We start from the raw sequence: 57,671 nt of genomic DNA, 5'->3' as shown, positions 1-57,671 counted from the left end.
TCCATAATCGCAACGACCGTATTCTCAAACTTTTTAATATTTTTATTCTCTTTTCCTAAAATCTTCTCAACCGCTTCTTGTCCAGTTGTACCATTTTGGACACCGACAACTTTTCCTTGTAAATCTTTCGCGCTTTTAATCGAACTTCCTTCTTTAACAAGAATCATATGTGTTGATTCAAAGTAAGGAATAGAAAAGTCATATGTTTTTTTCCGATCATCGTTAATTGTAATTCCTGAAACGGCCATATCCGCTGTTTTCCCTTGAATAGCCGCAAACAATGGATCCCAGCCGATGTTTTTTAATTCATATTCTAGTCCAGCTTCTTTCATGACAGCTTTTAATAAATCGACATCAAAGCCGACAATTTCCCCTTTATCCATGTATTCAAATGGGGCAAACGCCGCATCTGTGACGACAGTAATTTTCTTTTCTGTTGTCGCTGTTTTTTCTGTCGAACTACCACATCCAACAAGCGCAAACATAAGCATAAAAACAAGCGCTGCAATCATTCCTTTTTTTATCATTGTTAATCCCCCTTACTATTTGTTGTAAAATAATAAATGTTTGTGTATAAACATGTTATGCCCCTCATGTTTCACATATTATCAGCTTTTTTGTTTTTATGCAACAAATTTTATAAAAATAATTTTTGGAAAAATCTTTATTTTAAAAAATGTTTTTGATCAACTTTTCACAAATTCGTCAATCCTTTATGCTCCTCACCTTGTCAAAAAGTAGTATTCTTTATATAGGGGATATTTTTATTATCCTGAATGAATGGGAGGAGATTATAATGGCGCTACTTACTGTACATGAAGCGTTAATGGACGCTTGGAGAACGTTTAAAGGTGATAAATGGAAAAAAGAAATTGACGTTCGTGATTTTATTTTAAATAACGTAACCGTTTACACAGGGGATGAATCGTTTTTACAAGGTCCGACGGAAGCGACGAAAAAGCTTTGGGAACAAGTGATGGAACTTTCCAAACTAGAACGCGAAAGAGGCGGCGTTCTCAACATGGATACAGAAATCGTATCAACCATTACGTCGCATGGACCTGGCTATTTGAATAAAGAACTTGAAAAAGTCGTCGGTTTCCAAACAGACGAACCGTTTAAACGGGCGCTTATGCCATTTGGCGGTATTCGCATGGCCGAGCAAGCATGCGAAGCGTACGGCTACCAAGTAAGCGATGAAGTAAAGAAAATTTTCACTCAATATCGTAAAACGCATAACCAAGGTGTATTTGACGTATATACGGACGAAATGAAAGCGGCGCGCAAAGCAGGAATCATTACAGGACTTCCTGACGCATATGGACGCGGTCGCATTATCGGTGACTATCGTCGCGTGGCCTTATACGGTGTTGATCGCTTAATTGAAGAGAAGAAAAAAGATTTACGCAACACAGGTGCGCGTACAATGAGCGAAGACATCATTCGTCTTCGGGAAGAATTAGCGGAACAAATTCGCGCTCTTCAAGAATTAAAAGAAATGGCTGCAAGCTACGGATATGATATTTCTAAACCGGCGCGCAACGCACATGAGGCGTTCCAATGGTTATATTTCGCTTACCTTGCGGCGATTAAAGAACAAAACGGTGCAGCCATGAGCTTAGGTCGCGTCTCTACATTTTTAGATATTTATATCGAGCGCGACTTGCAAGAAGGAACATTAACAGAACGCGAAGCGCAAGAGCTTGTTGACCATTTCGTTATGAAATTGCGTCTCGTCAAATTCGCAAGAACGCCAGAATACAATGAGCTATTTAGCGGCGACCCAACGTGGGTCACAGAGTCCATTGGCGGTGTCGCGATTGACGGTCGTCCGCTTGTGACGAAAAACTCATTCCGCTTCTTGCATACACTCGATAACTTAGGCCCGGCGCCAGAACCAAACTTAACGGTGCTTTGGTCAACACAGTTGCCAGAAGCGTTTAAGAAATATTGCGCGAAAATGTCGATTCAAACAAGCTCCATTCAATATGAAAATGACGATTTAATGCGACCTGAGTTCGGCGACGACTACGGCATCGCATGCTGCGTATCCGCGATGCGCATCGGCAAACAAATGCAATTTTTCGGCGCGCGTGCAAACCTTGCAAAAGCATTATTATACGCAATTAACGGCGGCGTGGATGAAAAATTAAAAGTGCAAATCGGCCCAGAGTTTGCGCCAATCACATCTGAATACTTAGACTACGATGAAGTGATGCGCAAATTTGACAACGTCATGGAATGGCTAGCAGAATTGTATATTAATACATTAAACGTCATCCATTACATGCATGATAAATATTGTTATGAACGAATCGAAATGGCGCTTCACGATACGCACATTTTGCGCACGATGGCAACTGGTATCGCTGGGTTGTCCGTTGTCGCTGACTCATTAAGTGCCATTAAATATGCGAAAGTAAAAACGATTCGCGATGAAAACGGCTTAGCTGTCGACTTTGAAATTGAAGGCGACTTCCCGAAATACGGAAATAACGATGATCGCGTTGATGCGATTGCGGTCGATATTGTTGAACGCTTTATGACAAAATTGCGCAAACATAAAACGTATCGCGATTCGAAACATACGACATCCATCTTAACGATCACATCAAACGTCGTATACGGTAAAAAGACAGGAAATACACCAGATGGTCGTCGCGCTGGTGAACCGTTCGCCCCTGGGGCGAATCCATTACACGGTCGCGATACAAAAGGAGCGCTTGCATCGTTAAGCTCTGTCGCAAAATTACCGTATGAATATGCATTAGACGGCATTTCGAACACGTTCTCGATCGTACCAAAAGCGCTCGGGAAAGATGAAGCGACACGCATTCAAAACCTTGTCGCGATTTTAGATGGCTATGCGCAAAAACGCGGTCATCATTTAAACGTCAACGTCTTTAACCGCGACACGTTGCTTGACGCGATGGAACATCCTGAAAAATATCCGCAATTGACTATTCGCGTATCAGGTTATGCGGTCAACTTTATTAAATTAACACGCGAACAACAAATTGACGTCATTAATCGGACGTTCCATGAAACAATGTAATGGAAGCTCCCACGCATCGTGGGAGCTTTCTACCTAGGAGGAAACAACATGAACGGATTTATTCATTCAATCGAATCGTGCGGAACGGTGGATGGTCCCGGTATTCGTTACGTCATTTTTACTCAAGGCTGTTTATTGCGCTGCCAATATTGCCACAACGCAGATACGTGGGAGATTGGCAAAGGAAAACAAATGTCTGTTGATGAAGTTATTGCTGATGCAAAGACGTACTTGCCTTTTATGCAAGCATCCGGCGGCGGAATAACGGTTAGTGGCGGAGAACCGCTTTTACAAATCGATTTTTTAATTGAGCTATTTCGCCGTTGTAAACAGCTTGGCATTCATACAACGATTGATTCGTCTGGCGGATGTTATACGACGGAAGCATCATTTCAAAAAAAATTAAATGAATTGCTTCAATACACAGATTTAATTTTGCTTGATTTAAAACATATTGATGAAAAAAAACATCGTAAACTAACAGGAAAAACGAATGAACATATTTTAGCGTTTGCACGTCTATTATCAGAACGAGACGTACCTGTTTGGATTCGCCATGTGCTCGTTCCAACCGTCACAGACGATGAAGAAGATTTACATCGCTTAGCTGACTTCATTCGTACGTTGCACAACGTCGAAAAAATTGAAGTTCTTCCGTATCATCAACTCGGTGTATACAAATGGAAAGCGCTTGGACTCACATATCCACTTGAAGGCATCCCGACGCCATCAGAAGAACTTGTCGAAAAAGCAAGGGAAATATTAGGCGCAAAATAAGCTGGTCGTCATTGACCAGCTTTTTGCATAAATCGCTTTTTTAACTCATCCCATGTCAATTGCTCCGTCCGTTGCACGAGCCAGTCTGGAGATAAAGATGCCAAATGATTCCCGATACCGACGGAAAACATATTTGTTTGCTTAATCGCCTTCATCCCTGCCTCACCGTCTTCAATGGCAACACAAAAGCGCGGATCGACATAAAGATGTTTAGCGGCCGTTAAAAAGATTTCTGGATCGGGCTTCATGCGCGTAATTGTTTTTACGTCGACGATGACGTCGAAAAATGAACGCACACCAAGCCGCTCAACAACTACACTTGCATTTGAACTTGACGATGCGAGCGCCATCGAGACACCGTCGCGCTGAATGTCGCGAAGGAGATCTATCATTCCCGGCAACACGTCACTTGACGACAATTGCTCGATCAACTCGCGATAATATTGACCGCGAAGGTCACCAAGAGCTCGCTTTTCTTCCTCCGACCATTCATGCGCTTTTTCACCGAGAAGCGCCTCAACCATCGCCTGTCTGCTCATCCCTTGTAGCTTTTGATTGAGCTGTCGATCAAACGGTACCCCAATTTCATCGGCGACACGTTTTGTCGCAATATAATACAGTTCAACAGTATCAGCAATGACGCCATCTAAATCAAAAATCACCGCTTCAATCATTGCGTCCTCCTATTTTACTTTCCACCATTTTTCTTAGCCGTGGGCTAAGCGAAAGCTTCATCCAATGTTCGTATATTTCTTTCTTTTCTGCTAGCGATAAATGATAACGCTCCCCTGCCACTTGTTTCGCCCGCTTCGTGATTTCATAAAGGGAAATCGCTGCCGCGACAGAAATATTAAAACTTTGCACAAATCCGTTCATCGGAATGATAAACTTTCCGTCCGCTAAAGCAAGCGCTTCTTCGGATACCCCACGATGCTCATTTCCGAACAAAAGCACCGTCGGTTTCGATACGTCAATTTGTTCAAGCGGAATCGTCCCTTCTCCGAGGTAGCTTGCATATACTTGGTAGCCTTTTTGTTGGAGATGGCGAATCGCCCGTTCAATCGATGAATGTTTATGCACCGTTAACCATTTGTCCGCATGTCGCGTCACCCATTTGTTCGGCTCAAACGGAGCCGCTCCGGTAACGACATGAACATCTTGAATGCCAAATGCCTCCGCTGAACGCAATACCGCTGCCTGATTGTGCGGGTCGTCTACCGCTTCCGTCAAAATAGTAATATACCTTGTTCGTGCACTTAGCACATCATACATGCGCTTTAACCGACTTGGCAAAATCATTTCCGCAAGCAACCGATTGTCATCATCCAACAATCCTTCTTCGATGTGTAGTTCTTCCTCTCTTATCATTCGCATGCGAAAATTCTCCTTTCTACTCTTTGACGACATGTGCGGTTTTTCCATTTGTCAGCTTTAATAAATCTCGAACAGAAAGTTTCATTTGCATGCCAATTTTCCCTGCGCTCACAATGATTTGCTCGTGCGCAAGGGCCGATTCGTCAACATACGTGTCATACATCTTTTTCATTCCAATTGGCGAACAACCGCCACGCACATACCCTGTCATTTTTTCAATGTCTGCCACAGGCAACAGATGCACGCTTTTTTCTCCAACAACGGCCGCTGCTTTTTTTACATGCAACTCCGCTGCGACAGGGATGACGAATACGTAAAGTTGTCCGCTCGCCCCTTTTGTCACAAGCGTTTTATATACAATTTCTTCACGTTGCCCAATTTTTTTCGCAACCGATATTCCATCAATTTGCCCATCCGTATAGTCGTAAGTTAACAGTTCATATGGCACACGTGCGCGCTCAAGCATGCGCACAGCATTCGTCTTTACTTGCTTCATGATCCGTCCCTCACTTTCCCCTATTAGTGTACCATAAACAAAAAGAAGGGACATCCTTCATCGGACGTCCCTAATCATCTTACACTCCCTTATACGCTTGGCGATAAATGTCGGCAAGGTCGCTGACTAATGGCAATTTTGGATTAGCTGTTGTACATTGATCTTCGAAAGCTAATTCAGCGAGTTGGTCAACTTTGCTTTCGAATGCTTCTTTGCTGACGCCTGTTGCTGCGATGCTTAATGGCATGTCGAGTTCTTTTGCGAGCTTAATGATCGCTTGAACGAGGCTTTCTACTCCTTCTTCTGTCGTTCTTGCTGGCAAGCCGAGCAAGCGCGCAATTTGAGCATAACGTTCGTCAGCTACGAAATGTTCGTACTTCGGAAACGCTGTAAACTTCTTCGGTTTTTGCGCATTGTAACGAATGACATGCGGCATTAAAATCGTATTTGCCCGTCCGTGCGGAATATGGAATTCTGCACCAAGTTTATGCGCTAAACTATGGTTAATGCCTAAGAAGGCGTTCGCAAATGCCATCCCAGCAATGGTTGATGCGTTGTGCATTTTTTCGCGCGCTACTTCATCGTTGCCGTTTTTGTATGCGCGTGGCAAGTATTCAAAAACGAGCTGAATCGCTTTTAACGCTAATCCGTCTGTATAGTCGTTCGCCATGTTCGATACGTACGCCTCAATGGCATGCGTTAATACGTCCATACCTGTATCCGCTGTAATATGTTTTGGCATCGTCATAACAAATTGTGGGTCAACGATGGCGACATCCGGTGTTAATTCATAATCAGCAAGCGGATATTTCACATTATTTTTCTTATCTGTAATAACCGCAAATGATGTGACTTCTGAGCCGGTACCAGACGTTGTTGGAATAGCGACAAACTGCGCTTTTTGACCAAGCTTCGGATATTTAAATACGCGTTTACGAATATCTAAAAACTTTTGTTTTAAGCCATTGAAGTCGGTATTTGGATGTTCATAGAACAACCACATTGCTTTCGCTGCGTCCATCGCCGAACCACCGCCGAGCGCGATGATGACGTCTGGCTGGAACGCATGCATCATGTCGGCACCTTTCATCACTGTTTCAATTGATGGATCTGGTTCAACTTCTGAGAAAATTTCACAATGCACATAATCTGGACGTTTGCGCAAATAGTACAACACTTTATCCACATAGCCAAGCTTCACCATGCCCGGATCTGTAACGATAAAGGCACGCGAGATGTTTGGCATTTTCGCTAAATATTGTGTCGCGTATTTTTCGAAATAAATTTTCGGCGGAACTTTAAACCATTGCATGTTTACATTCCTTCTCGCTAATTTTTTAATATTAATTAAATGTGTCGCACCGACGTTTGTCGAAACAGAGTTGCCACCGAATGTGCCGCAACCGAGCGTCAATGACGGAATGTATGCGTTGTAAATATCACCGATCGCTCCTTGTGAAGATGGGGCATTCGAAATGATCCGTCCTGCTTTCATTCGCTTACCGAATTCAAGAATGACTTCTTGATTTTCTGAATGAATGACAGCCGAGTGGCCAAGTCCACCGAATTCAAGCATTTCTTCTGCTCGTTTTAAACCTTCTTCTGTACTATTCACCTTATAGCACGCCAATACCGGGCTTAATTTTTCACGAGAAAGCGGCTCTTGCGGACCAACGCTTTTTAGTTCTGCCACAAGAATTTTCGTATCAACAGGTACATCAACGCCTGCCATTTTCGCAATTTCATATGCTGGTTTACCGACGATATTCGGATTGACTGCGCACGTATTTTCATTAATGACAAGCTTTTCAACTTTTTTCTTTTCTTCTTCATTTAAGAAATAACATTTGTTTGCGATCATCTCATTTTTCACAGCATCATAAATTTCTTTATCAATAATGACCGCTTGTTCAGATGCACAAATCATACCGTTGTCAAACGTTTTTGAAAGGATAAGATCGTTCACGGCACGTTTTATATTTGCGGTTTTCTCAATATAGCAAGGCACGTTACCAGGTCCAACCCCTAATGCTGGCTTTCCTGAGCTATATGCCGCTTTAACCATGCCTGCTCCACCTGTCGCAAGAATAAGCGAAACACCAGGATGATGCATCAATTGTTGAGTCGCTTCGACAGAAGGCGTTTCGATCCATTGAATACAATGCTCTGGCGCGCCAGCTGCAATGGCTGCATCGCGTAAAATGCGTGCTGCTTCACTGCTACATTTTTGCGCAGATGGGTGGAACGCAAAAATGATTGGGTTGCGCGTTTTAATTGAAATAAGCGCCTTAAACATCGTTGTTGATGTTGGGTTTGTTACCGGTGTAACCCCAGCAATCACCCCAACAGGCTCGGCAATTTCAATGATGCCTTCTTGTTCATTTTCTCGGATGACGCCAACCGTTTTATCGTATTTAATGTTATGGTAAATGTATTCTGTCGCAAAAATGTTTTTAATAATTTTATCTTCATACACGCCACGTTTTGTTTCTTCGATCGCTAATTTTGCTAAATACATATGCTTATCAAGTCCAGCTAACGCCATTTGCTTGACGATATGGTCAATCGCTTCTTGATCGTAATCACGAAATGCTTTTAACGCCTTTTGCGCATTCGCCACAAGGGTGTCGATCATTTTCGTAACTTCTTTCTTTTGGTCTAATACTTTTTCATCAACAGCCATATAAGACCCTCCTGTATTGTTCTTGTGAAATTTTTCACAATCTAATTGAAAATAAAATTGTGATTGTTTTCACATTTTCATTATAGCGAAAGGAATTTTGTTCGTGTGTGTCAACTTTGTGAAATGTTGAGCAAGTATGTTTTATAAGAGAACCGCTTCTTCATAAAGAAGGCGGTTACTCACATACTGGATTGCGCGGAATTTTCGTAAACGAAATATCGTTGTACATGCGCGTATTTCGTTTGACAATGACAACATAGTTTACTGTCCATATATAAGAAGGAATTTCTTGATCATCTTCAAACATCATCGCTTCAAATTCATCGCCAATCATTTCTTCAAATAGCTCTAGTGTATATGTTTCCGCATCTGTTGAAAAGTTTCTCCATTCGCATACAAGCATTGTTTGTCACCTCAACTTTTCTTTTGTTACCATCATTGTAACATTCTTTTCTCTATTATAGATTGTGAAATATTGAACAAATCATGAATATTACTTATTCGTCATATATGCTTGTTTCGGATGATTTGGTTGTTCTGGATACTTTAACCTCATTTTTCCTTCTGCTAATAACTTTCCTAAATAGTTGTTTCGTAAACCGTCTGGCGTTCGATCTAATAAATACGCTAATTGTTTTAACATTAACGGTCGATGAGCGCATAGTTGCAAAATGATTTCTTCCATTTTAGTCGGTGCAAGCCTTTTTTTCTTACGTGCAATTTCAGCAATGTTCCATAGCTCCTGATCGACATTTATTTCTTCTTCCTCATCCGATTTATTTACGGAGTCGAAAGGGATATTTACGGAGTTTTCGTCTTTATTTATGGAGCTATCCTTATTATTTATGGAGTTAAGCCCTTTGTTTACGGAGTTTAGCTCGCTATTTAAGGAGTTTTGTTCTTTATTCACGGACTTAATCTCGTTATTAACGGAGTTTTGTTCGATATTATAGGAGTTTTCGTCTTTATTTACGGAGTCCAACAATGGCACATCATCCGTCCAATCACTTACTGCCTCGATCTTCTCTATATGTTCGTGTCTTTCTGAGAAGGACACAATAGGCAATGTAACGACCGTTCGTTTTTGAAAATCATATTGCTCAACAGCAAGTTGCTGTAAACAAATCGTCTCTATCGTTTTTAAACCGACTCCAGCACGTTTACAAAATTGAATGTAAATAAACATTTTAAACATATTCGGATTGCGCAAATGGCTAATCCCGCCGCTATACGCTTGTTCTAAAGGAATGCCGAAAAGCCCAGGATTAGAAAATTGTATATATGATCGCTGCCGTTCAACAATAACGCCTCCATCACCGTTGTAATCGGCATGGACAATCGCGTTGATGAGCGCTTCATGCACAGCTTCTTTTTCAAATGTAGATACATCTTTAAACTCGTTCATCACTTTAAAATAAAAATCATAAATATTTCCCGACCACGTTCCGTCTTGTGAAGTGAAACGATTTGTCCAATGCATATCATTGTCGTCATGCTCACGATATTCTAAAAAGTATTGTGGTAAAACTTCTGTAATCATTCGCTCTTCGCTGAACATAAGGAGCCCTGCTAATGTGAGCCCTTCTTTGTTTGTATCTCGTATTTTTCCCCATGCCCCAATTTTATATAAAAAATCTTTCGTTTCTAACCCGTTCCACGGATGATTTGGCTTTGCTTTTGCAAATTGTTCGCGATAATGACGAACAGATTCTAAATGCAATTCATTAAGCCCATAATGTTCTAACACCACGTTATCTTGTAAACGAATGTTTGCATCTTTATTCACTTTCGATCTCCCTCTTACGTTATGTTATAAAAACGTTTCGATACTCGTCTATTTCCATTTTATCATCTTTACAAATGTTCATCATAAACTTTTCGATTTGGGGAAAATTAAGAAAAACATGGTTATGGAGGAACAAAAACATGTCTTTACCAAAGTTATCACAATCGTATTGGCTACAAACAACAACGATTCCGTCTTTTCCATCTCTGACGCAACCGATTGAAACAGATGTAGCGATTATTGGTGGAGGAATAACAGGCATTACGACGGCTTATTTGCTCGCTAAACAAGGAGTGCGCGTCACCGTCATCGAAGCAGATCGGCTATGTCACGGCACAACAGGACATACGACTGCGAAAATGACTGCCCAGCATGATCTCATTTATCATGAACTGATAGCCCACTTCGGTGAAGATAGCGCCCGTCAATATTACGAAGCAAATAAAGAAGCGCTGCAATCGATTTTGCATATCGTAAAAGAACACGATATTCATTGCGACTTATCGGTAGAAGACGCATACGTGTATACAACTGAAGAAACGCAATTATATAAGCTTGAGGCGGAATGGAAAGCGTATGAAACGCTCGGCATCGACGGGGCATATGTCGATCAACTGTCGCTTCCTTTCTCCATCCAAGGTGCAGTCATGATGCGCAACCAAGCGCAATTTCATCCGCTCCATTATATAAAAACATTAGTCGAGCTTGCAGTAAAATACGGGGCATCTTTTTACGAACAAACTGTCGCACAACATATCGAGACAACGGAGCGGCCGATTGTACGAACGAAAAATGGAGCAACGATCACATGTGACACTGTTGTCATTTGTACCCACTTTCCGTTTTTTGACCCTGCTTTTTACTTTGCACGCTTGCATGCAGAGCGATCTTACGTCATTGCGGTCGAAGCTCACGAACGATTGCAAGGCATGTATTTGAGCGCAAATGAACCGAAGCGATCTCTTCGCTGCACAACGATGGACGGCAAGCCGCTTCTTCTAATCGGTGGCGAGTCGCATAAAGTCGGACAAGGGATCAACATGATTCAACACTATGAAGCGTTACAATCATTTTGTGAACATACGTTCGGTTTATCACATGTGCTATATCGTTGGTCGGCGCAAGATCTCATCACGCTAGACAATCTTCCATACATCGGTCCGATTCGCAAAAGTCTCCCGCACATTCTTGTCGCAACAGGATATCGAAAATGGGGGATGACGACAAGTATGGTCGCAGCTCGTCTTTTGACAGATTTAGCGTTACAAAAAGAACATCGTTACGCACATTTATTTACTCCGTCACGATTTATCGCTGACCCATCACTAAACAATTTGTTTACTGAGGGCATTGATGTCGCCAAACATTTTTTAACTGGAAAACTCGAATATGCTCTTCTTACTCCGCACGACATATCGAAAGGAGAAGGAGCCGTTGTCAATGTGGACGGAAAACGGGCAGGTGCCTACCGCGATGAACAAGGCACACTGTATGTCGTCGATACGACATGTACACATATGGGTTGTGAACTCGAATGGAACAATAGCGAACGGTCATGGGACTGCCCGTGCCACGGTTCACGCTTCTGTTTTACTGGAAAAGTGCTAGAAGGACCAGCTATCGAACCACTTCAACAGCTTAAAGGGGATGAATGATGAACGGAATACAACAAACCGTCACGCACTCGCTCGATATGAACGAACAAACGTTGCGTGATTATTTTACAAAAACGCCTGATCTCATATATTGCCATCTATTTATTGGGGAACCAAAAAAGCGAGCGTTGCTTATTTATCTCAATACGCTCGTGGATAAAAATTCGATTAATAATAACATTATTGATCCGCTTTTATTTGAAACGAAACAAATTCACACGATTGCGGATATTCAACTGCCAATCGGCTCAAAATCATATACGACAAAATGGGAACATGTCATTCAACGAGTGTTTCAAGGGGAAACCGCGCTATTCCTAGACGGTGACGACCACGTATTGCTTTTGGATACGCAAGGATGGCCGCAACGCGCGATCGCAGAGCCGCAAATTGAATCATCGCTTAAGGGGTCGCACCAAGGTTTTATTGAAACGTGTGAAAAAAATATTGCGTTAATTCGTCGTTACTTGCCGCACCAACAATTAAAAATTGAAGAAACGACCGTCGGCAGACGCGGACATACCCCTGTCGCATTATTGTATTTAGAAGATGTCGCCCATCCAGAAGTGCTGCAAGAGTTAAAAGATCGGATTGAACAAGTTGATGTCGATACGATCGTCAATACCGGGGAACTGATGCAATATATTGAAGATAATCCGTTTTCACCGTTTCCGCAATTTTTGTTGACGGAGCGACCAGATGCTGCGGTAAGCAACTTACTGCAAGGTCGCATCGTTATCGTTGTTGACCGCTCGCCTAGCGTCATGATTGGACCGATGACGTTTATTACGTTTTTCCAAACCGTTGATGATTACAGTACACGTTGGATGATCGCCTCGTTTTTGCGACTTTTGCGGTTGCTTGCCTTTTTTATGGCGATTTTTTTACCGTCCGCTTACATTGCAGCACTTTCGTTTCATTACGAAATTATTCCGCTCAATTTATTGCTTACGGTTGGAGAGTCACGAGAACGCGTCCCGCTTCCGCCGATTTTAGAAGCCATTTTAATGGAGCTTGCGCTCGAAATGTTGCGTGAAGCGGGTTTGCGTTTACCTGCGCCAATCGGACAAACGGTCGGCATTGTTGGGGGGGTCGTCATTGGACAAGCGGCCGTTGAAGCCGGTATCGTCAGCAACATTATGGTCGTCATCGTCTCGTTAACAGCGATTGCATCGTTTATTATTCCGAACCCAGATATGTCCGAGTCGATTCGTTTATTGCGTTTTCCAATGATGATTGCTGCTTCTTTGTTCGGTTTAGTCGGAATGGTGATCGGGTTCATGCTTATTATCGGCCATTTAATTTCATTAGAGTCGCTCGGCACACCTGCAGGAAGCCCGTTTGCTCCGACGCGGTTGCGCGATTGGAAAGATACACTTTTACGCTTCCCGCTTTGGATGATGCGTACACGGCCGTTATCTGCTCGCCCAACGCAACTGACAAGACAAAAAAAATTTCGCAAATAAGTGGTGCGTATGAAACGATATCAATTTAACGAAATAACAACGATGCAATATATTTTTCTTATTTCGGGTACACAAATCGGCATCGGCATTTTATCACTTCCAGCCCAACTTGCCGATATCGCCAATACAGATGGATGGATCGCCATTGTCATCGGTTGGATCATTTCGATCATCGCAAGTACGATCATTATAAAAACGATGGAAAAGCATCAGCAAGATACAATTTTTGATCTTTCTCGTCGCTACTTCGGTCGTACATTCGGAACGTTCATCCATATCGCTTTTGTCGCTTACGCTTTATTAGCGTCAATCACCGTCGTTTTTACTGCCATTCATATTACACAAGTATGGATTTTACCAAACACACCAAACTATCTTATTATGATGTTATTTATGCTCCCTGGCTTTTTCATTACGAAAAATGGTGTGCGCATACTTGGGCGTTATGCTGAAGTTGTCTTTTATTTAACGCTTTGGATGCCTATTCTTATCGCTGTGCCGTTACAAAAGGGAACGATTTTGCATATGCTCCCTATGTTAAAAGAAGGATGGGCTCCAATTATTCAAGCGGTGAAAACGACGGTTTTATCTTTTTTAGGCTTTGAGTTAGCGTTCGTGTTTTACCCGTTTTTAAAAGAAAAAAAACATGCCGTAAAAGCGATGGTCATCGCCAACAGCATCTCGGCTTTTACATTTTTGCTCATTACGATCACATGTTTTATTTTTTTTAGTCCAGATGAAACACCTTTGCTCATTTGGCCGACGTTGTCGCTACTGAAAACAATTGAATTTCCGTTTATTGAACGATTTGAAGTGATTTTTTTATCGTTTTATTTGTTTGTTATGTCAACGACAGGTATCCCGTACATTTTTACAACTGTTTTCGGCATTAGTCAACTCATTGGAAAAAAGGATCATACGATCGTATTACTCGTTGCCGTTTGTATATTTATTTTCACGTCTTTTTTATACAATCCATCGTTTTTTCATGTTCAAACGTTAGGATCGTGGTGGGAGAAATACGGTTTGTGGGGAGCTTACTTTTTCCCTATCGGTTTATTTATTTACACCTCCATTGCACGATGGTTTCAAAGGGGGAAAAAGAAATGAAAAAGTGTATATATGCCATACTTTGCTTTTTTATAACTACTGGATGTGGAATGAAAACACAGCTTGACGAATTAACACTCGCATTGACGGTCGGTTTAGATAAGGGGAAAAATGGAAATTTACTCATTTACTCGATTAGCCCGGTATTTAATAAAGAAGCAAAAAACATTTACGAAGTCATTCGTACAGTTGGAATGACACCGCGCGACGGACGTTCAAAAGCAAACGCGTTTGCGTCTGGAAAAATTGTTGGTGGAAAAGTACAAAACGTCATCGCAAGTAAAGCGTTCGTGAAAAAACGCGACATATTTCCCTATTTAGATGTGTTTTATCGCGATCCGAAAAATTCAATAACAGCGAATTTTATCGTTTTCGATGGACCGTTAAAAGATTTGATGTACATTCGTCTTGAGGATAAACCGCGTTTATCTGTCGCTATTCGCGACGTCATTGTAACTGCTCATATCGGGAAACAAACGACAAGAGTCAATATGCTTGAATTCCAACGTTCATCGCTCGATCGTGCCCAAACTTCATTTGCACCCATTTTAAAAGTGCATAAAGGCGACTTAATAGCGGGGGGCATTGCTTTATTTAATAGGCAACGAAAATATGTCGGTAGCCTTTCCCAAAAAGAAAGTCCGTATTTTGCGATATTGAAAAAAAATGTTAAACCTGCTACATCGCTTACTTTTCAAATGAAAAAACAAAAAGAATATGTCAGCATTTCGGTTGAACAGGGTGATTTTTCATATAAACCGTCATTTCGAAACGGGGCGTTCCATTTTGACGTTCGTATGAAGCTCGGTGTCATTGTCACTGAGTCAACAACATACATCGATATGAAAAAAGAAAAGAAAAAGGTCGAGAAATGGCTTGCAAAAGAAATACAAAAACAACTGGAATCCGTCGTTAAAAAAATGCAAAAATACGAAGTCGATCCAGTCGGATTTGGTTTGTATGCCCGCGCTTACGAATACAAACAGTTTCAAAAACAAAAAAGCTGGCCAAAAGCTTTTGCGAAAGCAAAGATCGATATTCATCCAACGGTTGAAATTATTAGCTACGGCGTTCTTCAATAAAAAGTTGCTGAATACAGACGGATCGTTCATAATGAATTTAAAAAATAGCTAAATGAGGTGGGAAAAACAATATGGACGATCGCGTCATCATTCGCTTTGACCATGTGACGAAACAGTACGATGATGATCTTCCTGTACTCGATGATGTCAGCTTTGAAATCGAGCGCGGCAAATTTTATACGCTTCTCGGTCCGTCTGGTTGCGGAAAAACGACCATTCTTCGTTTAGTCGCTGGTTTTATCGAACCGACGAAAGGCGATATTTATTTCCACGGAAAACGAATAAACAATGTTCCAGCAAATAAACGGCAAGTGAATACGGTGTTCCAAGACTATGCGCTTTTTCCTCACTTAAACGTGTTTGAAAACGTTGCTTTTGGCTTGCGTATAAAAAAAATGCCAAAGGCAGACATTGAACGAAAAGTAAAAGAAGCGCTTCGTTTCGTCAACTTAGAAGGATACGAACAACGCGCCATTCATGAAATGTCAGGCGGACAACGGCAACGTGTCGCCATCGCCCGCGCGATCGTCAACGAACCAGACGTCCTTTTATTAGATGAACCGCTTTCTGCGCTCGATTTAAAGCTGAGAACAGAAATGCAATATGAGTTGCGCGAACTGCAACGAAGACTTGGCATTACATTTATTTTCGTCACTCACGATCAAGAAGAAGCGCTTGCGATGTCAGATGAAATTTTTGTGTTAAATAAAGGAAAGATTCAACAACGCGGTACACCAAAAGATATTTATGATGAGCCTGTTAACCGTTTCGTCGCTGATTTTATCGGGGAGTCAAACATCATTACGGGAACGATGATTGACGATTTTGTTGTGGAATTTGCAAATCAACAATTTACGTGCGTCGATCACGGATTTGCGAAAAACGAACAAGTGGATATTGTCATCCGACCTGAAGATTTAGAATTAACAACGGTTGAGCGAGGCAAATTGCGTGTACGCGTCGATTCCGTTTTATTTCGCGGCGTACATTATGAGCTTTGTTGTTATGATACGCATGGGAACGAGTGGCTCGTTCACTCAACAAAAAAGGCGGACATCGGGGAAGAAATTGGCCTTCATTTTGAACCAGAAGCGATCCATGTTATGAAGCAGAGCGGAGGGGAATAACATGCGCCGTTACGCTTATGCTATCCCATATTGGCTATGGATCGGATTGTTCGTCATTGCACCGATTATTCTTATTGTTTATTATTCGTTTTTCGATATTGAAGGCCATTTCTCGCTCGTCAACTATGAAACTTTTTTCACACCTGTGTATTTACGAATGACGTTCAATTCGTTTTGGTATGCCTTCTTAATTACAGCCATTTCGCTTCTTATCGCTTATCCAACGGCCTATTTGTTGACAAAAACGAAGCATAAGCAGCTCTGGTTGTTGCTTATTATTTTGCCGACATGGGTCAATTTATTGTTGAAAGCGTACGCTTTCCTCGGATTGTTCGGCACGTATGGCGCAGTGAACGCGCTATTTGAAGCACTTGGGATCGGAACGAAACAGTTATTGTTTACAGACTTTAGTTTTGTTTTCGTATCCGTCTATATTTTTATTCCGTTTATGATTTTGCCGATTTTTAATGCGCTTGAAAAATTGAATCCTTCGTTGATCGATGCAGCACGCGATTTAGGAGCGAACGAATGGACGACATTTCGTCGCGTCATTTTTCCGCTTACGCTTGATGGCGTAAAAGCAGGATGTCAAGCCGTGTTTATTCCGTCGCTTTCGCTCTTTATGTTGACGAGGTTGATCGCTGGAAACCGCGTCATTACGCTTGGTACCGCTGTTGAGCAACATTTTCTCGTGACGCAAAATTGGGGAATGGGTGCGACAATCGCTGTCTTTTTAATGATCGCCATGGCTAGTATAATGGCGTTGACAGGGAATAAAAAATGGGGGGTGAGACAATGAAAGTTTCTCGCCTCTACTTAGCGTTTGTGTTTTTCGTGTTATACATGCCTATTTTTTATTTAATTTACTATTCGTTTAATAGTGGGGGAACGATGCATCATTTTGAATCGTTTACGCTCGATTGGTATAAAGAAGTGTTTGCTGATACACGCTTGCTTGTCATCGTGTTGCACACGATGATTATTGCATTATTATCGTCATCGCTAGCGACAATCATTGGCGTTTTCGGAGCAATTGCCATTTATTATGCAAAACATCGTTGGAAACAAACGTTGCTTACGTTAAATAACATCTTAATTGTCAGCCCTGACGTCATTATCGGGGCATCGTTTCTCATTTTATTTACGATCGCTGGCATTCAGCTCGGCTTTACGTCCGTTCTCCTGTCGCATATTGCTTTCAGCATTCCGATTGTCGTGTTAATGGTGTTGCCCAAGCTACAAGAAATGAGCCCAACGCTAATTGATGCGGCACGCGATTTAGGGGCAAATGAATGGAACGTATTGACAAAAGTCGTTCTCCCGTACGTTACCCCTGGCATTTTCGCTGGTTTTTTCATGGCACTCACGTACTCGCTTGATGACTTTGCAGTTACGTTTTTCGTGACGGGAAACGGTTTTTCGACGTTGTCCGTTGAAATTTATTCGCGGGCACGACAAGGGATTTCGTTATCAGTCAATGCTTTATCTACCCTTCTTTTCTTATTTACGCTTTTCCTTGTCGTTGTGTATTACGTCATGACAAAACGGGCTAGCGTCAAGGGGGGACAAAAATGAAAAAAGTAGTGTCGCTTTTTTTACTTGTTTGGCTCGTTGCTTTTAGCTTGCTTTATGTTACAAAAACAATCGAATCGTCTAAAGGGTATGGAGGAAATAATACCGTAACAATTTATAACTGGGGCGACTACATTGACCCCGCACTCATTAAAAAATTTGAAAAAGAAACAGGCTTGAAAGTCATTTACCAAACGTTTGATTCGAACGAAGCGATGATGACAAAAATTGCGCAAGGTGGCACGACATTTGACGTTGCTGTCCCTTCGGAGTACGCCATCAGCAAAATGAAAGAAGAAGGGTTGTTACTTCCGATCGATCATGCAAAAATCCCAAACTTACGCTATATTGATGAGCGCTTCCTTAACTTATCGTTTGATCCAGGGAATCAATATTCCATTCCTTACTTTTGGGGAACGGTCGGCATCGTCTATAACCGTGCTCTACTTGGCGGAAAGGAAATCACGAGTTGGAACGATTTATGGGATCCGGCGTTTAAAAATGAAATTTTGCTTGTCGATGGCGCGCGCGAAATTATAGGAATGGCGTTAAATAGTTTACATTACTCGCTCAACGATACGAACAAAATACATTTACAACAAGCAAAACAAAAACTAGATGCCCTCACGCCAAACGTCAAAGCGATCGTCGGTGACGAAATTAAAATGCTTCTTGCAAACGAAGAAGCAGCAATCGGCATCGTCTGGTCAGGGGATGCGGCAGAAATAATGTGGGAAAATGAACGGCTCGATTATGTCATCCCAAAAGAAGGAACAAACTTATGGTTTGATAATATGGTTATTCCAAAGACGGCGAAAAACATAGAAGGTGCCCATCAATTCATTAATTTTATGCTTGATCCGAAAAATGCCGCCCAAAATGCCGAATACGTCGGCTACTCGACGCCAAATAAAAAGGCGCTCGAATATTTGCCGAAGGAAATTGTTGAAGATGAACGTTTTTACCCGAGCGAACAACTGGCCAATAAACTTGAAGTGTATGAAAATCTCGGAAAAAGCATGCTTGCATACTACAATGAATTGTTTTTACAGTTTAAAATGCATCGCAAATAAGAGGATGGCGAAAAGCCATCCTCTTATTTTTACTTGTGATACGGTTCTCCTCGGTTAATGCGAAAAGCGCGGTAAATTTGCTCGGTTAAAATGAGGCGCATGAGTTGATGCGGAAACGTCATTTTTGAAAATGAAAGCGATTCGTTTGCTCGTTTCATGACGTCATCGCTTAAGCCGAGAGACCCTCCAATGACAAAAGCCACTTTACTTTTCCCGTATGTCGCTAACCGATCAAGCGTTTGAGCGAATTGTTCAGAAGACATCATTTTTCCTTCAATCGCTAAAGCAATGACGTGCATATCGTCTGTTATTTTACCTAAAATACGCTCGCCTTCTTTCTTTTTTACGAGCTCCATTTGTTGTTCACTTAATTGCTCTGGCGCTTTTTCATCCGCTACTTCAATGATGTCGATTTTTGCATACGATGATAATCGTTTCGTATATTCTTCGATCCCTTGTTTTAAATATTTTTCTTTCAACTTACCCACAGCAATAATATATATATTCACAAGTGATCCCCACTTTACAAACATAATATCCACAGGTTTTATCCACATATCCACAATACAAATCCACATATTGTGTAGAAACATTAGTTCCCTACTATATATACCGCACGTTGTTCACAAAAATCGCACATTTCTTCTTTTTTATCCACAGAAACTGTTGATATCTCAGGTGCTTGTTGTTTTTCATCCACATACATATCAATCGCAAGTTCGACATGTTGTTCACAACATTTCCACAAAGCATACCACTCCTCGTTTACGAATGAAACGACAGGGAATGCCCTGCCGTTTCATTATAATGATTGTTTAGCCAATTTTAATGTCACTGTTTGTTTTTTGCCATCGCGATAAAACGTTACTTTCATCGTATCGCCAATTTGTTTCCGATTATATAAATGCTTTCTTAAGGCGATGACATCCGAAATGTTTTCGTCATCTAACGCGACAATGACATCAAATTCACGTAAACCGGCTTGGGCAGCTGGTGATCCCGGCACGACTTGTAAAATAGCAACCCCTTCTTTCACGTTTGCCGGCAAATGAAGCGTCTGTTGCCAATGATATGCTGGAATATCGCTTAATGAACGGAGTTCTACTCCCATATATGGTCGGCGAACTTGTCCAAACTTCTCTAAATCCGCAATGATCGGTTTTGCGTAATTAATCGGAATAGATAATCCGATGCCTTCCACCGCTTCTTGCGCAATTTTCATCGAGTTAATTCCAATGACTTGACCTTCGATATTTACGAGCGCTCCTCCGCTATTTCCTGGGTTAATCGCAGCATCTGTTTGTAATACTTCTGCATGCCAATCTGGGATGCCATCTTGATCAATATCAATTGGAATCGTACGGTTTACCCCAGAAATAATTCCTTGCGTCACAGAACCTGCAAATTGTAAACCAAGCGGGTTTCCAACTGCAATCACTGGCTCCCCGACCTTCACGACATCTGAGTTACCGAATTCAGCTACGTTTGTGACATGTTTCGCATCGATTTCTAATACTGCTAAATCGGTCCATACATCGCTTCCAAGAAGACGAGCTGGCACTTTTGTTCCGTCGCTTAAGCTCACTTCGACACGGCTCGCACCTTCAACGACGTGATGGTTAGTGACGATATATGCCTTATTCCCTTCTTTTTTATAAATAACACCTGAACCTGTTCCGGCTTCCCCGCCTTCTGACCAAAAACTTGCTTCTTGAATATTTACAATGCCGACAACCGCATTAGATACTTTGTTGACTGCTTTCGTTACTTGAGTCACAACATCCACCGCTACACTTTTATCTACTTTTGGCTGCTCTGTCACCGTCGTCTGTTTTTCTTCCGCTTGTTCAAGTGAATAAGGTAACACGTCCCATTTCACTAGCGAAGGAATAGAGACGATGACAAGCATTCCGCCTAAAACCGCTCCGACTAAACCTGCTAAAAACGTTCCTCCGCGGTTCCCTTTTTGTTTTTGACGAACATGTGCATAATGATCATCATAATAGCCCATTTTTCACCCGTCCTTTCTATCTCAAATATTGACCCCTTTTCCATTATAACCTGTTTTTTCGCCAATCATCTAATAATATACATACGGTATGTTGGTGAAAAAACGGTGAAATTTATACGGAAACGAGCGCTGTCGGACGAACCGGATCCGTATCATATAGTTGAAAAGATTCCCCGACGATCATCCCTTTTTTCTCAAGCGTCTGAGCAACTGTCATTCGCGCTAATTCTTTCATATTGTTATCTTGGCTTAAATGAGCTAAATAAATGCGTTTTGTTTTGTCACCGATCACATCCGCTAGGGCGAGACCGGCATCTTCGTTCGATACGTGTCCGACGTCACTTAAAATACGTCGCTTAATGTTCCATGGATATTTCCCCATACGTAACATTTCTACATCATGGTTGCTTTCAAATACAAATACATCCGCATGACAAATGACACCTTTCATTCGTTCGCTAACATAACCTGTATCTGTGATAAGCGCTAGCTTTTTTCCTTCATAATGAAATACATAAAACATAGGCTCGGCGGCATCGTGCGATACACCAAATGACTCAACATCTATATCTCCAAACGTCCGAACGGTACCAGTTGGAAAAATAAATTTTTGTTCAGATGGAATGTCACCAATGAGCCCGTCCATCGCTTTCCATGTTTTTTCATTCGCATAAATCGGAAGGCGATACTTCCGAGCAATGACGCCTAAACCTTTAATATGGTCACTATGTTCATGTGTCACTAAAACACCTGTGACATCTTGAATGTGGCGATCAATATGAGCAAATAGTTGCTCTAATTGTTTGCCGCTTAACCCTGCATCAACAAGTAACCGTTCACGTTCCGTTTCTACGTAAAAGGCGTTACCCGTACTGCCGCTCGCCAAAACGCTAAACCTCATGTTATTCACTCCAACACTTTATTTTCATCGCTAATTACTTGTCCTTCAAATGCATTGACATAATAATCTGTTTTTCCATTCACAACAACGTGCCATGTCGGTGTTAATACTTGCGAAGTCGTGAATTGGACAAGCGCGTAATAGCCAAGATCGATTTTCGTTACTTGATCACCTGGCTTTAAGTAATTTCGCTTATACAACGTCTCTAACGCTTTAATTGCTGGCAAAATTTCTTGTTTTTTCTCGTTTTTTTCTAAATCAATGAGCAACGTTTGTTCATAACCGACCATTTCATTTTGATCGTTCACATAAATAAGCAACATACTGCTTATGTTTTTATAAATCGTCTTGCCTTCGTATTGTTGAAAATAAATGAGCGCTTGTAAATCTTCGTCGTACTTCCAAAACGCATATTGATCACCAGCAATGATATTTTGCCTTAAAAACTCTGTTAAACGATAACCGTCTTTTGGATCTTGTAACGGAACAGGTTTAATAAAATGCGCTTGCAAAACGGTTTCGTTTGCCGTTTCTACTTGCTGGTTTGGCAAATTTTTAACTTCTTCTTCCGTAAACGTTTTACTTTTCCCACTTACATATGTCGCTTTCGTGATCTCCTTCGGCAAATCAACATACGTAATGCCATCCGCTTCAAGTTGCTCTTCAATTGTCGCTTCTAAAATAACATCAAGCTGGCTACTATTTTTTTTCTGAATAAATTGGTACCCTAAAAATATATCAAGAATAAAAAATGTAATAATAAAAATCGTCTTCGTTTTACTCCAATCCAATGATATCCCCTCTTCGTTCATCTGTCGTCATCACAATTTTGCGCCACGTTCCGCTATATAAACAGTACCAAGCTGGTTCTAACATGACGATATTTTCCCGCTCCGAATCACGAATGAGCTCATAACCGATTGCGATGTCATCAATTAACTCATGTTGAATATTTTTTTGTTTTTTCAACTGATCAATGACTTCATATCCAGACGAAAGTGTAATTGGCAAGCTCACCCGATCGGGAATAGCTAATGTAAATAATGGACGTTGGTAATTGATAATCTCATTTTCTCCCCATATTTGTATAATTTCTGCCATACCGTAACGATTAAATACAGGATAACCATTGGCAAACAAACGAAAAGTTACTTTTCTACCGTTTTCGTCTAAGCGATCAAAATAATACGTATCCGTCCAACCACCGTGATCGTTCACAAAATCGATGCTTTTTTGCAAGATCGTTGGATCAAACGTTTGTGTTTCGCCACGAGCCGCTGGGTTGACATACAATAGTAACTTTTTAGATAAATCGACATCCATTAAACGCGAACCATCTGTATATTCTTCTCCAAAACTAAGGACATCTTTTTTCACAAAACTCGGATCTGTAAATAACGCATCTTTAAAACGATCTGCACTTAATTCATCCATATAGTATTGCAATCGGTTTAATACGAGTGGACGAGCTGGTAAAAATAATGATTTTGTTTCGCTTATGTCGTACGATAAAAACGGTGTATAACGCTCTGCGCGTGCATAATATGTTTGTTTCAAATTCTCAATCGACACATCTTGAGCGACCGCTTTATATATACGCTTTTCATTGGCAGATACGAAATATACGTGAATTTCTTCTTCGTCTTCATTCATCGGAATAATGATTCGATCAAAGCGAACTTTTTCAACATCTGTATCGTCTATTTGAAAAATCGTGCGATACATTTCGATTGGTATATCATCTGGATAAATAATTTCTATTTTTCCTTTCCCGTGGATAAATGAAAGAAATTGTTCTTTTTTCACTGTGTCTGATATATTTTCAAAATGATCGAACGTCCAATTTTTCATTTCCTTCATAAATTTATAAATGTCCGAATGATGTGTCATCCCGTAATGTTGTGCATCTTTATGAATAAAAATATAACGCGGCTGAACAACTGTTCCATAATCGACCGCAACATTGCTGACAGGGACGTTTTGAATGTATTTTGCGTTTTCAATGAAGTCATATTTCGGCTGATACGTCCATAAACTCCACGTTAAAAAAACGCTCGTACATACAAGAATCGTCAATACAATCGATTTAATCGTTTCGTATCTCATCATTTTCATCCTTTTTTCTGTTGTTCAATCGGCAAAGTAAAGTAAATCGTTGTCCCTTTCCGTTCTTGACTTTCAGCCCAAATACGCCCACCATGTGCAACGACAACTTCTTTTGCAATCGCAAGACCTAGCCCTGTTCCACCGAGCTTCCGCGAGCGTGCCTTGTCGACACGGTAAAAGCGCTCAAAAATTTTCGATAAATCCGATTTAGGAATGCCCACCCCTTCATCTTTCACACTTACTTCAATATGCTCCTCTTTTTTCTTTACGCGAAACGTAATTTTTCCTCCTTGCGGAGAGTATTTCAAGGCGTTAGAAATAATGTTATCAAGCACTTGTGTAATTTTATCTTCGTCCATATGAACAAAGATTTTTTCGTCTGGAAAGTCTCGAACGAACGACACGTTTTCTTTTTTCGTTAGTTCAAATCGATCGATCACTTTATGAAAATATGGAATAAAATGAACGCGTGTCTTTTTCAATTTGTAGTCTTTACTGTCGAGCTTAGAAAGCTGCAACAAATCGTTGACGAGACGAATCATTCGTTCTGTTTCATTTTGTGTCACTTCAATAAACCGTGGGGCAATTTCCTCATCGCGCCACGCCCCGTCTGCGAGCGCCTCTAAATAACTGCGCATTGTCGTTAACGGTGTCCGTAGTTCATGTGATACATTGGCAACGAATTCTCGACGATCGCGGTCAATTTTCTCGTGTTCTGTAATATCGTGCAACACAACGATTAAACCGTTTACAAACCCTTTTTCTTTTTGAATAACAGATAAAGAAGCACGTAAAATGTACATTTCTTCCTCTGTACTAAAATCTAAAATTAACGTTTCACGCTCTTCAAGCAGCGTTTCAAATGTGTATTGTTCATCTAATCCTAATACGCTCACAATAGGAGCAGACAACACTGTTTCACGTGAAACATTTAAAATGTTTAGCGCTGCATCATTAATTAAAATAATTCTCCCTTTTCTATCTGTTGCAATTACACCATCCGTCATATGCGTTAATACCGATTCTAACTTGCGGCGCTCTCCTTCGGTCGTCGCTTGCGCTTCTTGCAATTTTTTCGTTAAGTTGTTAAAGCTAAGCGCAAGTTGGCCAATTTCATCATACCCATATACTTTTACTTTCCGTGAAAAATTACCTTTGGCCATCGCTAATGCTTGTTTACGCATATCTGAAATTGGACGCGTAATCGTTTGCGCTAGTAAAATGCCTAGCAACGCTGTAATGACTAAAGCGATTCCTGTTCCGGTCGCTAAAATGTTATTAATTTGCCTCATCTGTGCAAAAACATTTTCCATCGAGGCGATAACATAAATAGCCCCTTTTATTTCGTTCTTTAATTTAATTGGAGTCGAGGAAATATACATGCGATGACCTGTTTTCGGGTCGACAAGCATTTTTTCTGTCATTTCGCCCGCGACTAACGTTCGTTTAATTAGTAAATCTGTCGTACGTTTTCCGACAATATTTTGATTGTATGGGTTCGATGTTCCTAATACTTTACTTTTATTATCAATAACGCGCACTTCAGAAATATCTTGTGACACGAAATCTTGTAAAATCGCGCGAATTTCTTCTTCGATTGTAGGGCTTTTTTTATCGCGTTCTTTATTCATTTCTTGTTCAATATTATAAGCAAGCAAAATTACGCGCTCATTCAAAGAGTTTTTAAAGTTTTCAACGAGTTGCGCTTCTAATTGGCGCACGAAATAAGCCCCGATAATTTGCATCGCAATTAAAATAAGCAAAATGTAAATCAAGGCAAATTTCACGTGAATTGATTGGAATATACTTACTTTTCTCATGCGGTTACTCCTGTTCCGGATTTCGTAAATAATATCCTACCCCTCGTCTCGTCACGATCCACGTCGGATGCGAAGGGTTGTCCTCAATTTTTTCACGCAAACGTCGAACCGTTACATCAACGGTACGCACATCGCCAAAATAATCGTATCCCCATACCGTTTGAAGTAAATGTTCACGTGTCATCACTTGACCGATATGTTTCGCTAAGTAGTGAAGAAGTTCAAACTCGCGGTGAGTTAATTCAATTTCCTCGCCTCGTTTAGATACAATATAAGCGTCTGGATGAATGGTGAGCGAACCAATTTTTATTTCGCTCATTTCCTTTACATCTTGTTCTTGTCTTTGTTGATGGCGACGCAAATTAGCTTTCACGCGCGCCAGCAACTCGCGCGTGCTAAATGGTTTCGTGACATAATCGTCCGCACCGAGCTCTAGTCCAAGCACTTTATCAATTTCAGAATCTTTCGCTGTCAACATAATGATCGGCATATCGTATTTTTTACGAATTTCGCGGCATACTTCCATACCATCTTTTTGCGGAAGCATAATATCTAATAAAATTAAATCGGGTTGAATATCTTCTACTTTTTGTAATGCCTCCACACCGTCGTACGCACAATATACGTCATATCCTTCTTTTCTTAAATTAAATTGCAAAATGTCAGCAATCGGCTTTTCATCATCAACAACTAAAATTTTTTTCTCCATTTATGTTCACTCCCCCAAAAAGGCGTATTTACATATAGTGTACCATGTCACTATTATAAAATAAAAAAGCATAGACACATATACGTATCTATGCTTACAAGTGGCTCGGGACGGAATCGAACCGCCGACACAAGGATTTTCAGTCCTTTGCTCTACCGACTGAGCTACCGAGCCATATGAATTGTAGCTTCACACTTTATTTATTCAAAAACATAACGTCCTTCGTCCCGCTCTCGGTTTGCTCACTCAAGATGTGGCTCGAGCGGTACGCTGGTGCCTTATCAATGAAGTCAATTCGAGCGTGCTAATAAAAAAAATGGCGGTTCCGACGGGATTCGAACCCGCGATCTCCTGCGTGACAGGCAGGCATGTTAACCCCTACACCACGGAACCGTATTGTAACAGACATCTATTATTTTATTATATAATTAGTAATAAGGCAATAGTTTTTTTAAAAAAACGTCGACGAACGGGTCATCGACGTTTTTTCTTATGCATATACGTTACGGACAACATTCGTTTGAGAACGGTCTGGCCCGACAGAGAAAATAGAAAGTGGAATGCCTGTCAATTGCGAAATGCGTTCAACGTAATGGCGTGCGTTAGCTGGAAGTTCGTCTAAGCTTTTTACGCCAGTAATATCTTCTGTCCACCCTGGCAATTCTTCATATACAGGTTCGCATTCCGCTAGCACTTTTAAGCTTGCAGGAAACTCTTCTATGATCTGTCCTTTATATCGATAAGCGATGCAAATTTTTAACGTCTCAATACCTGTTAATACATCGATTGAGTTTAAAGATAAATCTGTAATCCCACTAACTCGGCGTGCATGGCGAACAACAACGCTATCGAACCAACCGACACGACGTGGGCGCCCTGTCGTCGTTCCATACTCGCGGCCTACTTCACGAATGCGGTCACCGATTTCATTGTTTAACTCCGTTGGAAACGGACCGTCACCGACACGTGTTGTATATGCTTTAGCTACACCAACAACATGTTTAATTTTTGTCGGACCAACACCTGCACCAATCGTTACCCCACCAGCCACAGGGTTAGATGAAGTAACGAACGGATACGTTCCTTGGTCAATATCTAACATGACGCCTTGGGCGCCTTCAAATAAAACACGACGTCCTTCATCGAGCGCATCGTTTAATACGACGGACGTATCGCAAACATACTTTGCGATTTGTTGCCCATATTCATAATATTCATCAAGAATGTGTTCTAGTTTAAATCCTTCAATACCGTACACTTTTTCAAAAAGTACGTTTTTCTCCGCTAAATTACGGGCTAATTTTTCTTCAAATACTTCACGATCAAGCAAATCTGCGATGCGGATGCCGACACGTGCCGCTTTATCCATATAAGCAGGGCCAATTCCTTTTTTCGTCGTTCCGATTTTATTAGCCCCTTTTCGTTCTTCTTCTACTTCATCAAGCTTTAAATGATAAGGCAAAATCACATGGGCACGGTTGCTGATGCGCAAATTTTCCGTGCTTACACCACGCTCGTGTAAATACGCTAATTCTTGCACAAGCGCTTTCGGATCAACAACCATTCCGTTTCCAATGACACAAATTTTATCTTTATAAAAAATGCCAGAAGGAATTAAATGTAATTTATACTTTTCGCCGTTAAATACAATTGTATGTCCGGCGTTATTTCCACCTTGATATCGTGCAATCACTTCCGCATGTTGTGATAAAAAGTCTGTAATTTTTCCCTTTCCTTCATCGCCCCATTGTGTTCCAACAACAACAACTGAAGACATGGCGAGCACCTCCGCTTCATCAATTCCAAACAAAGTAAGTGTACCAAATCAACTACGAAAAATCAATAAAAAACCGAACGTTTATATATGATTTTATGTTTTTTATTCGTATTCAATTAAGCTCCCGGCGGAACGTTTGCATCATCGAAGCGGCGCTCTAAGTTGACAAACTTGTTATACTCTTTAACAAAAGCAAGCTGTACAGTACCAACCGGACCGTTCCGTTGTTTTGCGATAATAATTTCAATGATGTTTTTGTTTTCCGATTCTTTATCGTAATAATCATCGCGATATAAAAAAGCAACAATATCCGCATCTTGCTCAATACTTCCCGATTCACGCAAGTCAGACATCATCGGGCGTTTATCTTGGCGCTGCTCTACGCTACGAGAAAGCTGTGATAAAGCAATGACAGGAACATCTAATTCACGAGCTAATGCTTTTAATGAGCGAGAAATTTCCGATACTTCTTGTTGACGATTTTCGCGGTTTCGTCCACTTCCTTGGATAAGCTGTAAGTAGTCGATTAATACCATTCCAAGTCCTTGTTCTTGTTTTAAGCGACGACACTTGGCACGAATTTCACTTACGCGAATGTTCGGCGTATCATCAATAAAAATACCAGCATTCGAAAGGCTTCCCATCGCCATCGTCAACTTTCCCCAGTCTTCCGGTGTCAGTTTGCCCGTCCGCAAGTTTTGAGCGTTAATGTTTCCTTCCGCACAAAGCATACGCATCACAAGCTGTTGCGCTCCCATTTCTAAGCTGAAAATGGCCACATTCTCACCTGTACGCGTCGCCACATTTTGCGCAATATTTAATGCAAATGCCGTCTTCCCGACAGATGGACGAGCAGCAACAATAATAAAATCGCTTCGTTGAAATCCAGCCGTCATTCGATCAAGCTCAATAAAACCGGTTGGGATTCCGGTGATTTCACCTTTACGATTATGGAGCATTTCAATATTGTCATATGCTTGAACGAGCACATCTTTTATATTTTGAAATCCGCTCGTATTTTTTCGTTGCGATACTTCTAAAATTTTTCGCTCCGCTTCATTTAACACATCTTCTACTTCATCTTCCCGCGTATAACCGTCTTGAGCAATAGATGTAGCTGTACGAATTAAACGGCGTAAAATAGATTTTTCTTCTACAATTTTCGCATAATATTGTACGTTTGCCGCCGTCGGAACAGCATTCGCTAGCTCGGTTAAGTATGAAACGCCTCCTATTTCTTCAAGGGCATTCGCATCTGCTAGTTCAGATGTAACGGTTACTAAATCGACTGGTTCACCACGATCAGATAGTTGCAACATCGTTCGGAAAATTTTTTGATGGGCAGCTCGATAAAAATCTTCGGGAATTAATATTTCTGAAGCGGTCGTGAGCGCGGATGGCTCCAATAAAATCGCTCCGAGCACAGCTTGCTCAGCTTCAATATTTTGTGGGGGGAGTCGATCAGCAAATACGTCGTTCATATACGCTCACCATCCTTTCTCATAAGAAAAATGTGATTATATGCACGGAAAAAAATCCGGCATAAAATCACATTTCATTACTTTTGCTCTTGCACATGTACTTTTAATGTTGCAGTCACTTCTGGATGAAGCTTAATTGGTACATTCGTATATCCTAGCGCTCGAATCGCATCATCTAATTCAATTTTCCGTTTATCAATCTTAATGTCATGTTGTTGCTGGAGCGCCTCAGCAATTTGTTTGCTTGTGATCGAACCGAATAAACGACCTCCCTCACCAGCTTTCGCAAACAACTCGACTGTCAACGTATCCATTTTTTCTTTCAATTGTTTTGCGCGAGCTAATTCTTCTTCCGCTTCTTTCTTTTGTTTATTTTTTTGCGCTTCTAACGCTTTTAAGTTCGCTGGAGTTGCTTCAATCGCCAGCCCTTGTTTAAATAAAAAGTTTTGCGCATAACCATCAGCAACGTTTTTTACTTCTCCTTTTTTCCCTTTTCCTTTCACGTCTTTTAAAAAGATGACTTTCATGTTTCTTTACCTCCTTCAATATATTCTCGAATGGCTGCTCGCAATCGTTTTTCCGCTTCGTCAATCGTTACATTGGCAAGCTGAGTCGCAGCATTCGTCAAATGGCCTCCGCCATCAAGCTTTTCCATAATTAACTGAACGTTGACATCTCCTAATGAACGAGCGCTAATTCCAATCGTTTGATCGTTTCGCTTCGAGATGACAAACGAAGCGACAACGCCATGCAAAGATAATAACGTATCCGCTGCTTGGGCAATTAAAACAGGGTCATACGTTTCGTTCACATTTCCTTTCGCAATCGCGAAACCGTGTTCATCGATGATAGCGTTCTCAATTATTTTAGCACGTTTAACGTAATGCTCAATATTTTCTTTTAACAATTTTTGGACAAGTGTTGTATCCGCCCCTTGCGCACGTAAATATGAAGCGGCATCGAACGTCCGCGATCCTGTGCGCAACGTAAAACTTTTCGTATCAACAACAATGCCAGCTAATAAAGCTGTCGCCTCAAGCATAGAAAGCTTCGAACGTTTCGGTTGGTATTCTAACAATTCCGTCACTAATTCTGACGTTGATGACGCATACGGTTCCATATAAACGAGAATCGGATCTTGAATGAATTCTTCACCGCGACGATGATGATCAATGACTACAACCCGATCTAGTCGCAACAATAACCGTTCCTCAATCACTAGGGAAGGTTTATGTGTATCTACGACAACAAGCAACGTATCTTCTGTCGCTAACTCTAATGCTTGCTCAGGAGAAATAAAGCGAGACCAAAGTTCCGTCTGCTTTTTCACTTCCTCAAGCAACCGTTGTACTCCAGAGTCAATACGGCTCGTATCAATAATAATAAACGCTTCCTTTTGATTCATTTGGGCTACTTTTAAAATACCGATGGCAGCACCAATGGCGTCCATATCGGGATATTTATGTCCCATAATAAACACTTGCTCACTTTCTAAAATGAGCTCTTTTAGCGCATGCGATATGACACGGGCTCGGACTCTTGTCCGTTTCTCCATCGGATTCGTTTTCCCACCGTAAAATTTCACTTTGCCATTTGGTTGTTTAATCGCTACTTGGTCGCCACCACGCCCAAGCGCTAAATCTAAACTTGACTGAGCCAATGCCCCTAATTCCGGCAAAGAAGGAGAGTTTGTTCCAATACCGATACTTAACGTTAACGGCACATGATTTTTCGCTGTTTGTTCACGCACCTCATCTAAAACGGAAAATTTATTTTTCTCGAGCTGTTGTAAAATATGTTCGTTTAACACAGCGACAAATCGATCTGACGACGTCCGTTTTAAAAATAACCCATATTCGCTTGCCCATCTGTTTAAAATGGACGTCACTTGACTATTGAGCTGGCTTTTCTTTTGATCGTCCATCCCTTGCGTCACATCATCGTAATTGTCGAGAAAAATGACGCCTAATACGATTTTTTCTTGCTCGTATTTTTTCTCTAGTTCTGCTTGTTCAGTAATGTCAAAAAAGTAAAGTAACCGCTCTTCTCGACGAATGATTACTTTAAACGTTCGGTCATGTAACGTAATGACTTCTTCTGTCGCTTCTTTTTTCATTAACGGAACGAGTTGCTCAGCAACATCATATAACGATTGGCCGACTAACGTATCGACTCCAAAACAAGAGGATAAAAAGGTGTTTGTCCACTCGATTTCTAACTCATCGTTAATGAGCATAATGCCAATTGGCATACCCATTAACGCTTCTTCGCCAACTTTTTTAATGCGGTAAGAAAGAGTAGAAATATAATCTTCAATTTCCTCTTGGGCGACTTTATACGATCGAAATACGTGGAATAACGTAGGTCCAAGGAGCACAGCAGCAACTATCCCAATTACCCATTCAAAGTACGTCACGATAACAAGCAATATGAACGTAATACCGATCAAAACATACAAGGGATAGCGATGCCTCTGCTTTTCATACAAACTGGACATGAACGTCAGCTCCTTGCGTCATTAATCTTTCAACCTCTTTCGCAAATCAAATCCTAAATCAATTATACCTAATATTCGCACGAGGTGAAGTAAAAAAGGGAAAAATAGAGATAGAACAACAATCGCAATAGCGCCTTTACGTCCCATATGTTTATGATGCATCCAGTAGAAAATGAACGAGAACCCTTGGATCATCATAAGCAACTGTAAAATTTGAAATAAATTGATGAGCGCAACATAAAGAAATGAGCCGTGCCCGATCGGAAAAAATAATAAAAGCATTGTCGCTAAATAGTACCACAATAAGCTTTTTGGTAAAACGAGTTCCCGGAACGGTTGCCAGTTGCCAATCGGCATATTTAATCGCTTTAAAATAGGCAAAGCAGCTTGTTGAGTAATCCAAGCAAAACATGCAGCAGCGAAAACGAACGCAGTCGGCAATAAATCGATGACAACGTCCATCGTTTGTTTCATCGTTTTTTCAAATTGTTCGTTTGCTGGTTGCCCGATTGTTTCTAATATGGTTTGTGCACTTTGAAATGATTGTTGCATAATTTCTTCAATTTGTTTGCCAATGTGAATGTCAAAAAACAAAACAGAACTCGCATAAATGATGATCATACTGACTAAAAAAGAGAGCGTACCAACGAGTAAAACCGCGTATTTCCCACCGTGTTTTCGCCATACATGCCCCATGGCTACTCCGCTACTTGCAAACATAAACGTCATCGGAACAGAGAAAAGTGAACCGAACCAAATGGACGGAATAAATGATGTAGCAAGTAAAAATAAACCATTTTTATATGTATGGCGCATCGTAAATAAAAGAAATGGAATCGCTAAAAAAAACGTAGCAACCATCCCGAATACAGGCATATATAAACTAAGTAAAAGGAGCACAGTAAAAATGGCGAGTTGCACAGCCCCTTCTGTTAATACACGCGCGTTTTTCACTTTTTTCCCTCCTCGAAAACAAAAAGCAGTAAGGCTCCGTCCCCCTTACTGCTTTTCTTTTTATTCGCCCGCAACGTATGGTAATAAAGCCATTTGACGAGCACGCTTGATTGCAATTGTTAATTTACGTTGATATTTTGCGCTCGTACCTGTTACGCGACGAGGTAAAATTTTACCACGCTCAGAAATAAATTTCTTTAATGTGTCTACATCTTTGTAGTCGATGTGTGTAATTCCGTTTGCTGTAAAGTAGCAAACTTTACGACGTTTTGTGCGTCCACCTTTACGTCCTGCCATCGTATATCCTCCTTTCATTGATCGTGTGTATATTAAAACGGCAAATCATCATCCGATATATCGATTGGTTGTCCATCGTTCGCAAATGGATCATCATCAATTCGACTGAATCCGCTGCTACGTCCTTCGTTCGGGTTCTGATTTGATCCAAATGGAAACGGCTCGCCATAGCTGCCTGATGCCATGCCACGTTGCTCACCGCCACCTCGCGGCTCTAAAAACTGCACGCTATCAGCGACAACCTCTGTCACATACACTTTTCTTCCTTCTTGGTTTTCGTATGATCTCGTTTGAATTCGACCTTCTACTCCAGCTAAACTACCCTTTTTTAAGTAGTTTGCCACATTTTCAGCTTGCCGGCGCCAAACGATACAGTTAATGAAATCTGCTTCACGTTCACCTTGTTGGTTTGTATATGTTCGGTTCACCGCTAGCGTAAACGTGGCAACAGCAACTCCATTTGGAGTATAGCGTAATTCTGGATCTTTCGTCAGTCTTCCGACGAGAATTACGCGATTAATCATCAGAACCACTCCTATTCATGAGGAAATTATTCTTCTTCCTTCACGACGATATGACGAATGATATCTTCGCTGATGCGTGCTAAACGGTCAAACTCTTGAACTGCCGCTGGCTTCGCAACAACGTTCAAAATCATGTAGTAACCGTCACGGAATTTTTCAATTTCATAAGCGAGACGACGCTTACCCCATTCTTTTACGTTTGTAATTTCCGCACCGTTTTCAGTTAACACGTTATTAAAACGCTCAACAACTGCTTTTCTCGCTTCTTCTTCCATGTTCGGACGGATAATGTACATAATTTCGTACTTTCTCATCACAGTCACCTCCTTTTGGTCTACACGGCTCTGTACAGAGCAAGGAGCAATATATCATTACTCACATTTGATAATTATATCACGAACACCTTTCATATGCAAGATTAGACGTTGAAACGGAAATGAATAATATCGCCATCTTGCACTTCGTAATCTTTGCCTTCTAATCGTACTTTTCCTGCTTCACGAGCAGCGGCCATCGATCCTGCTGCAACTAAGTCTTCATACGATACTGTTTCTGCACGAATAAATCCTCGTTCAAAATCAGAATGAATAATGCCTGCGCATTGCGGTGCCTTCATTCCTTTACGGAACGTCCATGCACGCACTTCTTGCTCACCCGCTGTAAAATATGTTGCTAGTCCAAGCAAGCTATATGATGCACGAATAAGTTGGTCTAAACCGGATTGTTCGATGCCAAGCTCTTGTAAAAACATTTCTTTTTCTTCATCGTCTAACTCCGCCATCTCGGCCTCAACTTTTGCGCAAACGACGATCACTTCTGCGTTATCCTCTTTTGCGAATGCTTTTACTTGTTGGACGTACTCATTGTTGTTCGGATCAGCTAAATCTTCTTCCCCAACGTTCGCAACATACAACATCGGTTTAATCGTTAATAAATGCAATTGCTTTACGACTTTCATTTCTTCTTCTGTAAACGAAAGCGTTCTAGCTGGTTTTCCTGCTTCAAACGTTTCCTTCAAGCGACTTAAAATGTCGTATTCGAATACCGCTTCTTTATCTTTTTGTTTAGCCATTTTCCCAACGCGATCGATTCGCTTATCTACTGTTTCTAAATCGGCAAAAATAAGCTCTAAATTAATCGTTTCAATATCGGCAATCGGATCGACTTTTCCAGCCACATGCGTAATATTTTCATCAGAAAAACAACGAACAACTTGGCAAATCGCATCGACTTGACGAATGTGAGATAAAAACTTATTCCCTAATCCTTCACCTTTGCTCGCACCTTTTACAATTCCAGCAATATCCGTAAACTCAAATACCGTTGGAACAGTACGTTTTGGATTAAATAGTTTTGTCAACGTTTTTAGCCGCTCATCTGGCACTTCAACGATCCCGACGTTTGGTTCAATCGTACAAAACGGATAGTTGGCAGATTCGGCACCTGCTTTTGTAATCGCATTAAACAACGTTGATTTTCCGACGTTTGGAAGACCAACAATTCCTGCTGTTAAACCCATCATCATACTCCTCTCTTCATCTACTCCTCATGTTTGACAAGCACTTTTTTCATTTTTCGCTCGAATTCTTTCCGCGGTAACAAAACGCTGTGCCCGCATCCTTCACATTTAATGCGAATATCCATGCCCATTCGAATGATTTTCCAACGATTTGTCCCGCAAGGATGCTCCTTTTTCATTTCGACGATATCATGCATGCCATACTCTTTATTCAATATAGCACACTCCTTTCCGATGTTTAAGCACGTTCCGCTTGTTGTTCACGATTATAAAGAACTAAACGAGGAAACGGAATTTCAATGCCACGCTCGTCCAAACGAAGCTTAATTTCTTTTCGCAAGGCGCGAGCAATATGCCAATGACGCATCGGCTTCGTTTCGCACGTAATGCGCATGACCACTTCAGACGGTCCTAAATTTTGTACGCCTAACAATTCTGGCGTGCTCACAATATCTTCATATTTGCTTGGCATTTCTTGTAATACTTCGCGAATCACAGCTTCCGCCTTCTCTAAATCACCTTCATAAGCAATACTTACATCAACAACTGCTACGCTATTATTTAAAGAAAAGTTTGTCACTTGCGTAATCGTCCCGTTCGGCAAAATATGCACTTCACCCGTAAAGCTTTTCAGTTTCGTTGTACGCAAACCGATTTCTTCTACATGTCCTTCAAATGTCCCGATACGTACATAATCTCCAACCGCAAATTGATCTTCAAGAATAATAAAAAACCCCGTGATAATATCGCGAACAAGGTTTTGTGCTCCGAAACCAACAGCAAGCCCAACGATGCCAGCGCCAGCTAAAATGGCACGAATATCGACGCCAACAGCATCTAAAATCATCATAAACGTAATAAAGTAAATGCTATACGTAGCCATATTGTTCAATAAGCGCATCAATGTTGCTTCTCTTCGTTCAGATAATCGGAGCGGTGCTTTTTGCCGAACGGCAAAAAACTTCGCGATCGTTAATTTAACAACCTTCAGCAAAATTGATGCTACGAGAATGATCGCCATCATTTTAAACAAACTGACACCGACTGTGACGAGCCAGTCACCTTCCAATATTTTCTCAACAACACGAACGTATACTTTTTTGATTTGCTCCATTTAAACACCTCCACCGTGGCAAAATGACCTATACAAGCTCCCTTGTTTACGCATAAGTTATTGTAACAGTATTTTGCTTACATTTGTAGCGCGTGAACTTTCTAGGACGTTCAATGTATATATATTCACATTTTTCCGTATACTGTTACCATGTCATTTAATCGGAGGAGGGAACGGACGTATGCAAAACAAATTTTTTTACGATGAACCGAATGCGGCATCCCAACTTGCATCATCGATTTTATATTTACTTCCAACTTCTACACATACACCTGTCGTCATCATTTGCATCGGTACCGATCGTTCGACTGGCGATTCACTCGGTCCACTTGTCGGCACAATGCTCGAGCAAAAAGGATCGTTGCCGTTTTATGTGTATGGAACGTTAAAAGATCCAATTCATGCCGTTAATTTAGAAGAAAAGCTAAAAGACATTCAACAACAACATAAACAGGCATTCATTATCGCTGTTGATGCTTGTCTCGGGCGCGTGAAAAACATCGGGATGGTTACAATTGAAAAAGGTCCATTAAAACCAGGAGCGGCTGTCAATAAAAATCTCCCTTCTGTCGGTGATGCCCACATTACCGGAATTGTCAATGTGAGCGGATTTATGGAATTTTTCGTGCTACAAAACACCCGACTTCATTTAGTAATGAATATGGCAGAAACAATTGCAACAGGCATTTATGAAGCTGGAATGCAACTGAAAAAACAACAACGATTTGCGTCGTTGAAAGTGAACGAACTGAAATATAAACTATCAGAATAACATATGCATGAAAGCAACAATTAACGCATTGATTAAAATACTTGGTAATAAGTTTGCGACACGAACAGATGTAAGATTTAACATGTTTAACCCAATCGCAATAATTAAAATTCCGCCTGTTGCGGTCGATTCAGCAATAAATGCTTCAAGGGCGCTTGATGGAATGAACTGATTAATTTGCGTAGCCAGTAAGGCAATCGATCCTTGATAAACGACAACGGGAATGGCTGAGAAAATAACGCCGATGCCAAACGTAGCGGTTAAGATGATGCTCGCAAAGCCGTCTAAAATCGATTTTGTATATAGTACAAGATGATCGCCTCTTAACCCGCTATGTAGCGCACCGACGATAGCCATCGAACCAACGACAAACAGAAGCGTGGCACTAACAAACCCTTTAGAGATTGCCCCTTCTGCTCCGTATCCTATTTTTCTTTCCACCCATTTTCCTAACCTTTCAAGCTTTTCTTCAATATCCCATATTTCCCCTAGCACTCCACCAAAAACTAAACTAATAATGACAATTAAAAATTGATCACTTTCTAATCCCATTTTTACGCCGAGCACGACGACGGAAAGCCCAATTCCGTTCATTACCGTTGATTTTACGCGCTCTGGGATATTTTTGAACATAGCACCTAACAGAGATCCAATAATAATACATATTCCGTTAACAAGCGTACCGAGTAAAGCCAACTAATTTCACATCCTATTCGTCCATTTGTTCATCGTACGCATTTAACAGTTGCAAAATACGCGTCAAATCTTCTTCTGAGAAAAATTCGATTTCGATTTTCCCTTTTTTTCGATGCTTTTTAATACATACTGCTGTTCCTAAACGCTCGCGCAATAACGCTTCACTTTGTGCCAAAAATAAATTTTTTTCCTCTTTCTTTTTCGATGTTTCACGTGGAACATTTTTGTTTAGTTGCTGAATAAGTGCCTCGAGTTGTCGGACATTAAGCGATTCTTGCATGACTCGTTGAATAACAGCTGCAAGCTTTTGTTTGTTTTTTAATGCAAGTAACGCCCGACCGTGTCCCATCGATAATGTACCTTCTTCAATCATTTGCTGAACATCACTTGGAAGTGAAAGAAGCCGAAGGTGGTTCGCAATATGCGGTCGGCTCTTTCCTACACGTTTCGCTAACTCTTCTTGCGTTAATTTGCATCGCGTAAGCAATAATTGATAGGCTGTTGCTTCTTCAATTGGATTTAAATCTTCACGCTGTAAATTTTCAAGTAATGCAATCTCCATCATTTTTTCATCCGAAAGTTCACGCACAACCGCTGGAACAGTTTTCATTCCTGCTAATTGCGCTGCTCGAAAGCGCCGCTCACCGACGACAATTTCATACCCTTTGATCGTCTGACGAACGATGAGCGGTTGGACGATCCCATGTTCCATAATCGATTGCTTTAATTCTTCTAGCGCTTGTTCATCGAACGTTTTGCGCGGTTGATATGGGTTAGGACGAAGTTGTTGAATATCGATTTCTTGAACCGTTTCCCCTTTTTCTGCTTCCAAGTTAGTAAAAAGAGCATGAATGCCTTTTCCGAGCCCTTTAGCCATTTGCGATCACCTCTTTGGCAAAGTCTGCGTATACTTCCGCTCCCCGCGATTTCGCATCATACAAAATAATTGGCTTCCCGTGGCTTGGTGCCTCACTTAGTCGTACATTGCGCGGGATAATCGTTTCATACACTTTTTCACGGAAATACTTCTTAACTTCTTGAATCACTTGAATACCAAGGTTTGTGCGCGCATCAAACATCGTGAGCAATACACCCTCGATGCGTAAATTCGAATTTAAATGTTTTTGCACGAGACGAATCGTATTTAATAGTTGACTCAATCCTTCCAATGCGTAATATTCACATTGCACAGGAATTAATACTGTATCTGCTGAAGTTAACGCATTAATCGTCAACAATCCGAGGGAAGGTGGACAGTCGATAATAATAAAATCATACATATCTTTCACCGGACTTAATGCTTTTTGTAAGCGCACTTCCCTTGAAACGATTGGAACGAGCTCAATCTCAGCTCCTGCTAATTGAATGGTGGCAGGAATAATATGCAATCGCTCAATATTTGTCGGGCGAATGACTTGACGTACATCCACTTCCTCAACTAACAAGTCATATGCACATTGTTCAATTTCATGTTTTTCCACACCAATGCCACTTGTCGCATTTCCTTGCGGATCAATATCGACAAGTAACGTTTTCTTCCCCATATGAGCTAAACACGCCGATAAATTTACCGCCGTTGTCGTTTTGCCAACACCGCCTTTTTGATTGGCAATCGCAATAATTTTCCCCACAACGCTCCCCATCCTTTACCTATAATACTTTTATTGTATCATGAATTTTTCAATATTTTCATATACAAAAAGAAAACCTCATCGTCGTTTTTGATGAGGTGTTATTTTTGTCTTTTCGGGATGCGGATTGTAATTTGGTAATAGTCTTCAAACTCTTCTTCTTCTGAATCAATAGCTACACCACTATCAGCGACCATCGTTAACGACTGACGAATCGTATTGACAGCGATACGCATATCTTTACTCAACGATTTTCGCTTCGGTTTCGGGCGTTTTTCATTTGCATCTCCTTCTAGCATTTTTGCGACTCGATCTTCTGTTTGTTTCACGTTTAGTTGCTTTTCGATAATTTCTTCAAGCAACTTTAACTGTTTATCGTAATCTTTTAACGCAATTAAAGCACGAGCATGCCTTTCTGTAATTTGACGTTGTAATAATGCGTCTTGTACTTCTTGAGGCAGCTTTAATAAGCGAAGTTTGTTAGCAATCGTCGATTGTCCTTTTCCGAGCCGTTGCGCTAACGCTTCTTGCGTTAAATGATGCAATTCTAGCAAGCGAGCATAAGCCATCGCCTCTTCAATAGGCGTCAATTCTTCCCGCTGTAAGTTTTCAATTAAAGCAACAGAAGCTGTTTCCGTATCGTTTAAATTTTTAATAATGGCAGGGATATCCGTCCAGCCAAGCTTTTGTGCCGCCCGCCATCTTCGTTCCCCGGCAATAATTTCAAACTTCCCATCTTCACATTCTCGAACGACAATTGGCTGAATCATTCCATGTGTTCGAATCGTTTGAGCAAGCTCGTCAATTTTATCTTCAACAAAAATGGTCCGCGGCTGAAAACGGTTTGGGACAATTTGTGAAATAGCGATTCGCTTTATTTCTTCATTTGGTACAACGATTTCTTCTTGCTCTTTCTCACCAAAGCTAAAAAAGCGCGAAAAAGGATGCTTCATTTCCCCCTGACACCACCTTTGAGAACTCAAAACATTCATTCAATTGGAAGTTTGTTTGGTACCCCTGGTTTGCGTGGATATTTCTTCGGTGTTTTTCGTCTCTTTTCAACAAAAACAATCGCTCGTTCGCTTTCCTCAATCGGCAATAAAAATTGTTCTACTTTTGTCACTTCGCCGCCTAGCACGCGGATCGCTGTGCTCCCTTGCTCAAGCTCTTCGTGTGCTGATGCTCCTTTCATCGCGATAAACGTCCCGCCTACTTTTACAAGCGGTAAACAAAGTTCACTTAGCACAGACAAACGAGCAACCGCACGAGCCATCACGACATCAAACGACTCTCGAACCGTTTTTTGTCCAAACGTTTCAGCACGATCGTGATAAAAAGCTACTCCTTCAAGCTGAAGTTGTGCAGCTAAATGATTTAGAAACGTAATTCGTTTTTGCAATGAATCGACAATTGATACATGTAAGTGAGGAAAGCAAATTTTTAACGGTATGCTCGGAAACCCTGCCCCCGCCCCAACATCGCAAATGGATAACGGCCGCGAGAAGTCGTAATAAAAAGCAGGTGTAATGGAATCGAAAAAATGTTTTAAATATACGCCTTCTTTGTCTGTAATAGCCGTTAAGTTCATTTTTTCATTCCATTCGACAAGCAATTGATAATATGTTTCGAATTGAGCGAGTTGTTGAGGAGAAAGCAAAATTCCTTTCTCCTCTAACATTTGTTTAAATACATTTACATCCATCATTCATCCCTCTTTATTCATTTGACACGCGTGCGATTTTTCCCTGCTCCAAATAAACTAATAAAATTGAAATATCCGCTGGATTGACTCCCGAGATGCGCGATGCTTGTGCAATTGAAAGCGGACGAACTTGTTTTAATTTTTGTCGCGCCTCTGTCGCCAACCCTGTAATCGCATCGTAATCAATGTCTTCTGGAATTTTTTTATTCTCCATTTTCTTTAATTTTTCAACTTGTTGTAGCGATTTTTCAATATACCCTTCGTACTTAATTTGAATTTCTACTTGTTCCGCTACTTCAGGATCAATCGGTTGTTCTCCCGGTGCAATCATTTGAATATGCTCATACGTCATTTCTGGACGCTTTAACAAGTCAGCTGCTCGAATGCCGTCTTTTAACTCGCTTCCCCCAACGTGACGAATCATTTCTTGCACTTGCGGCGTCGGTTTAATAATGTACGATTTTAAACGTTTCTTTTCCGCTTCGATCGCTTCTTTTTTCGCTACAAACTTTTCGTATCGCTCTTGGGAAATTAGTCCGAGTTTATAACCAATCTCCGTTAAACGTAAATCTGCGTTGTCATGACGCAATAAAAGACGATATTCCGCACGAGATGTTAACAGGCGGTACGGCTCGTTCGTTCCCTTTGTAACAAGATCGTCAATTAAAACGCCAATATATGCTTCTGAGCGACTTAAAATTAACTCCTCTTTTCCGAGCGCTTTGCATGCCGCATTAATGCCGGCAATAAGCCCTTGACCAGCCGCCTCTTCATATCCTGATGTCCCATTAATTTGTCCTGCTGTATATAACCGTTGAACGACCTTCGTTTCTAACGTTGGCCACAGTTGCGTTGGAACGATCGCATCGTATTCAATCGCATAGCCAGCTCGCATGAGTTGCGCTTTTTCCAACCCCGGTATTGTCGCTAACATTTGGCGTTGAATATGCTCCGGCAAGCTTGTAGACAATCCTTGTACATACACTTCTTTCGTATGTCTTCCTTCTGGCTCAAGGAAAATTTGGTGACGTGGCTTGTCATGGAAACGAACAATTTTATCTTCAATCGATGGACAGTAGCGCGGACCTGTCCCTTTAATCATCCCTGAATACATCGGTGACAAATGTAAATTTTCATCGATAATTCGGTGCGTCTCCTCTGTCGTATAAGTAAGCCAACAAGGGAGCTGATCGGTAATATATTGTGTCGTCTCATATGAAAATGCGCGCGGCACTTCATCGCCTGGCTGAATTTCTGTTTTGCTGTAGTCGATCGTATGGCTATTGACACGCGGTGGCGTCCCCGTTTTAAAACGAACCAATTCAAAACCGAGTTCCTCTAAATGTTCTGAAAGCTTAATTGATGGCTGCTGATTGTTCGGACCACTCGAATACTTAATGTCCCCGATAATGATCTCACCGCGTAAAAACGTTCCTGTCGTAATGACGACAGCCTTGGCATGATAGCGAGCACCTGTATGCGTAATAACTCCTTTACATACACCGTCTTCTACGATTAATTTTTCTACTTTTCCTTGCAATAATGTTAAATTCTCTTGATTTTCTAGCGTTTTTTTCATTTCTTGTTGATATAAAAATTTATCTGCTTGTGCACGTAACGCCCGCACAGCCGGCCCTTTTCCTGTATTCAACATACGCATTTGAATATGCGTTTTGTCGATATTTTTCCCCATTTCTCCGCCTAATGCGTCAATTTCGCGAACGACGATACCTTTCGCAGGGCCACCGATCGATGGGTTACATGGCATAAAAGCAATCATATCGAGATTGAGTGTGATCACTAACGTACTTGCTCCCATGCGCGCAGCAGCAAGCGCTGCTTCACATCCTGCATGCCCAGCACCTACAACGATGACATCATAAGATCCTGCCTCGTAATGCATAAATACCCTCCTTATTTTCCTAAACAAAATTGTGCAAACAATTGATCAATTAAGCTTTCGTGCACCGTATCTCCAATGATTTCCCCTAACAATTCCCACGCTCTCGTTAAATCAATTTGCACGATGTCGATTGGCATATCTGCTTCGATGCCGTGAATCGCTTCTTCGATCGCTTTTTTCGCTTGCGTCAATAACGCAATATGACGCGAGTTTGATACATACGTTAAGTCGCGCGCTTCCACATCTCCGCTGAAAAATAATGAGGCAATCGCCTCTTCTAGTTGGTCGATTCCCTTTTCTTCTAACAGCGATGTTGTAATGATTGGTGCGCCTTGCGCCAATTGCTGTACTCGCTCCATATCAATTCGTTTCGGTAAATCTGTTTTATTAACAATGACAATAACATCCATCCCTTTGACCGCTTCGAACAATCGTTCATCTTCTTCCGTTAACGGTTCGTTATAGTTGAGGACGAGTAAAATTAAGTCTGCCTCTTTTAACACTTTCCGTGATCGCTCGACCCCAATTCGTTCAACAATATCTTCTGTTTCACGAATACCTGCTGTATCTAATAGACGGAGCGGTACACCGCGAACGTTGACGTACTCCTCAATGACATCTCTTGTTGTACCTGGAATGTCGGTGACAATCGCTCGGTTTTCGTGGGCCAAGCTGTTTAATAGCGACGATTTCCCAACATTCGGTCGCCCGACAATGACTGTCGCTAATCCGTCTCGTAACACTTTTCCTTGTTGTGCTGTTTGTAACAGTCGCTCAATTTCGTTTTTCACTTCTGTTGCCTTTTCAAGCAACAATCGATGCGTCATTTCTTCGACATCGTCGTATTCGGGGTAATCAATATTTACTTCGACATGTGCCAACGTCTCTAAAATTGTTTGACGTAATCGACGAATGAGTTTCGATAAACGTCCTTCCATTTGGTTCAATGCGACAGCCATCGCTCGATCGGTTTTTGCACGAATTAAATCCATTACCGCTTCTGCTTGTGATAAATCGATACGCCCGTTTAAAAAAGCTCTTTTTGTAAATTCTCCGGGTTGTGCTAGACGAGCTCCATGTGCTAACACGAGCTGAAGCACGCGATTAACAGAAACAAGCCCCCCGTGGCAATTAATTTCAACAACATCTTCACGTGTAAACGTTTTTGGAGCTCTCATCACTGTGACCATCACTTCTTCAACAATTTCTTTCGTCTCTGGATGCACAATGTGCCCGTAATGGATTGTGTGAGATGGGACGTCTTTTAGTTTCTTCCCCCCAACACCGACAAACAGTTGATCAACAATTTTTATCGCTTCATCCCCACTTAAACGGACGATCGCAATCGCCCCTTCACCCATCGGAGTTGAAATCGCTGCAATTGTATCAAATTCCATCTTGTTCACCTTCTTTCATAAAAACAAAAATATCCACAATCTATATCATGTATGTTTTCCTCACAATGATAATCAAATAAATTTTAACTTATCCACATGTGAATAACAACATACACGTAACGTTTCAATTGACAAAAAAAATTCTCTAGGAACGACTTCCCCTAGAGAATGTTTATCGTTTTAGTGAAATAACGACATGACGATACGGCTCCGCCCCAGCTGAAAACGTTTGTATCCTTTCATCATCGCTTAACGCTGTATGAATGACTTTCCGTTCCCATGCACTCATTGGCTCTAACGAAATATCTTGTCCCGTTTGGATTGCTTTTTTCGCCATATTTTTCGCTAAACGAACGAGCGTCTCTTCTCTTCGTTTCCGATACCCTTCCGCATCAATCACAACATGAAGCGGACGATCGGTGCAACGGTTTAAAACTCCTTGCGCCAATAATTGTAAAGCGTTAAGTGTTTGACCGTGTCTTCCGATTACTCGTGCTACATCTTGCCCCGAAAGCGAGACAACGAAACGATCTCCTTCCGCTTGACAAGAAAGATTGACACGTACATTCATTTGTTCAATCACATGTTTTAAAAACGATTCCACACAAAAAAACGGGTTGCTAATCGTTACTTCAACGACCGCTTCTTTTCCGCCGAACAAGCCAAGAAACGGCCTTTTTTCTTGTTGAACAACAACAATATCGACCGCTTCTTTCGGCACATGTAATTGCGCTAACGCTTTTTCCACTGCCTCTTCTACCGTTTGGCCACCCATCGTCACTCGTTTCACTTTCCTGTTCCCCCAGCTTGTTTTGTTGCTTTTAAGTCTGGTCCTTTAATGAAATACGTTTGTGCAATCATAAACAAGTTTCCGACAACCCAATAAAGTGAGAGGGCAGCTGGAAAGTTAATGGCAAATACAACGACCATAATTGGCATTAACCAAAGCATCATTGCCAGTTGCGGATTTTGTTGTTCCGTGCCCGCCATCATCATCTTTTGTTGGATAAATGTCGTTACCCCTGCGACAAGCGGCAGGATAAAGAACGGGTCTTTTTCCCCTAAGTCAAACCATAAAAAGTTATGGCGTGCAATTTCTTCTGTACGCATAATAGCGTGGTAAAATCCAATTAAAATCGGCATTTGAATGAATAACGGCAAACACCCTGCTAACGGATTCACACCGTGCTTTTGGAAAAGCAACATCGTTTCTTGTTGCAGTTTTTGTTGCGTTTGCGCATCTTTTGAACTATATTTTTCACGAAGTTTTTGTAGTTCTGGTTGTAACGCTTGCATTGCTTTGGAACTTCTCGTTTGTTGAATCATCAACGGCAAGATAGCTAGGCGAATTAAAATCGTAACGACAATAATCCCTAAACCGTAATTGGAGCCAAACAACTCAGACATGTATGTGATTAACCAAGATAGTGGGTAAACGATGTACTCGTTCCAAAATCCTTTACTTTCTGCAGTAATTGGCTGGTTAATTTCTGAACATCCTGCTAACACAACAGCAAGAAGTAAAAACAGCCATGCGACTTGCCTTTTTTTCACTCGTTTTTCCCCCTTACTTTATACGTTCCACGAAATATTTTAACATATCGCTCGTCCAAACATTTAATGAAAAACGTTCGCCCGCCTCAAAACATGCAATAAACTTTTTTTTACCTCTTCATACCCCATCGTAGCTACTGGCATTCGCGCAATAATGACATAGTCTTTTCCCGCTTCGATCCGATCACGTTCTTCGTGAAACACTTGGCGAATATAACGTTTCACGCGATTTCGAACGACTGCTTTTCCGATCTTTTTGCTAACGGATAATCCGATACGAAAATAACATTGTCCCGGTTGATCTAAAACGTATAAGACAAACTGCCGATTCGCTACCGATGTTCCTCGTTGAAATACTTCTTGAAATTCATCATTTTTTTTTATGCGATATTTTTTTTTCATGTGTCCCAATCACACCTCGATCGTAACTCCCGTTAGAAAAAAGACCACTGATCGTTCAGTGGCCTATGCAGATAATACTTTTCTTCCTTTACGACGACGGCGAGCAAGAACTTTTCTTCCGTTCTTTGTGCTCATGCGCGCACGGAAACCGTGTACTTTACTACGCTTCCGCTTATTTGGTTGATACGTTCTTTTCATATATGACACCTCCCTGAGGAATAACTGTTAAAAGACAGTCTTTCTAATTATAGTGAGAAATTTAGAGAAATGTCAACTACTCCAGGAGTATCTTTTTTTGACTATGTTGTGATTATTGTTGTGGATAAAATTTTTGTCGTTTTTTTCGTATCCACAACATTTATCGACAAGTTTTTCACATCTTATAACCTTGTGGATAAATTTTTTTCACATCTTTTTCGTTTTGTGGATAATCTTTTAAACCCATTGCAACATAAGTATTTATCTGCTATTATATTGTTGTTTTTACTCTGGATAATTCTATAAGTTTTTTTCATTATCCACAAAATGTGGATAATGTGTGGACAGTTCCGTCCACATCCTGTGTAAATATTTGTCCACAACCGGTGAAAACTGTCGAAAAAAATTTTTTTTATAGACAAAGTTGTACAAATATTGAACACCCGCGCGGAGAAGGAGGGAGAGCGGCGTGGAAAATATTTCGGACTTATGGAATAAAGCTTTAGCCGAGATTGAGAAAAAAATTAGCAAACCGAGCTTTGAAACGTGGTTAAAATCGACATCTGCTCATTCGCTAAAAGGCGACATCCTTATTATTACCGTTCCAAACGAATTCACAAAAGATTGGCTCGAATCGCGCTACACACGGCTCATTGAGCAAACGCTCTATGACATTACCGGAGAAGAGTTAAAAATTAAATGCACGATCCCTAATCATCAAACACTAGAGGAATTTGATCTAAAACCATCGAGCAAACCGCGAAAACACGATGACGAACAAACAGAATTTCCACAAAGTATGCTGAATCCAAAGTATACATTCGATACTTTTGTCATTGGATCTGGCAATCGCTTTGCCCACGCTGCATCTTTAGCAGTAGCAGAAGCACCGGCCAAAGCATACAACCCCCTTTTCATTTATGGTGGTGTAGGCCTAGGCAAGACGCACCTCATGCATGCAATCGGCCATTACGTTCTTGAACATAATCCGTCAGCAAAAGTTGTTTATTTATCTTCGGAAAAGTTTACAAATGAATTTATTAATGCCATTCGCGATAATCGTCCAGATGATTTTCGCAACAAATATCGTAACGTGGACGTACTGTTAATAGATGATATTCAATTTCTTGCGGGAAAAGAACAGACGCAAGAGGAGTTTTTCCATACGTTTAATACATTACATGAAGAAAGTAAGCAAATTGTCATATCGAGTGACCGACCTCCAAAAGAAATTCCGACGTTAGAAGATCGCCTTCGTTCTCGTTTTGAGTGGGGATTAATTACGGATATCACTCCTCCTGATTTAGAAACGAGAATTGCCATTTTGCGTAAAAAAGCAAAGGCGGAAGGCTTCGACATCCCGAACGAAGTGATGTTGTACATCGCCAATCAAATCGATTCGAACATTCGTGAATTGGAAGGTGCACTCATTCGCGTCGTTGCTTACTCCTCTTTAATTAACAAAGAAATTAACGCAGATTTAGCAGCAGAAGCATTAAAAGATATCATTCCAAGCTCCAAACCAAGAGTCATTACAATCCAAGACATTCAACGCGTTGTTGGGGAGCATTTCAACTTGAAACTCGAAGATTTTAAGGCAAAGAAACGGACAAAATCGGTTGCATTTCCGCGCCAAATTGCAATGTATCTTTCGCGCGAGCTGACGGATTGCTCACTTCCGAAGATTGGTGAGGAATTTGGAGGGCGTGATCATACGACTGTCATCCATGCTCACGAGAAAATTTCAGCACTCATCCAAACAGACGTTCAATTACAAAAACAGCTGAAAGAAATTATGGAGAAACTGAAATAATGTGAATAACTGCTTTATGTTTGTGCACAGTCTGTCCACATGTGGATAGTCTGTGCTTCCTTTGTTTTATTCACTTATCCACATAATCACAGCGCCTAGTACTATGATTAATAGTTTTTTAAAAAAATATAATAAATAAATTAGGGAGGTTTTCTTTGTGAAAGTTATTATTGATCGCGATCACTTAGTGAGAAGTGTACAAGATGTGATGAAAGCTGTATCATCTCGAACAACGATTCCGATTTTAACTGGAATTAAAATTGTTGCCTCGAAACAAGGTGTTACTTTAACAGGAAGTGATTCGGATATTTCGATCGAATCATTCATTCCAGCTGAGGAAGAGGATCGAGTCATTGTAGACGTCATTACCCAAGGTAGCGTTGTCTTACAAGCACGATTTTTTAGTGAAATTGTTCGTAAGTTACCGAAAGAAACGATAGAAATCGAAGTAAAAGACAAATTCGTCACGACGATCCGATCCGGAAAAACCGAATTTCATTTGAATGGATTAGATCCAGAAGAATATCCACGGCTACCACAAATTCAAGAAGAAAACATGTTTAAAGTACCAGCTGATTTGCTAAAACATGTTATTCGCCAAACGGTATTTGCGGTGTCTACCTCAGAAACACGCCCGATCTTAACAGGTGTAAACTGGCGGATTGAAAATAATGAACTGGTGTGTACTGCAACAGATAGTCATCGACTAGCAATGCGGAAAGCAAAAGTAGAAACGGAATCAGAAGCGTATTACAACATTGTCATTCCAGGCAAAAGCTTAAACGAGTTAAATAAAATTCTTGAAGAATCAAATGAGCCTGTTCATATTGTCGTAACTGAAAACCAAGTGTTATTCAAAACAAAACATTTATTGTTTTTCTCAAGGTTGTTAGACGGAAACTATCCAGATACATCTCGGCTAATTCCAACAGAAAGCCAAACAGATATGATTGTCAAAACAAAAGAGTTTTTACAAGCAATTGATCGAGCGTCATTGCTAGCACGTGAAGGAAGAAATAACGTTGTTCGTTTATCGACATTGTCTGACAAAGTCGTTGAAATTTCGTCGAACTCACCTGAAATCGGAAAAGTGGTCGAAGAAGTACAATGTGAGCAGGTAGAAGGTGAAGAATTAAAAATTTCTTTCAGCGCAAAATATATGATGGATGCATTAAAAGCGTTAGAAGGGGCGGAAATTAAAATTAGTTTTACCGGTGCCATGCGGCCGTTTGTCATTCGACCACTTCATGACGACTCTATGCTTCAGTTAATTTTGCCTGTACGCACATACTAAAAAAGCTGCTAGAAGATCTAGCAGCTTTCCTTTTCTTCCCCCTTCTTTTTTAGTACAATGAAAAAATGGACACTTTTACAGAAAGTGAGCGGATGATGCATGAAAGAAATAAAAATTTCAACGGAAACAATTACGCTTGGACAATTTTTAAAACTAGCAAACGTCATTTCAACAGGTGGAATGGCGAAATGGTTTTTACAAACAAACGATGTGCTCGTTAATGGTGAACGGGAACAACGCCGCGGTCGGAAGTTGAAAGTAGGAGATGTTGTTCATATTCAAACAATTGGTACATTTACGATTCGTTCGTAAAGGCGGGGGGCACCTTTGTTTTTAGAACAATTAACTTTAAAAAATTATCGGAACTATGAGCAAGGTTGTTGGCAATTTCGAAATAATGTAAACGTCATTTTAGGAGAAAACGCTCAAGGTAAGACGAATATTATGGAATCCATTTACGTCTTGTCGATGGCGAAATCACACCGAACAACAAACGATAAAGATTTAATTCGTTGGGAAGAAGATTATGCTAAAATAGAAGGTAAAGTAGAAAAGAAAAACGGTCAAATTTTTTTACAGTTGATCGTGTCGAAGAGAGGAAAAAAAGCAAAATTAAACTATATTGAACAGGCAAAACTAAGCAGCTACGTTGGCCATATGAACGTTGTCATGTTTGCCCCTGAAGATTTAAACCTTGTCAAAGGGAGTCCACAAATTCGAAGACGCTTTATCGATATGGAAATTGGCCAAGTATCACCTGTTTATATGCACGAGCTCGGACAATATCAAAAAGTGTTGCAACAAAGAAATCAATATTTGAAACTGCTTCAGTCGAAAAAACAGACGGACGAAACGTTTCTTGATGTGCTTACGGAACAGCTTGTGGAGCTCGCTGCAAAAATCACTCTAAAAAGATATGAATTTATTGAATTGTTACAAACGTGGGCAAAACCAATACATGCCGAAATTAGCCGGGGCAATGAACAATTAGGGATTCATTATTGTCCTTCAGTTGATGTATTAGACGAACAACAATGGTCGAGAATAGTAGAAGTGTATAACGAAAAGTTCGCAAAAATAAAAACAAAAGAAATAGAACGAGGTACAACGCTCATTGGGCCACATCGAGATGATTTATCGTTTACGATTAACGGGAAAGATGTGCAAACGTTCGGTTCACAAGGTCAACAACGAACGACAGCTCTTTCATTGAAACTAGCTGAAATTGATTTAATTTTTTCAGAAATTGGCGAGTACCCTATTCTTTTACTTGATGATGTACTATCAGAGCTTGATGATTTTCGCCAAACGCATTTGTTAAATGCTATCCAAGGCAAAGTACAAACATTTGTAACGACAACGAGCATAGATGGGATCGAGCATCGCGTCATTCGTGAGGCAGATGTGTATGAAGTTGTCTCTGGACAAATGACGAAACGATAGTTTTTCTATAAACCTCGAACGTATTGTTCGAAAAGGAAAGCGTAGGTGATCAATAATGACGATGGAACAAAGAGAACAAGTCGTTTATGATGAAAGCCAAATTCAAGTTCTCGAAGGGTTAGAAGCGGTACGAAAAAGACCAGGGATGTATATCGGATCAACCGGTCCAAAAGGATTACACCATCTCGTTTGGGAAATCGTTGATAACAGCATTGATGAAGCGTTAGCTGGATTTTGTACGGAAATTAACGTCATTGTTGAAGAAGATAACAGCATTACAGTAATCGATAACGGCCGTGGGATTCCTGTTGGCATCCATGAAAAAATGGGGAGACCAGCTGTTGAAGTAATTATGACTGTGTTACACGCCGGTGGAAAATTCGGCGGCGGTGGATATAAAGTGTCTGGCGGTTTACACGGAGTTGGGGCATCTGTTGTAAATGCGTTGTCAGAAGAATTAGAAGTATATGTGCATCGTGATGGGAAAATTCACTATCAAAAATATACGCGCGGCGTGCCTTGTTCTGATTTGCAAGTTGTAGGCGAGACAGATCGGACAGGGACAACCATTCATTTTAAACCAGATCCAGAAATTTTTGTAGAAACGACTGAGTATGATTATGATACGCTCGCACATCGCTTACGAGAGCTTGCTTTTTTAAATAAAGGGATTCGCATTACGCTGGAAGATCGACGTGGCGAAAAGCGGCGCAACGAATATTATTACGAAGGTGGAATTTCTTCATACGTCAAACATTTAAATCGGACGAAAGAAACACTTCACGAGGAACCGATTTACGTTGAGGGAGAAAAAGACGGGATCCAAGTCGAAATCGCCTTGCAATATAACGATGGCTATACGAGTAATATATATTCATTTGCTAATAACATTCACACGCACGAAGGCGGTACGCATGAATTAGGTTTTAAAACGGCGTTAACGCGAATCATTAATGATTATGGTCGAAAAAACAATATGTTTAAAGAACAAGATGCCAATTTAACAGGAGAGGATGTGCGGGAAGGATTAACAGCAATCATTTCCGTAAAACATCCGTCTCCACAGTTTGAGGGACAAACGAAAACAAAACTCGGAAATAGCGATGCTCGCACCGCGACAGAGTCTATTTTTGCGGAGCAATTTGAAAAGTTTTTACTTGAAAATCCATCAGTCGCCAAAAAAATTGTTGAAAAAGGAATTTTAGCTTCACGGGCACGTCTAGCAGCTAAACGGGCGCGAGAATTGACGAGAAGAAAAAATGCGCTTGAAGTATCAAGTTTGCCTGGGAAATTAGCGGATTGTTCTTCGAAGGATCCATCGATATGCGAACTGTATGTCGTTGAGGGAGATTCAGCGGGTGGTTCTGCAAAACAAGGACGTGATCGTCATTTTCAAGCTATTTTACCGTTGCGTGGAAAAATTATTAACGTTGAAAAATCAAGATTAGATAAAATTTTATCAAACAATGAAGTGCGTGCCATTATTACAGCTCTTGGTACAGGAATTGGAGAAGAGTTTGATATTACAAAAGCTCGTTATCATAAAATTATTATTATGACAGACGCGGATGTCGATGGGGCGCATATTCGTACACTGTTGCTGACATTTTTCTACCGCTATATGCGCGAGGTCATTGAACAAGGTTACGTTTATATCGCTCAGCCACCTTTATATAAAATTCAGCAAGGGAAACGAATTGAGTATGCATATAGTGATCGACAACTTGAGGAAATATTAGGACGTTTACCAGAACAACCAAAACCGATTATTCAACGTTACAAAGGTCTTGGAGAAATGAACCCAGAACAACTTTGGGAAACGACGATGAACCCAGAAACGAGAACGTTGCTAAAAGTGAGTTTGCAAGATGCGATGGAAGCAGACGAAACATTTGAGATTTTAATGGGAGATAAAGTAGAACCACGTAGACAGTTTATCGAAGAAAACGCGAAGTATGTAAAAAATCTTGATATTTAAGTATGTCGGAGAGTGTTTGTTCACCCTCCCCTTGTTTTATTATTTTGTTAAGTAAGGGAGGTTCGTCTATATGTCTGAACGTGTAAAAGAAATAAGTATTAGTCAAGAAATGCGTGCATCGTTTCTCGACTATGCTATGAGCGTCATCGTATCGCGTGCACTTCCTGATGTGCGTGACGGACTAAAGCCGGTACATCGCCGAATTTTATATGCGATGCACGATTTAGGAATGACAGCGGACAAGCCTTACAAAAAGTCCGCACGTATTGTCGGTGAAGTGATCGGGAAGTACCATCCACATGGGGATGCAGCGGTGTACGATACGATGGTGCGGATGGCACAAGATTTTAACTATCGATATATGCTCGTTGATGGTCACGGAAACTTCGGATCAATTGATGGAGATGCCGCAGCAGCTATGCGTTATACAGAAGCAAGAATGTCGAAAATTTCGATGGAGCTGTTGCGGGATATTAACAAAGACACGATTGATTACCAAGATAACTACGACGGATCAGAACGTGAGCCCATTGTGTTGCCAGCTCGTTTTCCGAATTTACTCGTGAATGGATCTTCAGGTATTGCGGTCGGAATGGCGACAAACATTCCGCCGCATCAACTTGGGGAAGTCATTGATGCGTTATTAGAGTTGATGAAAGATCCTGATATGACCATTGCTGAACTAATGGAGTATTTGCCTGGTCCAGACTTCCCAACAGGCGCGCAAATTATCGGAAGAGGCGGTATACGAAAAGCGTATGAAACAGGACGAGGTTCGATTACATTACGCGCGAAAGCAGAGATTGAACAAAAAGAAAACGGAAAAGAAACAATTATTGTCCGAGAATTGCCTTATCAAGTAAATAAAGCAAAGTTGATTGAAAAAATTGCTGAACTTGTACGTGAAAAGAAAATAGAGGGTATTACGGATTTGCGTGATGAATCTGATCGGAGCGGCATGCGCATCGTTATTGAAGTAAGAAGAGATGTAAGTGCCCATGTGGTGCTCAACAATTTATACAAACAAACAGCTTTACAAACAAGCTTTGGTATTAATATGCTTGCCCTTGTTGACGGTCAACCAAAAGTGTTGAACTTAAAACAATGTTTACAACATTATTTAGATCATCAAAAGATTGTCATTCGTCGTCGGACGCAGTTTGAATTAAACAAAGCAGAAGCTCGTGCCCATATTTTAGAAGGGTTACGCATTGCCCTTGATCATTTAGACGAAGTGATTGAGCTTATTCGTCAATCTGCGACTGTAGACGTAGCGAAAGAAGGATTAATGACGAAGTTCCAGTTAAGCGAAAAACAAGCGCAAGCCATTTTAGATATGCGTCTGCAACGTTTAACGGGATTGGAACGCGAAAAAATTGAACAAGAATATGCGGAGCTAGTGAAGCTCATTGCGCATTTAAAAGCCATTTTAGCTGATGAACAAAAAGTTTTACAAATTATTCGCGACGAATTACTTGAAATTAAAGAGAAGTTCAACGATGATCGTCGTACAGAAATTGTGAATGGCGGTTTAGAAACAATTGATGACGAAGATTTAATTACTCGCGAAAATATCGTTGTTACATTGACACATAGAGGGTATATTAAACGTCTCCCTGTTTCAACATACCGAAGCCAACGCCGAGGTGGACGCGGCATTCAAGGAATGAATACGAATGAAGACGATTTTGTTGAACATTTAGTCATTACATCTACACATGACATTGTTTTATTTTTTACGAACAAAGGGAAAGTGTATAAAGCAAAAGGATATGAAATTCCAGAGTTTAGCCGAACAGCGAAAGGAATTCCGATTGTTAACTTATTAAACATTGAAAAAGATGAAGTAATTAATACAGTGATTGCAATTGATCAATTTCGTGAAGATGCATTTTTATTTTTCACAACAAAGCAAGGAATTGCAAAACGATCACCGCTATCGTCATTTGCTAACATTCGCAACCACGGTTTAATTGCTATTCATTTGCATGAAGGGGATGAATTAATATCCGTAAAACTGACAGACGGTCATAAACATATCATTGTAGGGACGAAAAACGGGATGTTAATTCGTTTCCCTGAGAAAGATGTTCGTTCGATGGGACGCACAGCTGCAGGTGTGAAAGCAATTACGTTATGTCCGGGTGACGAAGTAGTCGGTATGGAGAGTTTGAATGGAAACGAAGAAATTTTAATTGTGACGAAAAATGGATACGGAAAACGGACACCAGCCTCAGAATATCGTATTCAAAGCCGTGGAGGAAAAGGGATTAAAACGTGTAACATTACTGAAAAAAATGGGGATGTTGTCGCAGTAAAAACGGTTACAGGTGAAGAAGATTTAATGTTAATGACTGCAGGTGGTGTAATGATTCGTATGGCGGTAAGTGATATTTCTGTCATGGGACGAAACACCCAAGGAGTCAAGTTAATGCGTCTTGATGGAGAAAACGAGCAAGAGTATGTTGCGACAGTAGCTAAAGTGCCGAAAGAAGAAGAAAAAGAACAAGAACAATTGCAAGAAGAGTAGAGGGGAATTCCCCCTCTATGTTCTTACAAAGGCGGGGGAGAAAGACGTGTTGTTAGTAAAAACAGCTCAATTGCAAGAAGGCTGCATCTTAGCCGAAGATGTTATCGGGAAATCGAATCGTGTCATCGTTCCGAAAAACACGGTGTTAACTCCAAAACTTTTAACTGTATTACAAAAGTTTCTCGTTTCTCAAGTACGTGTACAGTCAGTTCTTGTCGATGGGAGTACATTTCGACCAAGTGAAATTATTCAAGAAGATGCGCCAAAGCCAAAAGCAGTCGATAACAAAGATATATTGACACTATATTTAGAAGCTGTGCAGCAGTATAAACAAATGTTTCAAGGTTGGCAGTCTGGGTTACCGATTGACATCGGCAAAGTCCGTCACATGTTTATTCCTTTATTTGAAAAAGTATTGGAATCGGAAAAAGAATTGCTCTTTTTTCATCACTACTCTACAAAATCAGAGTATTTATTCCATCATGCAGTAACGGTCGGCCTTCTCTCAGGCGTATTGGCGAAAAAATTGCAATATACAAAAGGAGACTATTATCAAGTCGCAATTGCTGGATTATTAAGCGATTGCGGTATGGCTAAAGTTGATCCGAAAATACTTTACAAAAGCACAGCACTTACGCCAATGGAATATAAAGATATGCGCCAACATACCGTTTACGGATATAAAATGGTTCAAAAAATTACAGCGCTTCAAGAAGGGGTAAAGCTCGCTGTTTTGCAACATCATGAACGAAATGACGGCAGCGGGTATTTACTTGGCGTTCAAGAAGAAAAAATTCACCCGTATAGTAAAATTGTTGCTGTTGCTGATGTTTACCATGCGATGATTTCTGAGCGGCCTTATCGTAATAAGCAATCTCCTTTTAAAGTATTTGAACAAATTCATAAAGATTGCTTTGGAAAATTTGATCTTTCTGTTGTTCGAGCGTTGGCTTCTCTTTTAATGACTCTTTCAATCGGGGCAAGAGTGAAATTATCAAATGAACAAATCGGGGAAATCATCTTTTTTGAACAAGATTCACCAAATCATCCGATGGTTAAGATAATTGAAACAAACAAAATTATTTCACTCAAAGATAAAAAGGATTTGTTCATTGAAGAGATTATAAAATGACAATGGTTATTGCCGTTGTCATTTAATTTTTTAATAAAAAATAGCATAAAAAGTGTTGACAATAAAAAAAGCATCTTGTATGATATATCTTGTGCTTGATGTTCTTTGAAAACTGAACAAAACAGCAGCGTAAAAGCTAAGGATAACTTTTCTATGGAGAGTTTGATCCTGGCTCAGGACGAACGCTGGCGGCGTGCCTAATACATGCAAGTCGAGCGGACGATTCAAAAGCTTGCTTTTGAATCGTTAGCGGCGGACGG

Annotated in this window: 55 protein-coding genes, 2 tRNA genes and 1 rRNA gene (1 of these 58 running past the window's edge); 19 read left to right on the top strand and 39 right to left on the bottom strand. The window is 40.7% G+C overall.

What is annotated here, in order from left to right; all coding sequences use genetic code 11:
- Positions 1–527: the 5' portion of a basic amino acid ABC transporter substrate-binding protein gene (locus ES017_RS10300; RefSeq protein WP_042534906.1), read on the bottom strand. 274 nt of this gene lie to the left of the window's left edge; 527 of the gene's 801 nt are visible here — the first part of the coding sequence; it begins with the start codon at positions 525–527; its stop codon lies off the left edge, out of view.
- A gap of 299 nt (positions 528–826) precedes the next feature.
- Between ES017_RS10300 and pflB the strand changes: the two genes are divergently transcribed.
- Entirely contained in the window at positions 827–3,055 is a 2,229-nt protein-coding gene (gene pflB, locus ES017_RS10295) for a formate C-acetyltransferase (protein ID WP_483296347.1), read from the top strand.
- 48 nt (positions 3,056–3,103) lie between these two features.
- Positions 3,104–3,832 carry a pyruvate formate-lyase-activating protein gene (pflA, locus tag ES017_RS10290; RefSeq protein ID WP_042534902.1) on the top strand — a complete coding sequence of 243 codons (729 nt, stop codon included), beginning with the start codon at positions 3,104–3,106 and terminating at the stop codon, positions 3,830–3,832.
- A gap of 8 nt (positions 3,833–3,840) precedes the next feature.
- On the opposite strand, the gene pgmB is transcribed toward pflA, so the two are convergent.
- The 6 genes from pgmB to ES017_RS10260 all read right to left on the bottom strand — a co-directional run bounded on the left by pgmB (position 3,841) and on the right by ES017_RS10260 (position 10,171).
- Positions 3,841–4,506: a beta-phosphoglucomutase gene (gene pgmB, locus ES017_RS10285; protein ID WP_171335037.1), complete on the bottom strand. Its 666-nt coding sequence runs from the start codon at positions 4,504–4,506 to the stop codon at positions 3,841–3,843.
- A complete protein-coding gene (locus ES017_RS10280) occupies positions 4,499–5,206 on the bottom strand; it encodes a TrmH family RNA methyltransferase (RefSeq protein ID WP_021094380.1) in 708 nt (235 codons plus the stop codon). The genes pgmB and ES017_RS10280 overlap by 8 nt, the downstream gene beginning before the upstream one ends.
- Before the next feature lie 16 nt (positions 5,207–5,222).
- Positions 5,223–5,702, bottom strand: a complete 480-nt coding sequence (gene ybaK / locus ES017_RS10275; protein ID WP_021094381.1) for a Cys-tRNA(Pro) deacylase — start codon at positions 5,700–5,702, stop codon at positions 5,223–5,225.
- A gap of 79 nt (positions 5,703–5,781) precedes the next feature.
- A complete protein-coding gene (adhE, locus tag ES017_RS10270) occupies positions 5,782–8,385 on the bottom strand; it encodes a bifunctional acetaldehyde-CoA/alcohol dehydrogenase (RefSeq protein WP_171335036.1) in 2,604 nt (867 codons plus the stop codon).
- Between the two features lie 175 nt (positions 8,386–8,560).
- The gene (locus ES017_RS10265; protein ID WP_021094383.1) at positions 8,561–8,788 is read right to left on the bottom strand and encodes a hypothetical protein; all 228 of its coding nucleotides are present in this window, start codon (positions 8,786–8,788) and stop codon (positions 8,561–8,563) included.
- A 90-nt stretch (positions 8,789–8,878) separates the two neighbouring features.
- A complete protein-coding gene (locus ES017_RS10260) occupies positions 8,879–10,171 on the bottom strand; it encodes a transcriptional regulator (protein WP_042894319.1) in 1,293 nt (430 codons plus the stop codon).
- Positions 10,172–10,311: 140 nt separating this feature from the next.
- Between ES017_RS10260 and ES017_RS10255 the strand changes: the two genes are divergently transcribed.
- The 8 genes from ES017_RS10255 to ES017_RS10220 all read left to right on the top strand — a co-directional run bounded on the left by ES017_RS10255 (position 10,312) and on the right by ES017_RS10220 (position 19,256).
- Positions 10,312–11,826 carry an FAD-dependent oxidoreductase gene (locus ES017_RS10255; RefSeq protein ID WP_171335035.1) on the top strand — a complete coding sequence of 505 codons (1,515 nt, stop codon included), beginning with the start codon at positions 10,312–10,314 and terminating at the stop codon, positions 11,824–11,826.
- Positions 11,823–13,292, top strand: a complete 1,470-nt coding sequence (locus ES017_RS10250) for a spore germination protein (protein ID WP_042534892.1) — start codon at positions 11,823–11,825, stop codon at positions 13,290–13,292. The genes ES017_RS10255 and ES017_RS10250 overlap by 4 nt, the downstream gene beginning before the upstream one ends.
- A 9-nt stretch (positions 13,293–13,301) precedes the next feature.
- Positions 13,302–14,402: a GerAB/ArcD/ProY family transporter gene (locus ES017_RS10245; RefSeq protein ID WP_171335034.1), complete on the top strand. Its 1,101-nt coding sequence runs from the start codon at positions 13,302–13,304 to the stop codon at positions 14,400–14,402.
- Positions 14,399–15,484, top strand: coding sequence for a Ger(x)C family spore germination protein (locus ES017_RS10240; protein WP_171335033.1), 1,086 nt, complete (start codon positions 14,399–14,401; stop codon positions 15,482–15,484). The genes ES017_RS10245 and ES017_RS10240 overlap by 4 nt, the downstream gene beginning before the upstream one ends.
- Before the next feature lie 71 nt (positions 15,485–15,555).
- Positions 15,556–16,611: an ABC transporter ATP-binding protein gene (locus tag ES017_RS10235; RefSeq protein ID WP_021094388.1), complete on the top strand. Its 1,056-nt coding sequence runs from the start codon at positions 15,556–15,558 to the stop codon at positions 16,609–16,611.
- 1 nt (position 16,612) lies between these two features.
- Positions 16,613–17,410, top strand: coding sequence for an ABC transporter permease (locus ES017_RS10230; RefSeq protein ID WP_021094389.1), 798 nt, complete (start codon positions 16,613–16,615; stop codon positions 17,408–17,410).
- A complete protein-coding gene (locus ES017_RS10225) occupies positions 17,407–18,186 on the top strand; it encodes an ABC transporter permease (RefSeq protein WP_253263387.1) in 780 nt (259 codons plus the stop codon). The genes ES017_RS10230 and ES017_RS10225 overlap by 4 nt, the downstream gene beginning before the upstream one ends.
- Positions 18,183–19,256 carry an ABC transporter substrate-binding protein gene (locus tag ES017_RS10220; RefSeq protein ID WP_171335031.1) on the top strand — a complete coding sequence of 358 codons (1,074 nt, stop codon included), beginning with the start codon at positions 18,183–18,185 and terminating at the stop codon, positions 19,254–19,256. Before ES017_RS10225 ends, ES017_RS10220 begins: the two co-directional genes overlap by 4 nt.
- Positions 19,257–19,285: 29 nt before the next feature.
- Here the strand turns inward: ES017_RS10220 and rlmH are convergent, their stop codons facing one another.
- The 21 genes from rlmH to ES017_RS10115 all read right to left on the bottom strand — a co-directional run bounded on the left by rlmH (position 19,286) and on the right by ES017_RS10115 (position 36,966).
- Positions 19,286–19,765, bottom strand: a complete 480-nt coding sequence (gene rlmH / locus ES017_RS10215) for a 23S rRNA (pseudouridine(1915)-N(3))-methyltransferase RlmH (RefSeq protein WP_042894370.1) — start codon at positions 19,763–19,765, stop codon at positions 19,286–19,288.
- Positions 19,766–19,848: 83 nt separating this feature from the next.
- Positions 19,849–20,004 (bottom strand): CxxH/CxxC protein, encoded by a 156-nt coding sequence (locus ES017_RS10210; protein ID WP_009361064.1) that lies wholly within the window; start codon positions 20,002–20,004, stop codon positions 19,849–19,851.
- A 54-nt stretch (positions 20,005–20,058) separates the two neighbouring features.
- Positions 20,059–21,267, bottom strand: coding sequence for a S1C family serine protease (locus ES017_RS10205; protein ID WP_042894316.1), 1,209 nt, complete (start codon positions 21,265–21,267; stop codon positions 20,059–20,061).
- Between the two features lie 112 nt (positions 21,268–21,379).
- A complete protein-coding gene (locus ES017_RS10200; RefSeq protein WP_021094394.1) occupies positions 21,380–22,168 on the bottom strand; it encodes an MBL fold metallo-hydrolase in 789 nt (262 codons plus the stop codon).
- Between the two features lie 5 nt (positions 22,169–22,173).
- Positions 22,174–22,959 (bottom strand): two-component system regulatory protein YycI, encoded by a 786-nt coding sequence (locus tag ES017_RS10195; protein WP_021094395.1) that lies wholly within the window; start codon positions 22,957–22,959, stop codon positions 22,174–22,176.
- Positions 22,946–24,274, bottom strand: coding sequence for a YycH family regulatory protein (locus ES017_RS10190; protein WP_035063041.1), 1,329 nt, complete (start codon positions 24,272–24,274; stop codon positions 22,946–22,948). Before ES017_RS10190 ends, ES017_RS10195 begins: the two co-directional genes overlap by 14 nt.
- Positions 24,275–24,279: 5 nt before the next feature.
- A complete protein-coding gene (gene walK, locus ES017_RS10185) occupies positions 24,280–26,094 on the bottom strand; it encodes a cell wall metabolism sensor histidine kinase WalK (RefSeq protein WP_021094397.1) in 1,815 nt (604 codons plus the stop codon).
- Positions 26,095–26,098: 4 nt separating this feature from the next.
- Positions 26,099–26,803: a response regulator YycF gene (gene yycF, locus ES017_RS10180; protein WP_021094398.1), complete on the bottom strand. Its 705-nt coding sequence runs from the start codon at positions 26,801–26,803 to the stop codon at positions 26,099–26,101.
- 101 nt (positions 26,804–26,904) lie between these two features.
- Positions 26,905–26,977, bottom strand: a tRNA-Phe gene (locus ES017_RS10175).
- A 143-nt stretch (positions 26,978–27,120) separates the two neighbouring features.
- Positions 27,121–27,196 (bottom strand) — tRNA-Asp (locus ES017_RS10170).
- 97 nt (positions 27,197–27,293) lie between these two features.
- A complete protein-coding gene (locus ES017_RS10165) occupies positions 27,294–28,580 on the bottom strand; it encodes an adenylosuccinate synthase (RefSeq protein WP_171335030.1) in 1,287 nt (428 codons plus the stop codon).
- Between the two features lie 116 nt (positions 28,581–28,696).
- Positions 28,697–30,061, bottom strand: a complete 1,365-nt coding sequence (gene dnaB / locus ES017_RS10160) for a replicative DNA helicase (RefSeq protein WP_009361072.1) — start codon at positions 30,059–30,061, stop codon at positions 28,697–28,699.
- Between the two features lie 77 nt (positions 30,062–30,138).
- Positions 30,139–30,588: a 50S ribosomal protein L9 gene (gene rplI / locus ES017_RS10155; RefSeq protein WP_021094400.1), complete on the bottom strand. Its 450-nt coding sequence runs from the start codon at positions 30,586–30,588 to the stop codon at positions 30,139–30,141.
- Positions 30,585–32,558, bottom strand: coding sequence for a DHH family phosphoesterase (locus ES017_RS10150; RefSeq protein ID WP_021094401.1), 1,974 nt, complete (start codon positions 32,556–32,558; stop codon positions 30,585–30,587). Before ES017_RS10150 ends, rplI begins: the two co-directional genes overlap by 4 nt.
- 21 nt (positions 32,559–32,579) lie before the next feature.
- Positions 32,580–33,512: a YybS family protein gene (locus ES017_RS10145; protein ID WP_021094402.1), complete on the bottom strand. Its 933-nt coding sequence runs from the start codon at positions 33,510–33,512 to the stop codon at positions 32,580–32,582.
- A 60-nt stretch (positions 33,513–33,572) separates the two neighbouring features.
- Positions 33,573–33,809, bottom strand: a complete 237-nt coding sequence (rpsR, locus tag ES017_RS10140; protein WP_003397568.1) for a 30S ribosomal protein S18 — start codon at positions 33,807–33,809, stop codon at positions 33,573–33,575.
- A 32-nt stretch (positions 33,810–33,841) separates the two neighbouring features.
- Entirely contained in the window at positions 33,842–34,333 is a 492-nt protein-coding gene (gene ssb, locus ES017_RS10135; RefSeq protein WP_021094403.1) for a single-stranded DNA-binding protein, read from the bottom strand.
- 26 nt (positions 34,334–34,359) lie between these two features.
- Complete coding sequence (rpsF, locus tag ES017_RS10130) at positions 34,360–34,647, bottom strand: 30S ribosomal protein S6 (RefSeq protein WP_009361077.1); 288 nt, start codon at positions 34,645–34,647, stop codon at positions 34,360–34,362.
- Between the two features lie 104 nt (positions 34,648–34,751).
- Positions 34,752–35,852: a redox-regulated ATPase YchF gene (ychF, locus tag ES017_RS10125; protein WP_021094404.1), complete on the bottom strand. Its 1,101-nt coding sequence runs from the start codon at positions 35,850–35,852 to the stop codon at positions 34,752–34,754.
- A 20-nt stretch (positions 35,853–35,872) separates the two neighbouring features.
- Positions 35,873–36,049 carry a DUF951 domain-containing protein gene (locus ES017_RS10120; RefSeq protein ID WP_216367525.1) on the bottom strand — a complete coding sequence of 59 codons (177 nt, stop codon included), beginning with the start codon at positions 36,047–36,049 and terminating at the stop codon, positions 35,873–35,875.
- Positions 36,050–36,090: 41 nt separating this feature from the next.
- The gene (locus tag ES017_RS10115) at positions 36,091–36,966 is read right to left on the bottom strand and encodes a mechanosensitive ion channel family protein (RefSeq protein WP_042534884.1); all 876 of its coding nucleotides are present in this window, start codon (positions 36,964–36,966) and stop codon (positions 36,091–36,093) included.
- Positions 36,967–37,147: 181 nt separating this feature from the next.
- On the opposite strand from ES017_RS10115, the gene yyaC reads away from it, so the two are divergent.
- Entirely contained in the window at positions 37,148–37,738 is a 591-nt protein-coding gene (gene yyaC, locus ES017_RS10110; protein WP_042534882.1) for a spore protease YyaC, read from the top strand.
- Here yyaC and ES017_RS10105 read toward each other — a convergent pair.
- The 11 genes from ES017_RS10105 to rpmH form a co-directional block, all read right to left on the bottom strand.
- Entirely contained in the window at positions 37,730–38,434 is a 705-nt protein-coding gene (locus tag ES017_RS10105; protein WP_042534880.1) for a DUF554 domain-containing protein, read from the bottom strand. The genes yyaC and ES017_RS10105 overlap by 9 nt on opposite strands.
- Before the next feature lie 13 nt (positions 38,435–38,447).
- On the bottom strand, positions 38,448–39,311 hold the full coding sequence (locus tag ES017_RS10100; protein WP_042534878.1) for a ParB/RepB/Spo0J family partition protein: 864 nt from the start codon (positions 39,309–39,311) through the stop codon (positions 38,448–38,450).
- Entirely contained in the window at positions 39,304–40,065 is a 762-nt protein-coding gene (locus ES017_RS10095) for a ParA family protein (RefSeq protein WP_042534876.1), read from the bottom strand. The genes ES017_RS10100 and ES017_RS10095 overlap by 8 nt, the downstream gene beginning before the upstream one ends.
- A 101-nt stretch (positions 40,066–40,166) precedes the next feature.
- Positions 40,167–41,018 carry a nucleoid occlusion protein gene (gene noc / locus ES017_RS10090; RefSeq protein ID WP_042534874.1) on the bottom strand — a complete coding sequence of 284 codons (852 nt, stop codon included), beginning with the start codon at positions 41,016–41,018 and terminating at the stop codon, positions 40,167–40,169.
- A gap of 35 nt (positions 41,019–41,053) precedes the next feature.
- Positions 41,054–41,767, bottom strand: a complete 714-nt coding sequence (gene rsmG, locus ES017_RS10085; protein ID WP_042534872.1) for a 16S rRNA (guanine(527)-N(7))-methyltransferase RsmG — start codon at positions 41,765–41,767, stop codon at positions 41,054–41,056.
- Positions 41,768–41,780: 13 nt separating this feature from the next.
- Positions 41,781–43,670, bottom strand: a complete 1,890-nt coding sequence (gene mnmG, locus ES017_RS10080) for a tRNA uridine-5-carboxymethylaminomethyl(34) synthesis enzyme MnmG (protein WP_042534871.1) — start codon at positions 43,668–43,670, stop codon at positions 41,781–41,783.
- 11 nt (positions 43,671–43,681) lie between these two features.
- Positions 43,682–45,067, bottom strand: a complete 1,386-nt coding sequence (gene mnmE, locus ES017_RS10075) for a tRNA uridine-5-carboxymethylaminomethyl(34) synthesis GTPase MnmE (protein WP_042534869.1) — start codon at positions 45,065–45,067, stop codon at positions 43,682–43,684.
- Between the two features lie 172 nt (positions 45,068–45,239).
- A complete protein-coding gene (gene jag / locus ES017_RS10070; protein ID WP_042534867.1) occupies positions 45,240–45,857 on the bottom strand; it encodes an RNA-binding cell elongation regulator Jag/EloR in 618 nt (205 codons plus the stop codon).
- A complete protein-coding gene (gene spoIIIJ, locus ES017_RS10065) occupies positions 45,854–46,621 on the bottom strand; it encodes a YidC family membrane integrase SpoIIIJ (RefSeq protein ID WP_042534865.1) in 768 nt (255 codons plus the stop codon). The genes jag and spoIIIJ overlap by 4 nt, the downstream gene beginning before the upstream one ends.
- 63 nt (positions 46,622–46,684) lie before the next feature.
- Positions 46,685–47,023 carry a ribonuclease P protein component gene (gene rnpA / locus ES017_RS10060; protein WP_042534863.1) on the bottom strand — a complete coding sequence of 113 codons (339 nt, stop codon included), beginning with the start codon at positions 47,021–47,023 and terminating at the stop codon, positions 46,685–46,687.
- Positions 47,024–47,086: 63 nt separating this feature from the next.
- A complete protein-coding gene (rpmH, locus tag ES017_RS10055; RefSeq protein ID WP_003397591.1) occupies positions 47,087–47,221 on the bottom strand; it encodes a 50S ribosomal protein L34 in 135 nt (44 codons plus the stop codon).
- Between the two features lie 469 nt (positions 47,222–47,690).
- On the opposite strand from rpmH, the gene dnaA reads away from it, so the two are divergent.
- The 8 genes from dnaA to ES017_RS10015 form a co-directional block, all read left to right on the top strand.
- Positions 47,691–49,034 carry a chromosomal replication initiator protein DnaA gene (gene dnaA / locus ES017_RS10050; protein ID WP_042536410.1) on the top strand — a complete coding sequence of 448 codons (1,344 nt, stop codon included), beginning with the start codon at positions 47,691–47,693 and terminating at the stop codon, positions 49,032–49,034.
- 157 nt (positions 49,035–49,191) lie between these two features.
- Positions 49,192–50,328, top strand: a complete 1,137-nt coding sequence (gene dnaN, locus ES017_RS10045; RefSeq protein ID WP_171335029.1) for a DNA polymerase III subunit beta — start codon at positions 49,192–49,194, stop codon at positions 50,326–50,328.
- A gap of 99 nt (positions 50,329–50,427) precedes the next feature.
- Entirely contained in the window at positions 50,428–50,640 is a 213-nt protein-coding gene (yaaA, locus tag ES017_RS10040; protein ID WP_042536408.1) for a S4 domain-containing protein YaaA, read from the top strand.
- A 15-nt stretch (positions 50,641–50,655) separates the two neighbouring features.
- A complete protein-coding gene (recF, locus tag ES017_RS10035; RefSeq protein ID WP_042536407.1) occupies positions 50,656–51,771 on the top strand; it encodes a DNA replication/repair protein RecF in 1,116 nt (371 codons plus the stop codon).
- Between the two features lie 61 nt (positions 51,772–51,832).
- Positions 51,833–53,749 carry a DNA topoisomerase (ATP-hydrolyzing) subunit B gene (gyrB, locus tag ES017_RS10030; protein ID WP_395857449.1) on the top strand — a complete coding sequence of 639 codons (1,917 nt, stop codon included), beginning with the start codon at positions 51,833–51,835 and terminating at the stop codon, positions 53,747–53,749.
- Positions 53,750–53,819: 70 nt separating this feature from the next.
- A complete protein-coding gene (gene gyrA / locus ES017_RS10025; protein WP_171335028.1) occupies positions 53,820–56,279 on the top strand; it encodes a DNA gyrase subunit A in 2,460 nt (819 codons plus the stop codon).
- Positions 56,280–56,325: 46 nt separating this feature from the next.
- Positions 56,326–57,411: an HD-GYP domain-containing protein gene (locus tag ES017_RS10020; protein ID WP_171335027.1), complete on the top strand. Its 1,086-nt coding sequence runs from the start codon at positions 56,326–56,328 to the stop codon at positions 57,409–57,411.
- A 150-nt stretch (positions 57,412–57,561) separates the two neighbouring features.
- Positions 57,562–57,671, top strand: a 16S ribosomal RNA gene (locus ES017_RS10015); the annotation flags it as partial.

The sequence above is a fragment of the Anoxybacillus sp. EFIL genome, assembly GCF_013096955.1.
Lineage (GTDB): Bacteria > Bacillota > Bacilli > Bacillales > Anoxybacillaceae > Anoxybacillus > Anoxybacillus ayderensis.
This window is presented reverse-complemented; position numbering and strand designations above follow the sequence as displayed.

Bases quoted from the DNA above. Each gene is read 5' to 3' on its own strand.
- ES017_RS10230 (WP_021094389.1), top strand. From the start codon at position 16,613: ATGCGCCGTTACGCTTATGCTATCCCATATTGGCTATGGATCGGATTG.
- ES017_RS10265 (WP_021094383.1), bottom strand. From the start codon at position 8,788: ATGCTTGTATGCGAATGGAGAAACTTTTCAACAGATGCGGAAACATAT.
- ES017_RS10200 (WP_021094394.1), bottom strand. From the start codon at position 22,168: ATGAGGTTTAGCGTTTTGGCGAGCGGCAGTACGGGTAACGCCTTTTAC.
- noc (WP_042534874.1), bottom strand. From the start codon at position 41,018: ATGAAGCATCCTTTTTCGCGCTTTTTTAGCTTTGGTGAGAAAGAGCAA.
- pflB (WP_483296347.1), top strand. From the start codon at position 827: ATGGACGCTTGGAGAACGTTTAAAGGTGATAAATGGAAAAAAGAAATT.
- yaaA (WP_042536408.1), top strand. From the start codon at position 50,428: ATGAAAGAAATAAAAATTTCAACGGAAACAATTACGCTTGGACAATTT.
- ychF (WP_021094404.1), bottom strand. From the start codon at position 35,852: ATGGGTTTAACAGCAGGAATTGTTGGTCTTCCAAACGTCGGAAAATCA.
- ES017_RS10235 (WP_021094388.1), top strand. From the start codon at position 15,556: ATGGACGATCGCGTCATCATTCGCTTTGACCATGTGACGAAACAGTAC.
- ES017_RS10150 (WP_021094401.1), bottom strand. From the start codon at position 32,558: ATGTCCAGTTTGTATGAAAAGCAGAGGCATCGCTATCCCTTGTATGTT.
- ES017_RS10250 (WP_042534892.1), top strand. From the start codon at position 11,823: ATGATGAACGGAATACAACAAACCGTCACGCACTCGCTCGATATGAAC.
- ES017_RS10280 (WP_021094380.1), bottom strand. From the start codon at position 5,206: ATGCGAATGATAAGAGAGGAAGAACTACACATCGAAGAAGGATTGTTG.
- ES017_RS10205 (WP_042894316.1), bottom strand. From the start codon at position 21,267: ATGGGCTATTATGATGATCATTATGCACATGTTCGTCAAAAACAAAAA.
- ES017_RS10120 (WP_216367525.1), bottom strand. From the start codon at position 36,049: ATGCATGATATCGTCGAAATGAAAAAGGAGCATCCTTGCGGGACAAAT.
- ssb (WP_021094403.1), bottom strand. From the start codon at position 34,333: ATGATTAATCGCGTAATTCTCGTCGGAAGACTGACGAAAGATCCAGAA.
- rsmG (WP_042534872.1), bottom strand. From the start codon at position 41,767: ATGGATGTAAATGTATTTAAACAAATGTTAGAGGAGAAAGGAATTTTG.
- ES017_RS10115 (WP_042534884.1), bottom strand. From the start codon at position 36,966: ATGGAGCAAATCAAAAAAGTATACGTTCGTGTTGTTGAGAAAATATTG.
- adhE (WP_171335036.1), bottom strand. From the start codon at position 8,385: ATGGCTGTTGATGAAAAAGTATTAGACCAAAAGAAAGAAGTTACGAAA.
- ES017_RS10225 (WP_253263387.1), top strand. From the start codon at position 17,407: ATGAAAGTTTCTCGCCTCTACTTAGCGTTTGTGTTTTTCGTGTTATAC.
- gyrB (WP_395857449.1), top strand. From the start codon at position 51,833: ATGGAACAAAGAGAACAAGTCGTTTATGATGAAAGCCAAATTCAAGTT.
- dnaB (WP_009361072.1), bottom strand. From the start codon at position 30,061: ATGAACGACGTATTTGCTGATCGACTCCCCCCACAAAATATTGAAGCT.
- rpsF (WP_009361077.1), bottom strand. From the start codon at position 34,647: ATGAGAAAGTACGAAATTATGTACATTATCCGTCCGAACATGGAAGAA.
- ES017_RS10100 (WP_042534878.1), bottom strand. From the start codon at position 39,311: ATGGCTAAAGGGCTCGGAAAAGGCATTCATGCTCTTTTTACTAACTTG.
- mnmG (WP_042534871.1), bottom strand. From the start codon at position 43,670: ATGCATTACGAGGCAGGATCTTATGATGTCATCGTTGTAGGTGCTGGG.
- ES017_RS10240 (WP_171335033.1), top strand. From the start codon at position 14,399: ATGAAAAAGTGTATATATGCCATACTTTGCTTTTTTATAACTACTGGA.
- rnpA (WP_042534863.1), bottom strand. From the start codon at position 47,023: ATGAAAAAAAAATATCGCATAAAAAAAAATGATGAATTTCAAGAAGTA.
- ES017_RS10220 (WP_171335031.1), top strand. From the start codon at position 18,183: ATGAAAAAAGTAGTGTCGCTTTTTTTACTTGTTTGGCTCGTTGCTTTT.
- ybaK (WP_021094381.1), bottom strand. From the start codon at position 5,702: ATGAAGCAAGTAAAGACGAATGCTGTGCGCATGCTTGAGCGCGCACGT.
- mnmE (WP_042534869.1), bottom strand. From the start codon at position 45,067: ATGGAATTTGATACAATTGCAGCGATTTCAACTCCGATGGGTGAAGGG.
- pgmB (WP_171335037.1), bottom strand. From the start codon at position 4,506: ATGATTGAAGCGGTGATTTTTGATTTAGATGGCGTCATTGCTGATACT.
- ES017_RS10255 (WP_171335035.1), top strand. From the start codon at position 10,312: ATGTCTTTACCAAAGTTATCACAATCGTATTGGCTACAAACAACAACG.
- ES017_RS10165 (WP_171335030.1), bottom strand. From the start codon at position 28,580: ATGTCTTCAGTTGTTGTTGTTGGAACACAATGGGGCGATGAAGGAAAG.
- ES017_RS10190 (WP_035063041.1), bottom strand. From the start codon at position 24,274: ATGAGATACGAAACGATTAAATCGATTGTATTGACGATTCTTGTATGT.
- rpmH (WP_003397591.1), bottom strand. From the start codon at position 47,221: ATGAAAAGAACGTATCAACCAAATAAGCGGAAGCGTAGTAAAGTACAC.
- walK (WP_021094397.1), bottom strand. From the start codon at position 26,094: ATGAGAAAAGTAAGTATATTCCAATCAATTCACGTGAAATTTGCCTTG.
- rplI (WP_021094400.1), bottom strand. From the start codon at position 30,588: ATGAAAGTCATCTTTTTAAAAGACGTGAAAGGAAAAGGGAAAAAAGGA.
- yyaC (WP_042534882.1), top strand. From the start codon at position 37,148: ATGCAAAACAAATTTTTTTACGATGAACCGAATGCGGCATCCCAACTT.
- yycF (WP_021094398.1), bottom strand. From the start codon at position 26,803: ATGGAGAAAAAAATTTTAGTTGTTGATGATGAAAAGCCGATTGCTGAC.
- rpsR (WP_003397568.1), bottom strand. From the start codon at position 33,809: ATGGCAGGACGTAAAGGTGGACGCACAAAACGTCGTAAAGTTTGCTAC.
- gyrA (WP_171335028.1), top strand. From the start codon at position 53,820: ATGTCTGAACGTGTAAAAGAAATAAGTATTAGTCAAGAAATGCGTGCA.
- pflA (WP_042534902.1), top strand. From the start codon at position 3,104: ATGAACGGATTTATTCATTCAATCGAATCGTGCGGAACGGTGGATGGT.
- ES017_RS10245 (WP_171335034.1), top strand. From the start codon at position 13,302: ATGAAACGATATCAATTTAACGAAATAACAACGATGCAATATATTTTT.